Annotated in this window: 52 protein-coding genes and 2 pseudogenes (1 of these 54 only partly in view); 26 read left to right on the top strand and 28 right to left on the bottom strand. The window is 59.0% G+C overall.

Annotated features, from left to right (window positions below; translation table 11 throughout):
* Positions 1-22: the 3' end of a UDP-glucose 4-epimerase GalE gene (galE, locus tag JaAD80_RS00505; protein WP_102292419.1), read on the top strand. 998 nt of this gene lie to the left of the window's left edge; only the last 22 of its 1,020 coding nucleotides appear in the window; its start codon lies beyond the left edge, outside the window; the stop codon is at positions 20-22.
* A 177-nt stretch (positions 23-199) separates the two neighbouring features.
* Here galE and JaAD80_RS00500 read toward each other — a convergent pair whose 3' ends face one another.
* From JaAD80_RS00500 to JaAD80_RS00470, 7 genes are all read right to left on the bottom strand, one after another.
* On the bottom strand, positions 200-1,486 hold the full coding sequence (locus JaAD80_RS00500) for a Glu/Leu/Phe/Val dehydrogenase (RefSeq protein ID WP_034785857.1): 1,287 nt from the start codon (positions 1,484-1,486) through the stop codon (positions 200-202).
* Between the two features lie 289 nt (positions 1,487-1,775).
* Positions 1,776-2,753 (bottom strand): LysR family transcriptional regulator, encoded by a 978-nt coding sequence (locus tag JaAD80_RS00495; protein ID WP_102292418.1) that lies wholly within the window; start codon positions 2,751-2,753, stop codon positions 1,776-1,778.
* A gap of 44 nt (positions 2,754-2,797) precedes the next feature.
* Positions 2,798-3,283 carry a hypothetical protein gene (locus tag JaAD80_RS00490; protein ID WP_146012212.1) on the bottom strand — a complete coding sequence of 162 codons (486 nt, stop codon included), beginning with the start codon at positions 3,281-3,283 and terminating at the stop codon, positions 2,798-2,800.
* Positions 3,280-5,103 (bottom strand): DNA helicase RecQ, encoded by a 1,824-nt coding sequence (gene recQ, locus JaAD80_RS00485; protein ID WP_102292416.1) that lies wholly within the window; start codon positions 5,101-5,103, stop codon positions 3,280-3,282. Before recQ ends, JaAD80_RS00490 begins: the two co-directional genes overlap by 4 nt.
* Positions 5,104-5,109: 6 nt before the next feature.
* Entirely contained in the window at positions 5,110-5,955 is an 846-nt protein-coding gene (locus tag JaAD80_RS00480; protein ID WP_102292415.1) for an undecaprenyl-diphosphate phosphatase, read from the bottom strand.
* A gap of 155 nt (positions 5,956-6,110) precedes the next feature.
* Positions 6,111-7,259 carry an MFS transporter gene (locus tag JaAD80_RS00475; RefSeq protein ID WP_102292414.1) on the bottom strand — a complete coding sequence of 383 codons (1,149 nt, stop codon included), beginning with the start codon at positions 7,257-7,259 and terminating at the stop codon, positions 6,111-6,113.
* 34 nt (positions 7,260-7,293) lie between these two features.
* Complete coding sequence (locus JaAD80_RS00470) at positions 7,294-8,064, bottom strand: DeoR/GlpR family DNA-binding transcription regulator (protein WP_102292413.1); 771 nt, start codon at positions 8,062-8,064, stop codon at positions 7,294-7,296.
* 166 nt (positions 8,065-8,230) lie between these two features.
* Here JaAD80_RS00470 and JaAD80_RS00465 point away from each other — a divergent pair, with 166 nt between their 5' ends.
* Complete coding sequence (locus JaAD80_RS00465) at positions 8,231-8,719, top strand: demethoxyubiquinone hydroxylase family protein (protein ID WP_258002751.1); 489 nt, start codon at positions 8,231-8,233, stop codon at positions 8,717-8,719.
* A 31-nt stretch (positions 8,720-8,750) separates the two neighbouring features.
* Here the strand turns inward: JaAD80_RS00465 and JaAD80_RS00460 are convergent, their stop codons facing one another.
* Together JaAD80_RS00460 and JaAD80_RS00455 are read right to left on the bottom strand one after the other, a co-directional pair.
* Complete coding sequence (locus tag JaAD80_RS00460; protein ID WP_102292412.1) at positions 8,751-9,026, bottom strand: YkgJ family cysteine cluster protein; 276 nt, start codon at positions 9,024-9,026, stop codon at positions 8,751-8,753.
* 69 nt (positions 9,027-9,095) lie between these two features.
* On the bottom strand, positions 9,096-9,968 hold the full coding sequence (locus tag JaAD80_RS00455; protein WP_180979241.1) for a head GIN domain-containing protein: 873 nt from the start codon (positions 9,966-9,968) through the stop codon (positions 9,096-9,098).
* A 566-nt stretch (positions 9,969-10,534) separates the two neighbouring features.
* On the opposite strand from JaAD80_RS00455, the gene JaAD80_RS00450 reads away from it, so the two are divergent.
* Positions 10,535-10,840: a cyclic-phosphate processing receiver domain-containing protein gene (locus JaAD80_RS00450; protein WP_102292410.1), complete on the top strand. Its 306-nt coding sequence runs from the start codon at positions 10,535-10,537 to the stop codon at positions 10,838-10,840.
* A gap of 51 nt (positions 10,841-10,891) precedes the next feature.
* The gene (locus JaAD80_RS30030; protein ID WP_146012211.1) at positions 10,892-11,212 is read left to right on the top strand and encodes a hypothetical protein; all 321 of its coding nucleotides are present in this window, start codon (positions 10,892-10,894) and stop codon (positions 11,210-11,212) included.
* Positions 11,213-11,304: 92 nt separating this feature from the next.
* Here the strand turns inward: JaAD80_RS30030 and JaAD80_RS00445 are convergent, their stop codons facing one another.
* The 3 genes from JaAD80_RS00445 to JaAD80_RS00435 form a co-directional block, all read right to left on the bottom strand.
* On the bottom strand, positions 11,305-11,757 hold the full coding sequence (locus tag JaAD80_RS00445) for a hypothetical protein (RefSeq protein ID WP_180979240.1): 453 nt from the start codon (positions 11,755-11,757) through the stop codon (positions 11,305-11,307).
* 734 nt (positions 11,758-12,491) lie between these two features.
* Positions 12,492-12,944, bottom strand: a complete 453-nt coding sequence (locus JaAD80_RS00440; RefSeq protein WP_102292408.1) for a hypothetical protein — start codon at positions 12,942-12,944, stop codon at positions 12,492-12,494.
* Between the two features lie 249 nt (positions 12,945-13,193).
* Positions 13,194-14,123 (bottom strand): DUF4747 family protein, encoded by a 930-nt coding sequence (locus JaAD80_RS00435; RefSeq protein ID WP_102292407.1) that lies wholly within the window; start codon positions 14,121-14,123, stop codon positions 13,194-13,196.
* Between the two features lie 2,233 nt (positions 14,124-16,356).
* Between JaAD80_RS00435 and JaAD80_RS00420 the strand changes: the two genes are divergently transcribed.
* Complete coding sequence (locus JaAD80_RS00420; RefSeq protein WP_102292404.1) at positions 16,357-17,307, top strand: IS481 family transposase; 951 nt, start codon at positions 16,357-16,359, stop codon at positions 17,305-17,307.
* A 329-nt stretch (positions 17,308-17,636) separates the two neighbouring features.
* Here JaAD80_RS00420 and JaAD80_RS00415 read toward each other — a convergent pair whose 3' ends face one another.
* From JaAD80_RS00415 to JaAD80_RS30020, 9 genes and pseudogenes are all read right to left on the bottom strand, one after another.
* A complete protein-coding gene (locus JaAD80_RS00415) occupies positions 17,637-18,584 on the bottom strand; it encodes a TniB family NTP-binding protein (protein WP_102292403.1) in 948 nt (315 codons plus the stop codon).
* A gap of 2 nt (positions 18,585-18,586) precedes the next feature.
* A complete protein-coding gene (locus tag JaAD80_RS00410) occupies positions 18,587-20,503 on the bottom strand; it encodes a Mu transposase C-terminal domain-containing protein (RefSeq protein WP_102292402.1) in 1,917 nt (638 codons plus the stop codon).
* Positions 20,493-21,245, bottom strand: a complete 753-nt coding sequence (locus tag JaAD80_RS00405; RefSeq protein ID WP_146012210.1) for a TnsA endonuclease N-terminal domain-containing protein — start codon at positions 21,243-21,245, stop codon at positions 20,493-20,495. Before JaAD80_RS00405 ends, JaAD80_RS00410 begins: the two co-directional genes overlap by 11 nt.
* Positions 21,246-21,415: 170 nt before the next feature.
* The gene (locus JaAD80_RS31945; protein WP_102292462.1) at positions 21,416-21,661 is read right to left on the bottom strand and encodes a DNA-binding protein; all 246 of its coding nucleotides are present in this window, start codon (positions 21,659-21,661) and stop codon (positions 21,416-21,418) included.
* Positions 21,662-22,363: 702 nt separating this feature from the next.
* Positions 22,364-24,997, bottom strand: coding sequence for an AAA family ATPase (locus JaAD80_RS00395; protein WP_102292400.1), 2,634 nt, complete (start codon positions 24,995-24,997; stop codon positions 22,364-22,366).
* Positions 24,998-25,249: 252 nt separating this feature from the next.
* Positions 25,250-26,182 (bottom strand): annotated as a pseudogene (locus JaAD80_RS00390) (IS5 family transposase).
* A 98-nt stretch (positions 26,183-26,280) separates the two neighbouring features.
* Entirely contained in the window at positions 26,281-26,898 is a 618-nt protein-coding gene (locus JaAD80_RS00385; RefSeq protein WP_102292399.1) for a hypothetical protein, read from the bottom strand.
* 46 nt (positions 26,899-26,944) lie between these two features.
* Positions 26,945-27,244, bottom strand: coding sequence for a hypothetical protein (locus tag JaAD80_RS30025; protein ID WP_146012209.1), 300 nt, complete (start codon positions 27,242-27,244; stop codon positions 26,945-26,947).
* A 58-nt stretch (positions 27,245-27,302) separates the two neighbouring features.
* Positions 27,303-28,088, bottom strand: coding sequence for an HNH endonuclease signature motif containing protein (locus tag JaAD80_RS30020; RefSeq protein WP_146012208.1), 786 nt, complete (start codon positions 28,086-28,088; stop codon positions 27,303-27,305).
* Between the two features lie 605 nt (positions 28,089-28,693).
* Here JaAD80_RS30020 and JaAD80_RS00375 point away from each other — a divergent pair.
* The 4 genes from JaAD80_RS00375 to JaAD80_RS00360 all read left to right on the top strand — a co-directional run bounded on the left by JaAD80_RS00375 (position 28,694) and on the right by JaAD80_RS00360 (position 31,978).
* Positions 28,694-29,344 carry a TetR/AcrR family transcriptional regulator gene (locus JaAD80_RS00375; protein WP_102292397.1) on the top strand — a complete coding sequence of 217 codons (651 nt, stop codon included), beginning with the start codon at positions 28,694-28,696 and terminating at the stop codon, positions 29,342-29,344.
* Positions 29,345-29,513: 169 nt separating this feature from the next.
* Entirely contained in the window at positions 29,514-30,164 is a 651-nt protein-coding gene (locus JaAD80_RS00370) for a protein-L-isoaspartate O-methyltransferase (protein ID WP_076565841.1), read from the top strand.
* Positions 30,165-30,179: 15 nt separating this feature from the next.
* Entirely contained in the window at positions 30,180-30,503 is a 324-nt protein-coding gene (locus tag JaAD80_RS00365; protein ID WP_102292396.1) for a rhodanese-like domain-containing protein, read from the top strand.
* Between the two features lie 146 nt (positions 30,504-30,649).
* On the top strand, positions 30,650-31,978 hold the full coding sequence (locus JaAD80_RS00360) for a TolC family outer membrane protein (RefSeq protein WP_102292395.1): 1,329 nt from the start codon (positions 30,650-30,652) through the stop codon (positions 31,976-31,978).
* 208 nt (positions 31,979-32,186) lie between these two features.
* Here the strand turns inward: JaAD80_RS00360 and JaAD80_RS00355 are convergent, their stop codons facing one another.
* Positions 32,187-32,654 (bottom strand): DMT family transporter, encoded by a 468-nt coding sequence (locus JaAD80_RS00355; RefSeq protein ID WP_180979239.1) that lies wholly within the window; start codon positions 32,652-32,654, stop codon positions 32,187-32,189.
* Positions 32,655-32,747: 93 nt separating this feature from the next.
* Here JaAD80_RS00355 and JaAD80_RS00350 point away from each other — a divergent pair, with 93 nt between their 5' ends.
* Positions 32,748-33,653 (top strand): LysR substrate-binding domain-containing protein, encoded by a 906-nt coding sequence (locus tag JaAD80_RS00350; protein ID WP_102292461.1) that lies wholly within the window; start codon positions 32,748-32,750, stop codon positions 33,651-33,653.
* 4 nt (positions 33,654-33,657) lie between these two features.
* Here JaAD80_RS00350 and gloA read toward each other — a convergent pair whose 3' ends face one another.
* From gloA to JaAD80_RS00330, 4 genes are all read right to left on the bottom strand, one after another.
* Positions 33,658-34,065 carry a lactoylglutathione lyase gene (gene gloA, locus JaAD80_RS00345; protein WP_070311709.1) on the bottom strand — a complete coding sequence of 136 codons (408 nt, stop codon included), beginning with the start codon at positions 34,063-34,065 and terminating at the stop codon, positions 33,658-33,660.
* A 113-nt stretch (positions 34,066-34,178) separates the two neighbouring features.
* Entirely contained in the window at positions 34,179-34,601 is a 423-nt protein-coding gene (locus JaAD80_RS00340) for an OsmC family protein (RefSeq protein ID WP_102292393.1), read from the bottom strand.
* Positions 34,602-34,690: 89 nt separating this feature from the next.
* Positions 34,691-36,007 (bottom strand): sorbosone dehydrogenase family protein, encoded by a 1,317-nt coding sequence (locus tag JaAD80_RS00335; RefSeq protein ID WP_102292392.1) that lies wholly within the window; start codon positions 36,005-36,007, stop codon positions 34,691-34,693.
* Positions 36,008-36,046: 39 nt separating this feature from the next.
* Positions 36,047-36,313, bottom strand: a complete 267-nt coding sequence (locus tag JaAD80_RS00330; protein WP_102292391.1) for a hypothetical protein — start codon at positions 36,311-36,313, stop codon at positions 36,047-36,049.
* A 263-nt stretch (positions 36,314-36,576) separates the two neighbouring features.
* Between JaAD80_RS00330 and JaAD80_RS00325 the strand changes: the two genes are divergently transcribed.
* The 7 genes from JaAD80_RS00325 to can all read left to right on the top strand — a co-directional run bounded on the left by JaAD80_RS00325 (position 36,577) and on the right by can (position 45,528).
* A complete protein-coding gene (locus JaAD80_RS00325; RefSeq protein ID WP_258002750.1) occupies positions 36,577-37,530 on the top strand; it encodes an NAD kinase in 954 nt (317 codons plus the stop codon).
* A gap of 45 nt (positions 37,531-37,575) precedes the next feature.
* A complete protein-coding gene (gene recN, locus JaAD80_RS00320) occupies positions 37,576-39,243 on the top strand; it encodes a DNA repair protein RecN (RefSeq protein ID WP_102292390.1) in 1,668 nt (555 codons plus the stop codon).
* A 149-nt stretch (positions 39,244-39,392) separates the two neighbouring features.
* On the top strand, positions 39,393-40,502 hold the full coding sequence (gene hemH / locus JaAD80_RS00315) for a ferrochelatase (RefSeq protein ID WP_102292389.1): 1,110 nt from the start codon (positions 39,393-39,395) through the stop codon (positions 40,500-40,502).
* 355 nt (positions 40,503-40,857) lie between these two features.
* Positions 40,858-41,394 carry a nucleotide exchange factor GrpE gene (grpE, locus tag JaAD80_RS00310; RefSeq protein WP_102292388.1) on the top strand — a complete coding sequence of 179 codons (537 nt, stop codon included), beginning with the start codon at positions 40,858-40,860 and terminating at the stop codon, positions 41,392-41,394.
* 91 nt (positions 41,395-41,485) lie between these two features.
* Complete coding sequence (dnaK, locus tag JaAD80_RS00305; protein ID WP_102292387.1) at positions 41,486-43,429, top strand: molecular chaperone DnaK; 1,944 nt, start codon at positions 41,486-41,488, stop codon at positions 43,427-43,429.
* Between the two features lie 160 nt (positions 43,430-43,589).
* The gene (gene dnaJ, locus JaAD80_RS00300) at positions 43,590-44,723 is read left to right on the top strand and encodes a molecular chaperone DnaJ (protein ID WP_102292386.1); all 1,134 of its coding nucleotides are present in this window, start codon (positions 43,590-43,592) and stop codon (positions 44,721-44,723) included.
* Positions 44,724-44,856: 133 nt separating this feature from the next.
* The gene (can, locus tag JaAD80_RS00295) at positions 44,857-45,528 is read left to right on the top strand and encodes a carbonate dehydratase (protein WP_102292385.1); all 672 of its coding nucleotides are present in this window, start codon (positions 44,857-44,859) and stop codon (positions 45,526-45,528) included.
* Positions 45,529-45,546: 18 nt separating this feature from the next.
* On the opposite strand, the gene JaAD80_RS00290 is transcribed toward can, so the two are convergent.
* Entirely contained in the window at positions 45,547-46,032 is a 486-nt protein-coding gene (locus JaAD80_RS00290) for a tetratricopeptide repeat protein (protein ID WP_102292384.1), read from the bottom strand.
* A gap of 211 nt (positions 46,033-46,243) precedes the next feature.
* Between JaAD80_RS00290 and JaAD80_RS00285 the strand changes: the two genes are divergently transcribed.
* From JaAD80_RS00285 to JaAD80_RS00270, 4 genes are all read left to right on the top strand, one after another.
* Positions 46,244-47,128: a TauD/TfdA family dioxygenase gene (locus JaAD80_RS00285; protein ID WP_102292383.1), complete on the top strand. Its 885-nt coding sequence runs from the start codon at positions 46,244-46,246 to the stop codon at positions 47,126-47,128.
* Positions 47,129-47,215: 87 nt separating this feature from the next.
* A complete protein-coding gene (locus JaAD80_RS00280; protein ID WP_258002754.1) occupies positions 47,216-48,190 on the top strand; it encodes an ABC transporter substrate-binding protein in 975 nt (324 codons plus the stop codon).
* Position 48,191: 1 nt separating this feature from the next.
* Positions 48,192-49,037, top strand: a complete 846-nt coding sequence (locus JaAD80_RS00275; RefSeq protein WP_102292381.1) for an ABC transporter ATP-binding protein — start codon at positions 48,192-48,194, stop codon at positions 49,035-49,037.
* Complete coding sequence (locus JaAD80_RS00270) at positions 49,034-49,906, top strand: ABC transporter permease (RefSeq protein WP_102292380.1); 873 nt, start codon at positions 49,034-49,036, stop codon at positions 49,904-49,906. The genes JaAD80_RS00275 and JaAD80_RS00270 overlap by 4 nt, the downstream gene beginning before the upstream one ends.
* 12 nt (positions 49,907-49,918) lie before the next feature.
* Here JaAD80_RS00270 and JaAD80_RS00265 read toward each other — a convergent pair whose 3' ends face one another.
* Positions 49,919-50,806 carry an HTH-type transcriptional regulator ArgP gene (locus JaAD80_RS00265; RefSeq protein ID WP_102292379.1) on the bottom strand — a complete coding sequence of 296 codons (888 nt, stop codon included), beginning with the start codon at positions 50,804-50,806 and terminating at the stop codon, positions 49,919-49,921.
* A 144-nt stretch (positions 50,807-50,950) separates the two neighbouring features.
* Here JaAD80_RS00265 and JaAD80_RS00260 point away from each other — a divergent pair, with 144 nt between their 5' ends.
* From JaAD80_RS00260 to JaAD80_RS00240, 5 genes and pseudogenes are all read left to right on the top strand, one after another.
* Positions 50,951-53,404, top strand: a complete 2,454-nt coding sequence (locus tag JaAD80_RS00260) for a penicillin-binding protein 1A (RefSeq protein ID WP_102292378.1) — start codon at positions 50,951-50,953, stop codon at positions 53,402-53,404.
* 4 nt (positions 53,405-53,408) lie between these two features.
* Positions 53,409-54,032, top strand: a complete 624-nt coding sequence (locus tag JaAD80_RS00255) for a trimeric intracellular cation channel family protein (protein ID WP_099376350.1) — start codon at positions 53,409-53,411, stop codon at positions 54,030-54,032.
* 94 nt (positions 54,033-54,126) lie between these two features.
* Positions 54,127-56,040 (top strand): beta-propeller domain-containing protein, encoded by a 1,914-nt coding sequence (locus JaAD80_RS00250; protein WP_102292377.1) that lies wholly within the window; start codon positions 54,127-54,129, stop codon positions 56,038-56,040.
* Positions 56,041-56,101: 61 nt separating this feature from the next.
* Positions 56,102-56,668, top strand: coding sequence for a sigma-70 family RNA polymerase sigma factor (locus JaAD80_RS00245; RefSeq protein WP_258002749.1), 567 nt, complete (start codon positions 56,102-56,104; stop codon positions 56,666-56,668).
* Positions 56,665-57,114 (top strand): annotated as a pseudogene (locus JaAD80_RS00240) (hypothetical protein); the annotation flags it as partial. The gene JaAD80_RS00245 and the pseudogene JaAD80_RS00240, both read left to right, overlap by 4 nt.

Raw genomic sequence — 57,114 nt, 5'->3', positions numbered from 1 at the left:
CCCGCAAGGCTACGCTGCGTGACGCAAAGCGCGCACCCATAAAAAATCCCGCTCACACGTCAGTGTGGCGGGATTTTTTTAAAGCGCCGTCAAACCAATGGTGCCTGAAAAATGTCTGGGGCTAGGCGCAAAGCCGAAGACGGTACGCTAGTACGGCGAGGCGAAGCAACAACGCCCCAGGCATTTTCTCAGGCAGCCATTATGGATACAGACCGCGTACTTCGCGAGCTTGCAGCACGCGTGTGCATGCGAGGATGAAGGTGGCGGTACGCATCGACACTTTCTTTTCTTGCGACACTTGCCATACCGCGTCAAATGCTTCGCGCATGATGCGGGTCAGGCGGCTGTTGATTTCTTCTTCGGTCCAGAAGAAGCTCGAGAAGTTCTGTGCCCACTCGAAGTAGCTGACGGTCACGCCGCCGGCGTTGGCCAGCACGTCCGGCACGATCAAGACGCCACGGTCGGTCAGGATGTCGTCCGCCGCAGGCAGGGTCGGGCCGTTGGCGCCTTCCAGGATGATCTTGGCGCGGATGACTTGTGCGCGTTCCGCCGTGATTTGCTGCTCCAGCGCGGCCGGGATCAGGATGTCGCAATCGATGCCCCAGAAATCTTCGCGCGGCACGAATGCCTCGGCGCCCGGGAAGCCTTCGACGCTGCCTACTTCGGCCACGTGTGCCAGCAGTTGCGGGATGTTCAAGCCGCCGGCATGCACCACGGTGGTCTTGTGATCTTGTACCGCCACCACTTTCGAGCCGGCTTCAGCGAACATGCGTGCAGCGACGCCGCCCACGTTGCCGAAACCTTGCACGATGACTTTCGCGCCTTCGAGCGACATGCCGACCTTGGCGGCCGCATCGCAACCGACGACGAACACGCCGCGGCCCGTCGCATCGCGGCGCCCCAGGCTGCCGCCCAGCGAAATTGGCTTGCCCGTCACCACGCCGGTCGACATGTTGCCGCCGATCATGGCGTAGCTGTCCATCATCCACGCCATGACTTGCTCATTCGTGTTGACGTCCGGCGCCGGGATATCCTTGTTTGGTCCGATGATCATGCTGATCTCGCTCGTGTAGCGGCGGGTCAGGCGTTGCAGTTCATTGCGCGACAGGGTCTTCGGATCGACACGGATACCGCCCTTGGCGCCGCCGTATGGCACGTTGACCGCTGCATTCTTGACCGTCATCCAGGCCGACAGCGCCATCACTTCCGACAGGGTTACATCCTGGTGGAAGCGCACGCCGCCCTTGCCCGGACCGCGCGACAGGTTGTGCTGCACGCGGTAGCCTTCGTAGTGGGCAATGGTGCCGTCATCGCGCTCGATAGGCACGTCGACCGTCAGGATGCGCTTTGGACGCTTCAGCGTTTCCACCCAGCGCGACAGGTTGCCCAGGTACGGCGTAACGCGGTCGATCTGCTCGAGGTAGACGCCCCATGGGCCAAGGTCTTCAGGATTCAGGTAGGAAGGAAGTGCGTGCTTGCTGGTCATGCTTGATAAGCTCCTGGACAAAACGGTGGGGTAATGCCGAAAAATCTGCTGCGCGTCGTGCTTTGCGGCCGGCGATGCTTGCTGTACCTTCGTACAGCTGCGCTTCTCGGCCACAAATCACTGCCGCTCGCGACGATTTTTCCTGGCATTCAAAAATGCTGTGGTGGCGCAGTCAATTGCATTGCGCGCAGCGGAACCGCATCGTAGGCGATAGCCTTATGCCCCGGCCAATGCTTTGTGCGCATCCGGTTATGCATTTATTGCATAGTTGTGTTGCCAGGATTGCCAGTCAGGATGTCGCGGCCACGGCGGCGCGTTTGCGGCGCTTGCCGCTGCGCGCCTTGCCGTCCTGCGACTGCACCAGGTATTGCCACAGGCTTTCGACGATCTGCTTGCCAGGGCGCAGGCTCGATGGGCGTTCGCGGTACAGGCGGATTTCCAGTTCGATTTCCCAGCCTGGCGCGCCGCCGTCGGCACGCGCCAGGTGCTTGTACTTGACGTCGCGCATGACGGCCGATTCGGGCAGGAAGGCGATGCCGCGGCCTTCCAGCGCCATCATTTTCAAGCCTTCGGCCATGTCCGTTTCATAGCAGGTATCGAGGAAGAGGGGCACCTTGGCATCGGCCACCAGCAGTTCCACCATGCGTCCCAGGTAGGCATTGCTGGTGTAGGAAAGGAAGGGCAGCGGGTCCTTGGCGCTGCCCGGCAGGACAAAGTCCGGCACCTTGTCCTGGCCGCAGCGCGCATATGCGCGCAGGGTTTCGCGGCCCATCACCAGCATGTCGTAGCGGCCAGGGTCCAGCTGCACCGGCTGGCGCGGATGGTGGTAGCACAGCAGCAGATCGCAGCCGCCATCGACCAGCTGCAGCACGGCGTCGTGCACGTTCAGCGCCATCAAACGGCTGTTGATGGGCGCAAAACCTTCTTCCAGTGCCGTCAGCCATTTCGGCATGAAAGTCAGCGACAGGGTATGCGGCACGGCGAAATCGACGCTGGTTTGCGTGGCGGCCCGCTTGCCGCGCAACAGGGCGCGCACGCCGTTGATCTGTCCCAGCATTTCCAGCGCCTGCTCGTAGAACACGGCGCCGGCCGGCGTCAGTCGCGTGGGGTAGGAAGTGCGGTCGACCAGGTCGATGCCGAGCCAGTTTTCCAGCGACTGGATGCGCCGCGAGAAGGCTGGCTGGGTAACGTGGCGCAGGGCCGCGGAACGGCTGAAGTTATGCGTCTCAGCGAGTGAAATGAAGTCTTCCAGCCATTTGGTTTCCATCGCGGCAGCGTTCTCTTATCAAGGGCAAAGGCAAGGTGCAGTGCTCAGGGCGTATCGGCCGATGCCGCCGGCTGGTACAGGGCGGCGGGCAGGCCAAAGAAGGACGGCGGCCCCAGGGTCGTGCCATCGAGCGAGCCGCCCGCATTCAGGGCCTTGTTGATGGCCGCCAGCAGGGAGCTGCGGTCGGCCAGGTTTTGTATCAGCGCGCGCGGGCCGTTGTGGAAGGTGTGCTGGGCGATATCGGCGGCGACGACAAAGATCGGTTCGCGGCGCAGGGGGAACTCCACCCATTCGCCGTCCTCGTCCTGCGCGCAGAAAGTGTCGGGCAAGGTCATGGTTTCGGCGCCGGGAAGGTGCGACGCCAGCACCAGGCCGAAGGCTTCCGGCACCACGTCGGCCAGGCGGCGCACGGTGAGGTCGTCCTGCACCAGGGCACGTACTTGCGCTTCCACCGCGTCTTCGGCGTCGGGCTGGGCGCCGAGGATTTTCACGGCCTGGTAAATCAGGTCCGGCGAGAGTGCTTCCATCAAATCATCTCCAGAATCATGGCGACGATTTCGTCGCCGTACGAGGCCAGTTTTTTCTCGCCCACGCCGCTCACGCCGCGCATCTGCTCGAGCGACGTGGGCTTTGCCTTGGCGATTTCGCGCAGGGTGGCATCGACGAAAATCACGTAGGCGGGGACGTTGTGCGTGCGCGCCGTCTCCACGCGCCACCAGCGCAGCTTGTCGAAGATCGCCTGTTCGCTGGTGGACAGGTCCGTCTCGACATAACCCTTTGCCACGCTGGTGCTGCGTTTGCTGGTTTTCACCGGTTTCTGGTACTGGCGCAGCTGCACTTTCTGGCCGCCCTTGAGCACGGGGCGCGAGGCGTCCGTCAGTTTCAGCGAGCTGTATTGCTCATGGTCGACCGAGACGAGGCCCAGCGCGATGGCCTGGCGCAAAATCGATTTCCATTCCGCTTCGCCCAGATCCGAGCCGATGCCGAACACCGACAGGGAATCGTGGTGCCAGGTCTTGATGCGTTCCGATTCCACGCCGCGCAGCACGTCGATCACGTGGCCGCCGGCGAAGCGCTGGTCGACGCGGTAGATGGCCGACAGCAGCTTTTGCACGGGTACGGTGCCGTCGAAGGAGACGGGCGGCACTAAACACGTGTCGCAATTGCCGCATGGCGAAGCCGGTTCGCCGAAGTATTCGAGCAATCGCATGCGGCGGCAGCTGAGCGTTTCGCACAGGCCCAGCATGGCGTCGAGTTTGACGCCCAGCACGCGCTTGAAGGTGTCGTCCGCTTCCGATTCGTCGATCATGCGCCGCTGCAGCACCACGTCCTGCAAGCCGTACGCCATCCAGGCGTTGGCGGCCATGCCGTCGCGTCCCGCGCGCCCCGTTTCCTGGTAATAGCCCTCGATGCTTTTCGGCAGATCCAGGTGCGCCACGAAGCGCACGTCGGGCTTGTCGATGCCCATGCCGAAGGCGATGGTGGCAACCATGACGATGTTTTCTTCACGCAGGAAGCGCGCCTGGTTGGCGCTGCGCTTGGCGTACTCCATGCCGGCGTGATACGGCAGGGCGCGGATGCCGCTCTGGTTCAAAAATTCCGCCGTCTCTTCGACTTTCTTACGCGACAGGCAATACACGATGCCGCAGTCGCCCGCGTGTTCCGTGTTGATGAAGTCGAGCAGCTGCTTGCGGCCATTCGCCTTTTCCACGATCTGATAGCGGATGTTCGGGCGGTCGAAGGAAGAGACGAACTGGCGCGCATCATCGAGCTGCAAACGCAGGGCGATTTCGGCGCGCGTCTGCGGGTCGGCGGTGGCCGTCAGCGCGATGCGCGGCACGTCCGGGAACTGCTCGTGCAGCACCGACAGCTTGATGTATTCGGGACGGAAGTCGTGGCCCCACTGGGCCACGCAGTGCGCCTCGTCGATGGCGAACAGGGCGATCTTCGACGCCTGGAACAGGTCAAGGCAGCGCTGGGTCATCAGGCGCTCGGGCGCCACATAGACGACGTCGATCTCGCCCGTGCGCACCAGGCGCTCGATGCGGCTGGCTTCTTCGTAGGTCTGCGTGGAGTTCAGGAAGGCGGCGCGCACGCCGACTTCGGCCAGCGCATCCACCTGGTCCTGCATCAGGGCGATCAGCGGCGAGATGACGACGCCGACGCCGTCGCGCAGCAGGGCTGGAATCTGGTAGCACAGCGACTTGCCGCCGCCGGTGGGCATCAGCACCAGCGCGTCGCCGCCATGGCTGACGTGGTCGACGATGTCGGCTTGCTGGCCACGGAAGGCCGGGTAGCCGAAAACGGTTTGCAGCAGGTCGAGCGCGCGCTGGTTAAGATCTTGATTCATAGTGCCTTATTCTGCCCAAACAACCCAGCCGTAGTGGGCGCTGGCCAATACCAGCAAGCCAAACACAATGCGGTACCAGGCAAAAAACGTAAAGTCGTGCGTGCTGATATAGCGCAGCAGCCAGCGCACGCACAGGAAGGCGGAAATGAAGGCGGCCACGGTGCCCAGGCCGAACAGGGGCACGTCGGTGGCCGACAGGATGTCGCGCGCTTTGTACAGCGAATAGAAGGTGGCCGCCAGCAGGGTCGGGATGGCCAGGAAGAACGAGAATTCGGTGGCCGTCTTGCGCGACAAACCCAGCAGCATGCCGCCGATGATGGTCGAGCCGGAACGGCTGGTGCCGGGAATCAGCGCGAACGCCTGTGCGCAGCCCACCTTCAAGGCGTCGAACGGGGTCATGTCATCAACCGAGTTGACGCGCACGGTGACGGGATTGGTGCGCGCGCGGCGCTCCACCAGCAAGATCACTATGCCGCCGATGATGAAGGCCATGGCCACAGGCACGGGCTTGAATAGCGCATGCTTGATCATCTTGCCGATGGCCAGGCCGATCAGGGCCAGCGGCAGGAAAGCGATGGCGACATTGAGCACGAACTTGCGCGACTTCGCTTCGCTGCCGAAGGTGGTCAGCACGCTGCCGATGCGCTGGCGGTATTCCCAGCACACGGCCAGGATGGCGCCGGCCTGGATGGCGATCTCGAAGACATCCATGACTTCTTTCGAGACATCCTTGGTAAAGTCGAGCAGGCTGCCGGCCAGGATCAGGTGACCTGTGGATGAAATCGGCAAGAATTCGGTAAAACCTTCGACCAGCCCCATGATGATGGCTTTTAACGCAAGAATGAGATCCATAGATGTATAAATGGGTAATAGTGACAGGATGGGGGTGACCGCTGGCGCTCGCAATGCGCGCGGGGTCGAAGCTTACCACGAGAGCGGCTTGCGAATCGGATTTGGGCGCTGGCGGGCGGCGGTTTTTTGCCACCGTCCGCCAGGCAAGGGAAGGGTCAGGACGCCTGTTTTGCCGGCGCCGCCAGGCGTGCGCTGGCGGCCACCAGCAGCAGGGCGCAGCCCAGCATGGCGAAGGCGATGTTCAGGCTGGTGGCGTGGGCGACGAAGCCGATCACGGCAGGGCCGGCCAGGATGCCCGCGTAGCCGATGGTGGTGATGGCGGCCACGGCCAGGCTGGCCGGCATGGCGTTCTGGTTGCCCGCCGCCGTGAACAGGATGGGCACGATATTCGCCGCGCCCAGGCCGATCAGCACGAAACCCAGCATGGCCAGGCCCGCCTGCGGCGCCAGCACGGCCAGGAAGAAACCGCTGGCTGCGCACAGGCCGCCGAAAGTAAGCACCCGCTTGCCGCCAAAGCGGCTGACCACCTTGTCGCCCGTGAAGCGGCCCACCGTCATGGCGATGGCGAAGGCGGCGTAGCCGAGGCCGCCCTTGGTTTCGTCGAGGCCGCGCGTGGTGGTGAGGAACAGCGCGCTCCAGTCGAGGATGGCGCCTTCGGCCAGGAAGACGATAAAGCACAACAAGCCGATGAGGATCACGGCGCCGTGCGGCATGACGAACAGCGGGGTCTTTTCGCCCGATGCCGAGGCGGTCGGCAGCAGATGGCCTTGCGCCGCGCCCAGCACGCCGCACAGCAGCAGCATCACCACCACGCAGGACCAGGCGGGGGACAGACCCAGCCACAGCAGCAGGGCCATGCAGGCCGCGCCGGCGAAGCCGCCCACGCTGAACAGCGCATGGAAGCCCGACATCATGGCGCCGCCATTCGCCTTTTCAATGATCACGGCCTGGATATTGATGGCCACGTCAAACGTGCCCATGGCCGCGCCGAACACCAGCAGCACCAGTCCCAGCTGCAGCGGGGTGGCCGCCAGCGCCAGGCCGGGCAGGATGGCGGTCAAGAGCAGGCCGGCGCTGATGATGACCTTGCGGCAGCCGAAGCGGGCCGCGAGCATGCCCGTAAACGGCATGGCGCACAGCGAACCGGCGCCCAGGCACAGCAGTAAAATGCCCAGGGTGGCTTCATCGAGGCCCAGGCGCGACTTGGCGTAAGGAACGAGTGGCGCCCAGGCGGCCATGCCGAGGCCGGCGGCAAAGAAGACCAGGCGCGTGGCGCGTTGTTGCAAGGTGCCGGTGAGATGCATGGGGGAGCTTTTCAAAGAGTCGGGGTGGATAAAATCAGGCACGGGCGCGCAGCACCTGCACACCCAGCCGTTCAAAGGCGGCGGCGTGGACTGTATCGGCGTCCGCTTCCAGCACCAGGTGCTGCAGCAAGCCTGTGGCCAGCACGCCGAAGGGGGCGGCCGTGCCCAGCTTGTCGCTGGTAATGGCCACGACGACGGCCTTGCTGGCGCCGGCGATGCTGCGCTTGAACTCGGCCTCGTCGTAATTGAAGGCTGTCACGCCCGCGTCCGCATCGGCGCCGCAGGCGCCCAAGAAGCACAGGTCGGGATGCATGCGCTCGACCGTGCGCAGCGCCTGCGGCCCCAGGCTGGCGCCGGCACGCCGGTCGACCCTGCCGCCAGCCATGATCAGCTCGATTTCCGGGCGTTCCATCAAGGCCATGGCGATCGATGGCGCGTTGGTGATGACAGTGAGCGCCAACTCTGGCAAGGCGCTGGCGATAGCCAGGTTGGTCGAACCGGCGTCGAGGAACAGCACCTGCCCGGCGCGCACGAGGGAGACGGCGGCCTGCGCCAGGCGGGCCTTGCGTTCGGGCGCTTCCTGCTTGCGCTGCGCCAGGGTGCCGCCGTCGGGCGCCAGCGGCAGGGCGCCGCCATACACGCGCTGGCACAGGCCGGCCGCGGCCATTTCGCGCAGGTCGCGGCGTATCGTATCTTCAGAGACATCGAGCTGGCGCGCCAGGTTCAGGGCCAGGACCCTGCCGTCGGCATGCAGTTGTTGCTGGATCAGGGCCTGGCGTTGTTTGAGGAGCAGGGTTGCGGACATGTTGAACTTATAAACGTGCAGGAATGTGCATGAATATACGCAAACGTGCAGAGGCGGTCAATGCTTTTCGTCGGCATGCGTACAGCGTCTTGTGCAACACCGAGAAAGTTCTTAAAAGTAATCGTTATCAGTACACTAGGCTGCTTATACGCAGCGGAGTGGGGCGATGAAGGGAGCGAAGACGCTGGGTGGCCGGATCCTGAAAGTCAATCATGCAGGTGAACATGGCGCCATCAGTATTTATGCTGGGCAAATCATCGCCGCCCGTTGGCTGCACCGGGCGCTGCTGCCGGAATTGATCGTATTCAAGGGACATGAAGAGCGCCACCGGGACATTTTTCGCGCTGAGCTGAAGTGGCGCGGCTTGCCCCGCTGCCGCAGCTACTGGCTGTGCGTCGGCGGCGGCATGGCGCTGGGGCTGGTAACGGGAATACTGGGACGCCATGCGATCGCCATCACCACGGCAGCGGTCGAGCGCGTCGTACTGCGGCATTTGCAGGAACAGCTGCGTGTGCTTGCCGGCAGCGACCCGGAAGCCACCGCCGCCATCCGCAGCGTCATTGATGATGAGCAGCACCACCATGACCAGGCGACCGCGCAGGTGGACGAGACTTCGCTGCTGGCGCGCTGGTGGCGGCATCGACCGAGTCCGTGATCTGGCTCGGCATGCGGGCCTGAGCCTGCGGTCAGCCGGGCGCCGTAGCCCGTTCCAGTTCGGCCAGCCAGTGCAGCGCATGTTCGCGGCTGGCGCCGCACATGTCCGCCGACGGCTGCAAGCCGCCGCAAAAGGCGGGGCGCTGCGGCTGGCCAAAGATCAGGCAGCGGTTGTCGTCGGCCAGCTGGATGCAGCGCACGCCTGCAGGTTTTCCATCAGGCATGCCGGGAATCGGGCTGGTGATGGAAGGCGCGGTGCAGCAGGCGCCACAGGACGGACGGCATGCCAGGGTGGCGGATGGGGACATGGAAATCAGATAAGCGGGTGAGGAGCCGACAGTATAGCAAGCCGGCTCCCATGCGTCGCCAGGACGCGCTTAGCGCACCACGCTGACGCGCGAACCCGACAGGGTGCGGCGGGCGGGGTCGCCATGCACGGTGATGCGGCCCGAACCGCTGGAGCGGGCGTTGACTTCGTTCTGCACGGTCACGTCGATGTCGCCGGAACCGTTGCTCGACAGATAGGCGACCGCGCTGTTCAGGGCCGCCAGGTTGATGTCGCCCGAGCCATTCACGTTGGCGTCCAGGCGTTGCACCTTGCCGCTGGCGCTGATGTTGCCGGAACCGTTGATGGCCACGTTGACGCGTTCGCCGCCCACATTGCCCAGTTGCACGCGGCCCGAGCCGTTTTGCACGGCGTCCGTATTGCCGCTGGCGAGGGCCGCCGCGTTGATGCTGCCCGAACCATGGTTGGCCACGTCGAAGCGCGCCACCTTGCCGGACAGTTCGCTCTTCATCGAACCGCGCTGCACCAGGCTGAAGTCGCCGCCATCGAGGCCGCTGACCACCAGGCGGCCGGCGCCGGAGACGGTGATCTTGTTTAGTTGCGGCGTCGTATAAATAATGTGGATGCCATTGCTGCTGCGAATGCTCGTATCGCTCCACAGGCGCAAAGTATTGCCGTTGACTTCGCTATGGATCAGCGGCTGCAGATTGCTGTCCGCTTCGACCACCAGCGATGGCGCGGGACCGACGCGCACGTCGATCTTGATATCGAGGCGTTTCATGTTGTCGATGTCGAGCGCGCTCAGGCTGCCGACTTGGCGCACGTCGCGGCTCACCTGCTGGTTGCCCTGCACGACATTGCTGCCCGACTCACCGGAGTAGCGCACCTCGCCATCGTTGGGGTTGATGACGATGGCGCAGCCGCCAAGGGCAACGGCACAGCACAGGGCCAGCAAGGTACGCATGGTGTTTCCTTTAAGATGGTTTGAACAGGGAAAGAAAAAGCCGGCTGCCGCGTCGCGGCTGCCGTGCTGTCGATAGCAAGATAGCAAAACGCATGGCTTTGCTGGTTGGAAATGCGACGAACTGCGCAAAAGAGGGAATGAACTGCGCCCATGGCTGCCTGTCCCATGCGGCCGGGCGTGCCGGCCTTGCAGGCAGAAGCACTTGTTGCCCCGGCGCCGCGCTACAATGGCGCTGTGGCGGCGGCCAGTCGTTGGACGACACATCCCTTTGCACCAGCGAATCATGCAAATCAACTACTTAGAACTCTAAACGACACATCGCTTTGCACGGGACGACACAACAGCTTGCACTATGCACGGCAAGCGACATATCCCCTTGCACTGACGTAATCTGGGGCCTGATTGGCCTGCATCCGACGCGATCTCGAGCCGAGCCGCACCGGTGACTGGCGCATCGATTTCTGGCGCAAATGGTGGCGACAGTTCGCCGCTTCGGCGCCAACAAATGGGGCTCATCAGGTATCATCACCACGGGCGCGCGTGCCACTATCTCCGGAGTATAAGAAATGAGGGTCTACCTCGACGATGAGCGAAATACGCCTGAAGGGTGGACGCGAGTGTACTGGCCTGATGAGGCAGTATCACTATTGACCTCCGGTGCGGTTGTCGAGATCAGCCTCGACCATGATCTTGGTGATGACGAACGAGGCACCGGGTATGACGTTATCTTGTGGATTGAGGAAGCGGTCGCGTTGCGCGGCTTTAATCCTCCAATTATCTTCGTTCATTCGGCCAACAGCTCAGCACGTCAGAAGATGGAAGCTGGAATCGCTGCGATCCAGCGGATAGTTACAGAGCGAAAAGTCAGTTGACGGTCAGAAACCGTCCTTAAAGTGGTCGCAGTAGGACGAAAGGAAGCGAGGATGGCAAGCGATCAAAAGATACGTTCACTGTTTTGCGGCATACCCGCTGGCATACAGTTTCAAGAGGTTGGCGAAATGACTGTGCTACCGCTTTCTGCTGTTCCCTACGAGTTTGAGCGCACTATCGAAAATTGGATACTTGCCTTGCCTGCGGAGTTGCACGCCGATGCGCTTTATGTCGTGGATGGCGTGCCAGAGGCGCTAACACATGCTGGCTGGTGCGCTTTCGTATCATGGATGTTGCAAAGTCTCGATGAGGCGCAATCCGCAAGGAACTTCAGACATACAGTAACTGAATGTAGTCTCAAATCGTTCCGTTAAGTTTTTATGACGGAGTCTTTAGGGCTTCATTAAAGATAAGTCGCGCTCAGCCTTACTCTACACATTGAAGATGAAGCTGCGCTCCTCAGACATTAGGCGTACTGACTTTTTCTGCCGTCTTGCCAAGCAAGCCACCCATGCCGGTGCGCACGCGCATCGTGTAAAGCATGGTGCCATGGCCCGTAGCGTTCATGATATCGGATTACGGCATGATGAAATTCAGATGAGTCGATATGCCCACGTAAATCGTAACGGCCGGTCAGATTCGACGGATATATTCCATCCATCGCGGCAACGAGTAGCTTCCAGTCCGTGATGCTGTCGCACGCGATAGTAACGCTACGAGGCAGCGTTAAAAACCATGATGCCACCTGTGTGCTTAGCTGGGACCGGTCCATAGCCTGGCCCGTCTTGCCAAGCAAAGGCAGCACGGTGGAGTGGACAAACGGATTACACCATTCCACCCGAAAATCTGAGCGTTCCAGATACAACTCATTTTGGCCGTCCTCACCCACCATGCCAATGCTGATGAGGTCACAGTTCACTGGATCTGTGTATTCAGTGTCAAGAAAAATTAGCATTCAGGCCCCTCATTCAACGTACAGAGTACCGCACTTTTCGTTGCTGACCTTCATCATAGTGCAGTATTCGTCTCAATCCAGGCAGGCTAGCAATGTTTTGCAAAGTTAACAGCGAGTCGATCCTTATTTTAGAGGTGATTATCGTTGGCTTTCGGGAAGTTTCGATAATGTTCGTTTGTTGGCTGTATTGCCGCTCTCAGTTTGACCCTCCCGCCACACCTTCGCGAACGTCGCGATCCTGTTGTAAGACCCTTTGAGCCCCAACCCTTGTAGATCCTCGTGGATATCTTTCAGTGTGCGCCGCTGCTTGCGCGATCGCGCAGATTCGGTCTTGGGCATCGCCGAAAGTTGGAAAGCGTATTAGGCGATGGCGCGGTTGGAGCGCAGTTCGGTGTAGGCCGGCTCTATGGTTTTCGAGTGCAGGTAGTGCCGGACGTTGTTTCGTGAGATACCTAAACGTCTGGCGATCTCTCTCAATAGGACCTGGTCTCGAATGTACCAGCGTCGAATAGTGCCTAGTAATGTCACGTCGATCACTTCAATTCTCGGCTCAATGTCGTGAGCAGGATTGTGTCTGAAACGTAGGTCAGTTCCGCTTGCAAATTATTGGATGAAGTGGGTCAGATTCTGCTGCAAATTAACAAGATATGGTTTTCGGTTTACGAAATTACGCCTACAAATCTTATTTTTACCGATGACTACGCCTCGGGAGGGGAGGTCCCCTGTGATGAATGCTCCTCAATATTTTTCGATGCAGTGTCGTCTGCCTTCTCGAGGATACTGTTGTCGATTAAGGAGAATAACAGTGCAATAATTTCGAGAACTAAGACGAGCGCATACCAGAAGCCTAGCCAAGAAACAACTTGCATCCAGAGGGTATTTGGATATGCTTGAGAAAGTACGCCAACTGCAAGGACTACAACCAAGACAGAAAGCGGAAAAGCAATGTCGGAATTAAGAATGAGTACTGACCCATGCTTCCTTTTTCCATCTTTCCTTGCTTGTTCCAGTTTGCGATGCATTTGCCTAATAAAAGAGGTGTCGAGTGCAAAAAGTAGCGCGTAAATCCCGATACCTAGCCCGAGTGTACTTGGAAAGATGCTGATGACCGTGGTGCCAGGAGATGCTCCACCCCCCGTCAGTTTTTGCATAATCGGTGCGCCTGTTAGAAAATGCTGCCATAGGGACATCGACAAGTCTGGGAGTGTGAGTATTACAAGAAATACGGAAGCGACAAGATTCCAAAAAAAGGCCTTGAACCAGAGTCTGATAGGTGCCAGCTCAGTCGCAGCTCTGGGATCACCCCCGTACACGTAACAGTTGGCAAGCCATACCAAAGTTCCCAATACTGGAACCCGCCTCAGCCATATCAGTGGTCTCATCGTAATCCTGTCTTCTAATTATTTAGCGCTGTCAGGGTCTGCATCGTCTTCCTCGGCTATCTCATCGATCGAGATATCGATGTCTTCAAGGCGGCGCGCGACGCGCGCAAAAAAATCCGTTTCCGCAAAGTCTTTACCGCTGTGGTGAACTATGAATGTCTGCGGCTGTTCGCGGGAATCATAGATCTGCTGACGTTCGCGCCGCTCACCTGGTTCGCCATCCTGCACGAAATAGGACACGGTCGACCAACCGTGTCCAGGTACCGACCGAAGTATGCGCTTTACAAACTCAGGGAGGCGCAGCATTCTTCCGCTCCCAGCCGACACATCCAGTGCCAGCTTCTGCATTTTTGTTTCCCTCATTTCACCTAAAATATCGAGCGCATCGTCGCCGTTCGGTCCGTTTAGATGTATCGCTACAGTCTTGTATGAAACAGCAGTTCGGAAAACATTTTCCAGACCATTAGGTTTCGATATTAAATTTACTGTTAGGTCGTGCTTTGGAAAGTGCACGCTGGCGATAGGAGAAAGTAACTGGAGCAATGCAGAAATGAAATTCTCGGAACGAATTTCTAACGCGCTATCGATAGCAAGAAAATGACGCTTCGCATCAAATACGAAAGGAACATCTCTTCTTGTTACGACACCGCCTTTACCACGCTTAGCGGTGAAGAGCGATTTACCCGTCGCTAGATCGGTGACATTTTCTGTGTTGCGGTATCGGACGAAATGGCCGGTAACATATCCTGCCGGGAAATTGAAATCGAACGGGCCTATATAGATGTTGCTACTAATCTGATAGTGGAAGTCGAGATGTGTTTTCGAGGTAAGATGTTTTTTATTTAGATCTCTGAGTTCTGCGAATAGCTTCTTGTATCCCGCCACACCGACTTCCTTTGCGTCATCCGTTGGCAGAAGTTGGATATTGTATATTTTGAATTTTGCCATGGATCGGAAGAGCCTAAAAAATATTCATCGGAGTGTCTCTGCATGGAGCATACAGTAGAGTTACCTTTCTGGAAACTAATACGCCGTGATTTCGAATTTATTGGTAAACGCAGTAAACTTTCCATGTCGGAATTCAGTAGCGTAGGGCGTATCGAGCAGTCGACAGACAGACATGTTGTGTTGCACATGCTCGCATGTGTTAGCAAGTAACCGTAAATCAGTTCGGGATTTATGATACTCAGCGAGGGATATGATGAGCAGCGCATTCAGAAATGCCGAAGCGCGTTACTTACGGAGCCTTGAGCCCTGTAGACTTGCGTCTCGTGCGGAAGAGTTCCCGAATGTCATCTCTCACACCGGAATCATGTTCGCAGGCATATTTTTCTGCGCGTGCTAGGTCACCGTTCATTCTATTGTTGGGTAAGGGGGAGGGCTCCACCATGGTATCCGAGCCATGAACTCTGCCGGTGCAATCCCCAGCGCTATCAGCCAATCCCTTGTCTCGACAACATCGACCCTACGGTCCAGATTTTCTACCTTTGCGACATACGATTGCGGTCTTCCAAGAGATGAGGAAAGTTTCTGCTGGGTAATTTTTCGTGTCGATCGCTCTAAGATGAGTTGTTCAATGAATTCGATGTAGCGTGGGTCGTGGATGGATTTCATTCTTCCATCTGACCACCTCTACGAAATTATCCCAAAATAGGATATTATGGATTTCAGGCGCGGAGATTGTGGAGGTAGACGTGGCTTTCCATCGCATTGGGAATTCAATTAATCGGACGACGAGCTGTGTGCGAAGAACGACGAGCTCGTCTTTGTACCCTTACCAATCGCAGTGACGACGTTCACAATTTACTACTTGCACAGCGCACTAACCGTCCTTCTGTTCTTTGGTGTACACACGACGACAGTGAAGCTCATCTACGTCTTCAGGGGACAACGGTTTTCTGCATCAGTTATGCATTACGAAAATTAATTGTTAACTTAGTCGTGCTGGTGGACGCCAGAACGATTTCACTTTGTGCGGAATAGGGGGAGGCAATGGCTGATGAATTAGTCGGGCAATACAACAAAATGAGTGAGGCGCCTATCCCCAAAGACTGGAACTTGCGATTGGCACGTGCCGAACAGCTCCGATCAGATGGGCGCGAATGCGCAGTTTGTGGCGGTACTGGAGGCTGGCCAGGGCTCCATCAATTTGTGCTATGTCGGCCTTGTCGAGGAAGTGGAGTTGCGATATGAGAGTAAGCGTCAAACGAGTGTGGTATTGAGTCTGGCATCGAATTGCTGGATGATAACGTCACACCGCAGGATGGACTATGCAAGCTCGTTTTCGCTCAGTTCGCGCCAGGTTCATGTTCCTTCTTGCGGTGTGGAGTGAGTTGATCAGGACCAAATCCTAGCTGTCAAATCTGCCCCATGAGAAATACGATTGTGAGATTTTTAGCGAACTCTCGCGAAGCGCGACCTCTATTCTTTCAACGGGAATTGGTTGAGCTCGGCCACCGTCCGTAGGCCAGTTGAGGAACTTTCCTTCAATTGCTTGAGATAACTGAAATGCTGATAGTTGAAGTACTAGTTGAGCATCCTTCTTGCTCAAAGATCTGAACTGCGGATGGCCTGTCCCTGGACTTTCGTCTGCTGTAGCCTTGGCAAGTACACGTTCGGCAAAATTTGCTAGCGTCTTGCCACCTCGAAGAAACGGAAGCATTTGTATTCGGGGATGGACTCGATCCTTTCTTGCCCATATTGCTCGAACCATGGCTATCACAGCGGTCTCTTCGCACTCGCGAAAGGTCATTGCGAGATTGAATCGGGCATGGTCCTCACTGGGCTCGTTGCGACTTTTGTCGAATAATGTAAGGGCCGTCCAAAAGCTCCAAATGTCAGTTAATTGACGCCGTTCCCCGAGGTTAATTAAGCCTTCAACGATTTTTTGAGAATTAGTGTCGACCAGTGTCGCAGTGAGCGTCGAAAGTTTGGTTTGGCATCCATCGCAGCGATTCATATGCGGTCGGCCCAGTCTCAACCTTCTGCCGCATTTGGTGCAATTTGTTAGCAGCAGACACCCGTGATGTGTGCACGCCGAAAGGGGGCGTAGTTGCCACTGTTGACGCCAGTGTTCTGATTCATCTAGGTGTGATGTTTCAATAGGTTGTTGTGGTTCATTCGGATTGGATTTGAGACACTGGAAATCGCCAAACCCCCAGTTCTCAAGGAAACCAACCGAATGAACATCCATAAGAATGCCCGATTAACGCTGATTCGTCGAGTCGAGATGGTCGAAGACGTCCTGCTTAACCGCCTGCCGAGCTGCCAGGCCGCTACCCGCTACGCCGTGAGCGAAGCAACTGTGCGCAAATGGCTGGGGCGCTTCCTTGCCGAGGGGCGAGAGGGCTTGATGGATCGATCGTCGCGTCCGCTGCATAGTCCCTTGGCACTCGACGCGGGCAAGGCACTGACGGTTGTCGAGCTACGCAAGAAGCGCATGACACAGGCAAGGATTGCCCAGTACCTGCAGATATCGAAGGCCACGGTAAGCCGTGTGCTGGCGCGTGCCGGCTTGTCCAAACTGAGCGATCTCGATCCCGTCGAGCCGGTGCAGCGCTACGAGCATGCAGAACCAGGTGACCTGATTCATATCGATACCAAGAAGCTCGGGCGCATTGAAACCACCGGTCATCGTGCGACGGGAAACCGGCGAGACCGTACGCGCGGCGCCGGCTGGGAAGTCTTGTTTATCGCCATTGACGACCATGCCCGCATCGCCTTCACGGAGCTCTATCCTGACGAAACCCAGGAGAATGCCAACCGATTCCTCGCCAATACCCATGCCTATTTCTGCTCACTCGGGGTGCGCCCCAAAGCGTTGTTGACCGATAACGGCTCAGCCTTTCGCTCCAAGTCATTCAAGGCCACTTGTAGCCAGATAGCATTGAAGCACCGCTTTACACGGCCCTATCGACCACAGACCAATGGCAAGGCCGAACGCTTCATCCAGTCAGCCTTGCGCGAATGGGCTTACGGCTTTGTTTATAACAACTCACTGGAGCGGGCCAACATGCTCAAAGAATGGAACCATCACTACAACTGGCACCGGCCGCATCAGGGCATTGCTGGCAAGGCCCCAATGTCACGGCTCAGATCCGGCCAGAATAACCTCTTGCAACTTCACATCTAGGCACGCGGGACAAAAAGTATTTAGCAGTTCGCGGCGGAAACATAAGTCTGGGAGGCTGACTCGATGGTAATAGCGTCCCTCACGACGCGATGGCCCTGCTCGTAACGGTACCAAGTCGGCACAGCTATCGCCTAGTCCGAGGTGCGAAACTATGTGATGAAACCTTCTTCGGTCGAGCACGCATGCTTTCAATGTATGTTCGTTCAGTGCAACTCCCGAACCTTTTAGAAGATGGAAGACGGTAGCGCAAGCGTTCAATTCTGACGCGCGATGAAGAAAACCGGCTGCGCTTTCGCCTTCAATCGGAATAGGGCGCATGAGCAAGGACATTATTGGGCCCTCCGTAGTACCGCCGCTAACGCGCCCTGCGACATCCTAAAAGGATTCTCCTTCACCAACGACGCCCCAGCAATCAAACCACGTTCCCATGCAACTGCAAAATCGTCGACATCAATACTTTCATTGCCGCTGCTAAGTGCGTTCAGTGCTGCCTCTTTGACGAGCGAAATTATGAATGCGGGGTTACCCCCAGTAGCTGCGTATACCTGCGTACACGAAAAAAGATCGCTCATATGTGGAACGGCAGTTAGGCGGAGACGAGATGCTGCCTCGCGCATGAATTCGGTCAAAAAAGGTACAAGGCTACCTGGTTGTGATTGGTCCCCTGGAAGTAGTGGATTCAGGTGGAGGTGCAAGGGAAAGCGGCGTGTTAGCTGACTGTCCGCAGACAAATGAGGCGCAAATTCAGGAAGACCCACTAAGCAAAGCGAAATCCTCGTCTGATTGACCAATCCAATGATCCACGCGCAAACCTCAGAATTGACCTTAGACCTTCCGCCTTGCTTAAAAAGGTTGTGCGTTTCGTCAAGAAAAACCAGCTTTGTTTCGGCGGTTGTCAGCAACGTACACAGCCTGGTTTTCATCTGGATATTGGTCCCGGAAAATGGGGAGGGCGCCCCAAGATCCTTCAGCATACTCGCGGCCACGCCTTTGACTGTCGCGGGGGACGGAATCTCGGAGTAGAACGCCGGGACAATGGTTCTCTCGACTGCACCGGTCTGCTTCTTTGATACTTTCATCTGAGATAGGACTGCACGGCAGACGGTTGACTTCCCCATTCCACCTTGAGCAAGCAAGAGGCATCCTACCGGCTCGCGGTAAACCTCGGATTTCATAACGCAGTCATTGATGCTGTCGATCGCATTGTTGAAAGCTAGATGAGCTACAACGACCTTATCGAGTTCGGCGACACGTTGAAGTAGTTGTGTGCGGTCCATGGTCACTCCAGCTCAATTGTCTGGATTTTCATGGGTTTATCCCATGTCCCATTGTTGAGCGGAGTTCCACGAGGGCCGCTTGACGACGACGGAGGAAGGGAATCTTGAGTGCGCCAGTTGGTCTCGGTGACGGGCGGGTTCTTGCATTGATCGTCGACGTTTTTTTTTCGACCTAGCCCAGCAGTGAGCGCGCGGATTTTTTTTCTTGCTACCTGGCTGTCATTCTGGACGAGTCGTACCAGCTGCCAGCGGGCTAGAAGATTCGCGTTAAGGCCGAGTTCCCGTTGGTCTGCCGCCGACATCGCCTTCTTAATCTTAATGCTTTCGGCGTGCGCATAGAGGGTTAGGCCTGTCGTGTAGTCAGGTTCAGTGGACTCGGCAAGGATGAGTGAGCCGCGTTCGGTGGGATGTTCTACAAACACCGTCTGCATATCTAGTTCATCCACGAGTATCTTCACTTTTTTAATCCCTTGCGCTCGCATGGTGGCTAGGGCGTGCGAAAAGTATGTCAGCCCCTCAAACTGCACGCGGCCATTCTGTATGGTCCTGTGATATGGGCGTCGAGCAATGGCGTTCGCTTCAGTCGTTGTGAGTGTCGCCGGTGCCGAAACCTTGGCCTGCTCATTCCAGGCAACGAGTGGTGCGCGGCCTGTGCGCGAATGTATGGTCTTGTGATAAACCGAGTTGATCCATTGATCAATGTAGGTCTTAATATTCTCCAGCGTAAAGCACGCGCGTTTGTTTGAGTCATAGTCACCTCTGGCATTTGGATGTGAGAAAGTGGTGCCAGGGAGTAGCTGGACTATTCCAAACGTCAGCGTCCGGAAAAACGATTCGATGTGAGCCTTCCCATTCGGATCGCGCTTTTGGGCCGGAGAAATGGTGATCGCTAGGGTCTCGCAAAGCAAAATAAAAGCTGAGTTAGCAAACTCCACCCCGTTATCCGGTATTACCATTACGCAGATGCCGCCGGGCAGACCGCGCTCCGATCTTGTAAGCATGTCTTTCAAGCCGCCCAATGCCGTCGTTGCACTCGGGGGTAGAAGACTAATGTAAGTACCGACGATTGCCCGGGAATTTACATCCAATATGCATGTAAGGTACGGGCGTCCGAGTACCTCACCGGTATCAGGATCGACAACAATCACATCGAGCATATGGGTGTCCATCTGGACGATTTGCAAGATTTTCGCCACTACGAGGGACCGCCCTGCTGCCCGCGCAACCTTGCCGGCCGCCAGTTGGCCTTGCTGAGCTTTTTCGACAACGTAAGGGTCCAGCTTCTTCAGGCGACGCTGGATTGTCCGTTGCGTTGGAATCCTCATGCTTCCAGTGGGGCCAATAATGCCCAAGTCCGTTCCGCGTCCAACGATGCGGCAAAAAACGATATCGGCTCGTCTCCCCTCTCGCTGCAAGTACTGGTGCTGTATTGCCTCGTAGATCAGTTGCTCAACTTCCACGCCAAATCGCAGAGTCGAGTTACCTTGCCCTTTTCGGGGAATTAATCCGCTAAACCCGGCTGTTCTGAATGCGCGTATCCAGTACGCGACTGTCCTGGTTGACGGGGGACTCGGGTCAACAATCTCCATTGATACATCGTTGATGACTTCCGCTAAAGGCCCCCGTGCGGTAGGTCGAGACAACGTGCGCAACGCCGCTTGTACATATCGGTGACGGCGCATGACCGCAGGGCCATCATGCGAAGTTAGTCCCGGTAAAGTGGTATCGGAAATGATGATCGTTCCCGAAATTTGAAGCTCCATAAAACGATCGAAGTTGATTTGATGGGATTGGCCACCGATGCCGGAATACCGAACGCTACCGTTGGCGACGAACGAAATTTCAAATTTGGCGCCGTGCATCTCAAAACGCAAACCCGGCATAGGGTGAATGACTCCTTTAGATTGATTATTTTTCATGGTGGCCTCCGGGTTTAGTAGTTACGTCCGAAATTAATCGCCCATGAAATTGCAAGTAGTTCGCGAGATCTGGCGGCAAAGCGTTGGCAATCAGTACAGCACGTAGCTTGCTGAGATCGGTAGTTTCTTGATGCTTTAACAGGGAGTACGCTAGATCGATCTGGCCTGGCGTGTAGTGACGACGGTGGCCTTGCGCGTACAAAGCAAGCAGTTCTTGTACCTCACCCACGCTCGGTAATTCTGTGGCGTCAATGACCGAAAACCCAATTTCCATTTCTGTCAGGTATGCTTTAATGCGCGTAAATCGAGCTAAGTCCTCCGGTTTGAGGTGATGCTTAGAAGGCTTCACCTCATGGACTAAATACTTGCCGTGCACAGTTTTAATCAAGAAGTCGGGAACGGCAAACTCGTCGCTGCCTAAGGTAATTTGAACGGCTTGCGTCCTGTACTGAACAACGGTTGAACTAGCTTCTAGAACTAGTGCATAAGCGAGCTCGAGCCTGCTCTCCATCGGCATGGAGCCGCCATTTTTCCGACTTGGTAAAAGAGATGTTCGGCGCCCGCGCCCACCTTGAAGTATTTGGCGCTGGCCATGGCGAACGTTGGCGACGTCCGGCGGTTTTGAAAAAGCAGCTTCGATCTGATTAAAAAGTTGATTGGAATCGAACGGCGTGTGTCCATCTGACAACAACTGATTTTTTTTGATAGTAATTCTCCCGAGCGCATAGTTCGTCTGGTGCACGCCAGTTGGCTTTTTTGGATAGGCACAACATTTCGTAGGCGCGACTTGACTCCTGGCTGCATTCGGAAGACACTAGAGGTGCTAACCCGTTGAAGTGTCTTCTGATGCTGCAACCGCTGACGCTCCCGCGAGGGAGCCGTTTGTGTTTCAGATGTATAGTTTTATGTTGCTTAGTGATTAGGCTCCTCTGTTGTTGGCTTTGCTCTGTTCATTAAGGCTAAGTTTTGCTCCATGAACCCCTCCTTCAGACCCAAAGCAACCGCTATCCTGTGGCTTTGGCCCCGGTTTGGCGATCCTTTTGCACGCAGTACCCGATACACTAACGTTGGATTAAAGCCATTGTGACGTGACCAAGCTGCGACAGAAATTCCGCGTTCGTGGAACTCTTTTAACACTTCAGCTGGAGTGCGGATCATTGAGCACGACCTTCTACATATGTAACCAAAGCTGACCATACCTGAACCATTTGCGCCACGCAAGTACTTGATTTTGTTAAATATTTGACGTCGAAAATTCTCACGGTTTTGTTAGAAAATTGATTTTCATGATCTCGAAATATTTTATTTTTGCAACTAAAAATATCTCCTTGGAAATATTTTGGCAACCCTAGCGGACATTCAGGATGCTAACGTTGCATAGCAATGATGGGCTTGATTGCATGGCTGTAGGGGGGCAATGCCAAGTTGTTCGATGCGCTTGTTGGCATAGTTGCCCCTTCCTTGTCAGTGGCAAAGGTATCGAGCAAATGCTCCTCCGAACCTGCCCTTGAGGTATGTCACCGCTTGCATTGCCGATACAATAAGATCGCGCGTCGGTTCGCAAAGCGATTTCTTAACACAATCAAAAATGCCCATGTTTAAGGTTTAAGACGAGCGTTGAGCGACGGTCCCCGATCCCGCCATGCCGCTCACCAAAAACTCGTCGAATGCGCCATTCGTATGCTCAAGGTCAAACAAAAAGTCTCCAACTCGTTCCGCACCTTGTTGGGCACGCAAAAACTTCTACGTTATTCGCCTATGCCTCGATAAGCTGCGCAAGCAGGGCCATGCATGCTCACCGTGCTGCACCACGCCATTGGTGGAAACCTGGTTTAGCCAGCCTAGAGCTGGACACTCACTTTATTGTTTTGGAGCAGCGGCGGTTACTGGTGGCTTTTTGTTTTGTCGGTTCCTAATCGCCTCTCCTAGTGCGGCCAACTCGGCAATTAATTTTCCGAGATCGGCAGCAGACGGAACCGGAGCATTTTTTCCCGAAGAGGAATCATGCCCATCGATGACATCGCAACATATCTTGTGAAGGCGCTCTATTTCTGAGCACTCTTTCGCATCAAATCCCACTACCTTGTGCAAATCGCCGACCTTAATCCAGTCTCGGTATCGAACCACAACGCCATTGAATACGATATCCTGTATCGAGCGCTCGATAGTCGCCCGAGCTTTGCTGTATTGAGTTCGCATCGCTGCTGACTGTTCGTCGTTAGGATATTGTGGCCAGGACTTTGCAAGTTTCGATTGCGCCTGTTCCAGTTCATCTATTCTTCCTTTGAAGGTTTGATGAAGCCACGGTAATCCCGTAGAAATCTTTCCGGAAAATTCCCCCTCCCATTCGAGGTGGTGAATAATGTGGTCGATATTTGTTTTCTGGATGAGATCTTGAAGATCGCCAAGGAACGAAGTGTCGTGCGTGAATATGATGACTTGACGCGCCTTTGCCTCGAGAACAAGGCGCTGTGCTACGTTCTGCCGACGGAAATGGTCGAGCGAGGAGACCGGATCATCAAATACGATTCCACCGCCATGTCCCCCAGTTCGAAGTTCGGCTAAGAAAGATCCGAGGGCAATGGATCGCTGTTCGCCCTCGCTGAGAATTTCCCTGATTTGTGCCTGAATTTCCAGATCCAATTCGAGTTTGTGTTTCATTTTCCCACGCTCGACGCTCTCGCTGAGTTTGGGCATTAATGCTGATACGCCGAGTGCCTCGAATTCTTCTTTCAACGCGGCCCGCAAGGGGGCAGTTACAGCATTACTCGCAAATTCTTTTGCCTTGTCTGAAATCGGTTTTGTTTTGAGATCGTTTTTGCATTTGTTCAAGAGCGACTTGATCCTCATTCTTTCAATGAGGTCAATAATTGCTTGTCTATGCGGCGTGAGTGCAGCCCGTGCCTTCAATTCCTCAAGTTCAGCTTTCAGCACCAGTTTTTGCTTGTCGTCCGTTGCCTGCTCATAAATTTTTTCTTGAGCTGTAAGGCTTTCTGCTAGGGTCTTCAGACGAATGCAAGGATCGACAGGGAATGCTGGCGGATTATCCCAAGAATGTTTTTCTTGCGCCGCCAGTAGCCAAGTTCTCCGCGACTGTACCAGCGCATCGAAGGCATTGATTTCGGCCACGACCGCTATGTCCAACTGATTGAGCTCCTCAATAAGCGCGTCATCAAGATCTAGGGCCAAAACGACGCTTCGTATCTTAGTAAGGGCCGCTGCACAGGCACTACGCTTGTCATTTGCCACTTTTGCTACGTTTTCTTGCACGTACGCTTCAAACCGCTGCATACGAGCTGCTGCATCAGGTTCAATTTTCTGTTGGCACAACACGCATTGGCTGTCGTCATGAATATGCGGGAAGTCTTTTCCAGGGTAAGCAGCGTCTATTGAAAATTCTTTGGCAGCCTGGAATAAGGTTTTCCATATGATATCCCCAGTGCCTGGCAATAAAGCCTCGCCTGATCGCAGTGCAGTTGCGGCGGCAATTTCGGCTGCAAGTGCTGTCTGGGTTTCCATATCCATCGTACGCAGTTTTTGGATCGATTCGTCCTTGACCCAAGCTGTCGCCGATTCGATTTTCGTTTTGAGTCCTGTCATGCGGGCAGCCGCCAGTTTTAATTCCTTCGCCTTCGCGTTCGGATCGCTCTCATTCAGTGTTTTTTCGAGATCCACCATTTTTCTCGTATCGTCGGCGTTCATCTGCGCCAGCGCATCGACGTCGGAAACTGTTGTTTTTTCGCTGAGAGCGGAAAGGAGTGCTCCAACCTTAGTAGTGCCAACAAGGTGGTTAAATGACTCTTTCGTTGTCACGGTAGCCAAGATTTCCGCGTTGAGTTTTTCAAGGATTTTCGGAAGAACGATTTGGGCCAAGTTCTCCACTACGTCGAGGCCAAACGGCAGATAGGCGATTTCTTGCTGCTGATCAAGATACGCACGTGCGCAATGGGTATCGAAAACGGCGACCGTAGCAAGCTCAGCAGGAGAAGCTTTCCCCTTTTGCCAGATTACCGTAGACGATTTCCCCCCAAGCTGGATTTCGAAGGACGCCTGCGGTATCAAGGCAGCCGATGCCTTGCTCATCGCATTAGGACGCACGTCTTCGCTGGAGTCTCGGCTGCGGCAAGCACGCTTTAGGACGCGCGCATAACCTGACTTACCAGAACCGTTACCCCCATAGATTACGGTCAGTCCCTTTGGTGCGAATGAAAGAATTTGGCTTGCTGCCAGGCGATTGACGTTCTTTACATCTCGAAGCGCCGTTAGAACCACCGCATCATCTTTGGTCGCTGTCACTGGAAGGTGTTGTTGATCCAACGGCTCCGGCTTCCGGTTGTTCGGATCTGGAAGCCCGACGCTCTCCTTCATCATCGCGTAGAGATCATCTAGGGCTGTAGTTGTTAGCGTCTGCTGGAATAGTCGTCTGGCAGCATCCTGTTGCCAAGGTTTGAGGTCAGCTTTTGACCAAGTCAGAATTTCGTCCAGTAGCGCCATGGCTTTCTTTCTTATAGGATATTTTAATATTGCATTAAATATACCTTATCCCAGCGGTAACCTCTCTATTTCGTTATCTCCTTATCCCTACCAAACTCTTTTGCTCCGGCACCTCGTGTTTTTTCGGCGCTATTTCGATATGCGCCAGCAGTTCGCGGAAGTCGATCCTGCGCTTTGCGATTTCGCTTGCCCTCTGAGGGGCTTTGTTGCACAAATAAACTGAGAGCGTAATTCCCCTTACCCCAGACGGATTTAGGCCATAGCCACCGTCGTCGGCGTGCCGAGCTGGGTAAAGCGATTCAGGATGGAGGCGCGCACCTGGAGATCTGCGACCTGTCGGTCGAAGTCACGGGCCATCACTCGCTCACCGAGCAACTTAAAGCATCGCATTTTGGTTTCCACCAGACTGCGTCTATGGTATCCGGTCCACTTCTTCCATATCCGACGACCAAGGCGCCGCATCGCCTGCAGTATGGCGTTGCGCTCCTCAGAATCCGGTCGACGGTCTTTCCAGGGCTTGCCGTTTTTGCGTGTTGGAATGATGGCCTGTGCACCACGTAGAGCAATGGCCTCATGGCAAGCCTTGGTGTCGTAAGCGCCATCGCCACTGACGCTCTCGATGGCTTCGTCGGCGCCAATCTGGTCGAGAAGACATGGCAGCATCGGCGCATCGCCGGTGGCGTTGTCCGTGACCTCAATGGCCCGGATTTCCAAGGTCGTAGCATCAATTCCAAGGTGCACCTTGCGTCACTGGCGGCGGTAGTCGGCACCATGCTTCTTCGTTTTCCACTCACCCTCGCCCAACATCTTGATGCCGGTACTATCGACTAGCAAATGCAATCCGGACGTCGTCGTGTTCGCTGTAATCATCACGGCGAGATGCTTTTGTCGGCGGCTCACGGTGCTGAAATCGGGAACCTCCCAATCCAAACCCGCTAACTTAAGTAAGCTTTGCGCCAGGCCTATTGCCTGCCGCAGCGCCAGATTGAACATACCCATGACGGTCAGGCAGAATTGAATCGCCGCTTCGCTGTACTTCCGGCTGCGCCCACGCTTACTACTAGCACTACCGTGCCAGCACATGTCCTAGTCCAGCCAGATGAGCAGCGACCCACGCGCTTTCAGCGCCGCGTTGTACTCCTTCCAATTGGTCGTTCGATACTTCGGTTTGGCCGGTGCGTTCATCCGGTCAGTTTACCCGAGAGTCGACTCAGCTCACCCTGACAGGGATTTGTGCAACAAAGCCGAATTGAGGACCAAGAGCATCTTTGGCTTTCTTCCTATTACCCTAATGTACCTGTTATTGATAGCCCATGTGGTATCTTCAGATCGTCAAACCTGGCCGAATTGATATTGCGATCTCCGATTGTGCATCGAAATAGCTCCAAGAAAAACCTGTAAGAAGTCAGGTTGCATGAGTCGTTTAAGATGCGGTTACTTGCACCAGCGATCTTCGTCGCAGAAGCACAGCGCATTTCTGACTTCATATAGTTGAAGACAAACGCAGCTGACGTAATGTTCAGCATCTTGTCGCACTGACCAACAAGTTCTTTGTGTCCAGCCACCGTCATTGATACGCCGTCATCAATCCTTTTTGATTGGATTAGTACGCCTTTAGAGTAAGTAAGCTGCGGGGTTTTAATTGACACGTGGAACAACATGTCTGCACCTGCCTTCTTCTCCTGCGCAGCAACTCCTTTACGGTGTCTGAGAATAGACGAAGACCAATTGATGTCTCCTATTTTTTCGTCAAATGCTGAGTCCAGCCGACCGATCAGCGCCCCAGTTATATCATCTTCATCTATCACGAGGCCATCCGCATACTTCTGCATTGCTGCGCCGACAGCACGATCAGCGGCGTGTGCCGCTGCACGAAACGCTTCTTCAAGATCACTTGGCATCTAGGCTCCAAACCGAAAGTTTTCAAAACATCTCAACGCCGCAGGCTTATACCTTGGGGCGATTTAACAAGTCTTGCTTTAAAGCAGCTGCATACTTCAGGTTTATCTCTAGTGCAGGCAACTCTTCTACAGCGCCGTTGGGGAAAATGATATGAACAATTTCTTCATAGCCTGTTGGGCGACCTACATCGTCAAAACCTTTGGCTCGGAATGTTCCAGTTATGACAGTTGTTATATCACTGGCGGAAATCGGGCCAAGATTTGTTTCTTCAAATTGATAATCTTTAGGCATAACTTTCCAAGAAAAATATTTAATTTTAAATAATATTATCTTCAACCATTTCATATGCTAATCTCCTTTTGGTCAGCATATGAAACTCTTGGCTGAAGTCAACGAGCTACTTTTACCAGCCAACAAATGATACCAAATTGACTTCAGGATACGTAGATCTTAGATAGCTCAGTAAAGGATAGTATGAATCCGCTAGTTCCTGCATAAGTTGATGAACTTGATGATGTGCAGTGCGGCGCTCATCTTGGTTAAGCTCACGATTGAGATAGCTAACGTTAGGATCAGCATTAATCAAAGTGCCTGGCATGTAGACATTCTTGTTGTTTATCAACGCATGCTGCTCGTAGTCCACAAGATAATTAATGGCATGCAAGAAAGCGAGATAATATCGCTCTAAGCTTTGATCGCTAAAGGGTCGGCATTGAACATTGTCTTTGGCGAAATTTGTAAACGTTTCAGTCAAATAAAGTAAACGATGATCGAACCTCTCTGGCAAACCATCAGTAAGAACAACCACTTGGGTAAATGGGAAGTAATGCATAAAAGATCGCAGTCCTCCCACGTCCATAACCCGCCCTTGGCTTTGATGATCAAACACACGGCGAACGTAAGCTTCATGCTCGTCTTTTATCTTATGCAATAGCCGCGCAGGAAAGGCACCTTCGTTGTCGTCAACCTCGGTATGGTGATTTGGGCAGAGCAGGATCAAGTTCTCGTAGCCGTTGACATCGCCGTCTACCTGTAAGCCACCTCTTGCACCACCCTTGTTTTTTGCAATGATATGCGCCATTTCTCCAATCTTTACCTCTCGCTGAACTATCTCTATCTTGCACATGCTGCATCGGCCAGCCGCCATGCCAAAGAGCTTGGATATTGTCTTGTCTGATATGCCTGCCATGTCGCTCCAATGCTTAAAGGGTTTTGTTACATACTAGCACCAAATGATATTTTCTCCGACTCTAAGAATCTAGAATTTAAACTGATAAACGCGCTATCTAGACGAGTCTTTATAGATCGAATCGGGGAGGGGGATGTAACTTTAGTATTTCTCGCTGCATTAGCACAGCGACCGCTGAAACCGAGATCGAGTTACGGTCAGTTAATGCTGAATTAGTGATGCTGGACAAATGTCTGAAGTCACAAAGGGAGAACACAATGCGTTCCTTGCAGAATTGAGGTTGCTTGGGGGGCCCTGAAGATTTAGCTGCTTTGATCAGAACCACGCTTTTAAATTTGGCGCCATCTGGAGACCTCTCAATCGCTACGTGCTTCGATGTCGTGGTGTCAGTTGCGCTATGATCTATCTTTTCGTGACTTAAACCGTTGCCTCTCTGCCTCTTAGAACAGTTTAACTCGCCGTGCAATAGGTTGTGTCGTTGCGTGCAAGAGGATATGTCGCTAGTGCAATCGGATGTGTCGTCCAACGCCAGTGGCCAGCGCTTGACCTGGCCTGTAGACAAGTCTACTATTAATGACTCAAAAGTAAGTTACCTGGATTGACACATGCAAGCCCCGATTGACACCAAGCCCCGCTGGGAGCGGCGCAAGGATGCCCGCCCACAGGAATTGCTCGCCGCCGCCCTCGATCTGTTCGTCGAACGTGGCTTTGCGTCGACGCGCCTGGAAGATGTGGCCAAGCGGGCCGGCGTGTCGAAGGGAACCTTGTACCTGTACTTTGAGAATAAACAGGAGCTGTTCAAGGCCGTGGTGCGCGACAATATCGTGCATTCCATTGGCGAGGCGGAAGACAGCATGGCCGCCTCGGACAGCAGCAGCGCCGAATTGTTGCGCAGCATGATGATGCAATGGTGGGAAGAGTTTGGCGCCACCAAGCTGGCCGGCTTGACCAAGCTGATGCTGGCTGAAGCGAACAATTTCCCTGAATTGGCGCAGTTTTACAACGAAGAGGTGGTCGCGCGCGGCAATGCGCTGATCACCACCTTGCTGGAACGGGGCATGCGCCGCGGCGAGTTCCGCCAGGTCGACCCCGTGCTGGTCAGCACCATCCTGAGCGCGCCCGTCACCATGCTCATGATGTGGACCCATTCCTTCCTGCCCTGCGAGGTCAAGAACATCGATCCCGCCGCCTACATGGATGCTTTTATCGACATGAGCTTGCGCAGCCTGCAGGCGGAGGCGCCCGGGAAAAGCTGACATACGGAGCCTGTCTCTACCGTTCAGTTGCCCCTTTTCCAAGGTTCGCCCCCTCAAATCTGCAGATCGTCGCAAATTTCCTCCATTCCCCGCCTTTATGGTTAACATGTGCTTTCAGCCAGTTCAACGATAAAATGGCGGATTATTACTTCACTTACCGAGTCCAAAGATGAATATCGAACAAGCCCGCTTCAATATGATCGAACAGCAAATCCGTCCATGGGACGTACTGGATCTCGACGTGCTGGAGCTGTTGAACGTGGTCAAGCGTGAAGATTTCGTGCCTGCCGCCTATAAAAACCTGGCCTTCGTCGATACCGAAATTCCACTGGGCGGCGGCGAATGCATGTTCACGCCGAAGCTGGAAGCGCGTATTTTGCAAGATGTTGCCGTCAAAAAGCATGAGAATGTGCTGGAGATCGGCACCGGCAGCGGCTACATGGCAGCCTTGCTGGCGCACAAGGCGCGCCACGTGACGAGCGTGGAAATCGTGCCGCAACTGAAAACCCTGGCTGAGCAGAACCTGGCCGCCAACGGCGTGACGAATGTCACCGTGGAACTGGGCGACGGCGCCCAAGGCTGGAGCAAGGGCGCGCCCTACGACGTGATCGTCGTGTCCGGCGCGCTGTCGGTCCTGCCGGAAGCCCTGTTGCAGCAAGTCAAAGTGGGCGGCCGCATCCTGGCCATCATCGGCGAAGCACCGATCATGTCGGCACACCTGATCACGCGCAGCTCGGACAAGGCCTACGACACGCGCAAGCTGTTTGAAACCAATGTCACGCCGCTGCAAGCCGTGGCACCGTCGCACTTCCAGTTCTGAGGCGGCGGAGATTCGATGGAGCATTTGAGCGCACCGCAACTGGCCGCCTGGCTGGCTGACACCTCCCGCCCGCGTCCGTTCCTGCTGGACGTGCGCGAGCAGTGGGAGTTTGAGCTGTGCCATCTCGATGGCGCCACCCTGATGCAGATGAATTCGATTCCTGCGCGCATCGATGACCTCGATGAAGACGCCGAGATCGTCTGCATCTGCCATCACGGCGCCCGCAGCATGCAAGTGGCCGCCTTCCTGGAACGCAACGGTTTTGGCAAGATCAGTAATTTGACGGGCGGCGTTCACGCCTGGGCGCTGCAAGTCGACAACGCCATGCCTAAATACTAAGTTATTTTGCAGTAGATGCACTCCCAGGCATGCCATCCGGCATGCCTGCGGAGGCCTGTACCCCGCTCTTGCCGGAGTGGCCGCCAGGCAGGCTGTAACCGATTTTTGATTCCATCAACTTTTGACGACTCCAACGGAGAAATGCAATGCGGAAACCCCTTATCGCCGTGCTGATGACCAGCGCTTTTTTCTCGCTTAACACGCAGGCGGCCGATCTCATCCAGGTGTACCAGCAGGCGCTGGCCAATGACGCGCAGTACGCCAGCGCGCGCGCGGCCCTGTCGGCCGGGATGGAGCGGGTTCCGCAAGGGCTGGCAGGCTTGCTGCCACAAATCTCCGCATCGGGCAGCAATACGCGTGGCAATCAGGAACAGATTGCCCAGAACAATGGCGGCAACAAGATCACCTCGCCATCCGTCAATGTGCGCACGAACAGCTACAACCTGACCCTGGCGCAGCCTTTGTTCCGCTGGGACCGCTGGGAAACCTATCAGCAAAGCAAGCTGGCGCAAGCGATTGCTGAAGCCCAATTTGCGCAAGTCCAGCAAGACCTGATCACGCGCGTGGCGCAGGCGTATTTTGACGTGCTGAGCGCGCAGGATAATCTCGGCGCGACGCAGGCGCAAAAGGTCGCCACGACGGAGCAGCTGGCATCGGCCAAGCGCAATTTTGAAGTCGGCACGCAGACCATTACCGATACGCATGAAGCGCAGGCGGCCTACGATCTGGTGGTGGCGCAGGAGTTTGCCGCCATCAATGACCTGGCCAACAAACGCAGCGCGCTGCAAACCATCATCGGCGAAGCGCCGGCCTCGCTGGCGCCGATGCGCACGGGCGTGGTCATCAGCGCGCCGGAACCGGCAGTTGTCGAGCCTTGGGTGTCCTCGGCGGAAGAGCAGAACTACGGCGTCGTCACGGCCCAGTTCAACGTGGAATCGGCCAAGCGCGACATCGGCCGCAACCGTGCCGGCCACTATCCGACCCTGGACCTGATCGCCAACACCGGCCACACCTACACGTCCGGCGGCGGCAATGGCGCCGGCAATAACAACAACGCCATCGGCGTGCAGTGGAGCATCCCGATCTTCAGCGGTTTCGCCGTCACCAGCAAGGTGCGCGAATCGATCGCGCTGGAAAACAAGGCCCGCAACGACCTGGAAACGGCGCGCCGCACGGCATCGCAAGGCGCGCGCCAGGCCTTCCTGGGCGTCAACAGCGGCCTGGCGCAAGTGAAGGCGCTGGAAGCGGCGGAAGTGTCGAGCAAGTCGGCGCTGGAATCGAACCAGCTCGGCTATCAAGTGGGCGTGCGTATCAACATCGACGTCTTGAATGCGCAGAAACAATTGTTTACTACGCAAAAAGATCTGTCGAAAGCCCGCTACGACACCATCATGAACGGCCTGCGCCTGAAGGCGGCGGCCGGTACTCTGAAGGAAACGGACCTGGTACCCGTCAACGCCTTGCTGGACAAGTAATCTTTTTGACGCCACAGCAGAACAAAACCAGCCCCGGCAACGGCGCTGGTTTTTTTTGTGAATCAGGACTCGCCAACGCCTGACAAAACCGCAGCGAGCGCAAGGAAGGCTCGGTGCCCCCGTAGGCTCGAGAAGCGCGGCCGTGCGCAGGCACAGTGAGCATCGCCGGCCGCAAATGCCGACGCGCCGCAGGTTTTGACAGGCGTACTCAAACGGCGCGGCTGTTGGCTACTTGCGTCACGATCACGCCGGCCACCACCAGGCCCGCGCCCGCCCAATGCAGCGGGCTGATGTGCTTGACGGCAAAGCCCAGCAAGCCAAATCGGTCGATGGCCAGCGCGGCCAGCATTTGCCCGCCGATGACGGCCGCCATGAAGGGGCCTGAACCCATGCGCGGCGCCAGCATCAGGGCGGCCGTAATATAAAACACGCCGGCCGCGCCACCCAGCCACGACCAGCCTGCTCCACGCATGGCAAGATTGATATCGGGCGCCGGCACGCGCCACACCAGCATCAGCAGCGCAGCGAGCACGGCGCTGACGGCCAGCGAAGCGAGGGTGGCCCATAACGGGTGGCCCAGGTTACGGCCCAGCGCGGCATTCGCGCCTGCCTGGAAGGGCACGACGGCGCCGGCCAGCATGGCCAGCGGGGCAAACAGGGTAATTGATCCATGCATGCTTGACTCCATGATTGTTGAGTTGATGGCGTCATCGTATTATGCTGTGATGATTAAATCCAATTCGTAATTTGTCATCTGACTATGCATGAAATGAATAATCTGCGGGCCGTCGACCTGAACCTGCTGGTGATCCTGGAGGCCTTGCTGAGCGAACGCCACCTGTCGCGCGCGGCCGAACGCCTGCACATGAGCCAGCCTGCCGTCAGCCATGCGCTGGCGCGCCTGCGCCATTTGCTCGGCGACCCACTGCTGCTGCGCGGCAAGGGCGGTTTCCAGCCGACGGCACGCGCCTTGGCGCTGGCGCGGCCCTTGGCCGAAGCCTTGCAAAGCGTGCGTTGCGTGCTCGGCGGTGCTGTGTTTGAAGCGGCCACGGCGCAGCGCGTGTTTCGCCTGGCGATGTCCGACTATGGCGCGGCGCTGGTGCTGCCCGCCTTGCTGCGCCGTTTGCGCGTGGAAGCGCCCGGCATCGACCTGGCGATCAGCTATGCCAGCCGCCCGGCCGTGATGGCTGGCGTGCAGGATGGCGAACTCGACTTGGCGCTGGGGGTGTTCCCGCAACTGCCCGAGCAGCTGCATCGGGAAACCCTGTTTGAGGAAACGTTCGTCTGCGCGCTGGATCCGGCCAGCCTGGCGCCCCGTGCATCCTTGCGTCTCGACACTTATCTGGCGCGCCCGCACGTGCTGGTGGCCTCGAATGAGGCCGGCATGGCGGCGGAAGTCGATGCGGCCCTGGCGCAGCTGGGCCAGGCGCGCCGCATCGCCGTGCGCTTGCCGCACTGGACGGTGGCATCGGAAATTTTGATGGGAACGGATTTGATCTTGACGGTGGCGCGCCGCGCCGTGCAGGGGAATCTGGCGCAAGGGCTGGCGCTATATTCTCCACCGTTTGCCATCGCGCCGTTCCGTTTTGAAACGATACGCCACCGCCGCACGGACGGTGACGCAGGCATCGCCTGGCTGCGCGCGGCCATTGCAAAGACCGTCGAGCCAGGCTGAGGAATTACAGGCCGCCGCCCTGGCCGTCGAACTTGCGCTCGATCAATTCGATCTTGTAGCCGTCCGGATCGGTGATGAAGGCGATGACCGTGTTGCCGCCTTTGACGGGACCCGGTTCGCGCGTCACGTTGCCGCCATTGGCCCGTGCCGCATCGCAAGCGGCGACGATATCATCGGCCGAGATGGCGATGTGGCCATATGCCGTGCCCAGCTCGTAGCTGGTGGTGCCATAGTTATACGTCAGTTCCAGTTCCGCATGGTCGGGATTCGAGCCATAGCCAACGAAGGCCAGGGTGTACTGGTATTCCGGGTTGTCGCTGGTGCGCAGCAGCTTCATGCCCAGGACATTCGTGTAAAAATCGATGGAGCGCTGCAGGTCGCCGACCCGTAACATGGTGTGCAAAATACGCATCGTAAATCCTTGATGGTGATAGGGGAATGGCAGGATTTTATGCGTTTTACGGCTTTCTTGCCGAGACCGCCCCGCCACCCCGCATGCAGGCAGCTGCGGACGGACTTGCGGCTTTATTCCAGGTGGGCGTCCAGGGTGATTTCCGTGGCCAGCAATTTGGACACGGGGCAACCGAGCTTGGCGCGCAGCGCCGCATCCTGGAATGCCTGGTCGGTGGCGCCGGGAATGGTCGCCACCAGCGTCAGGTGCACGGCCGTGATGGCGTAGCTGTCATCGATTTTTTCCAGGGTGACATCGGCCGTGGTTTTCAGGGCCGTGGCGCGCATGCCGGCCTCGCCCAGCTGGCCGGACAGGGCCATGGTAAAGCAGGCCGCGTGGGCCGCGCCGATCAGTTCTTCCGGATTGCTGCCGGGACCGTCTTCGAAGCGCGTGTTGAAGCCATAGGCCACGTTATCGAGCGCGCCGCTTTGGGTCGAAATGAAACCTTTGCCGTCTTTCAGGCCGCCACTCCAGACGGCCGATGCTGTTTTTTTCATGATGTACTCCTTGCGTGGTTCGAGCGTTCATCATGCACGTCCCACCTTCGCGCTTCCGTTCGTTGCGTCACACTGTGAGGGATGGGTGTTCAGCGGGCCGGCGCCACGCGCCAGACGACATTGCCCACATCGTCGGCCACCAGCAGCGCGCCCGCCTTGTCGATGGCCACGCCGACGGGGCGCCCTTGCGCCTTGCCATTTTTATCCAGGAAGCCATTGACCACATCCAGCGGCGGACCGCTCGGCTTGCCATTGGTGAATGGTACGAAGATGACTTGATAGCCGCTGAAAGGCTGGCGGTTCCAGGAACCATGCTGGCCGATGAAGACGCCGTCCCGATAACGTTCCGGCAGCAGTGTGCCGGTATTGAATGCCAGGCCCAGCGATGCCGTGTGGGCGCCCAGCGCATAGTCGGGAGCGATGGCGGTCGCAACCAGTTCCGGACGGGGCGGTTTGACGCGCGCATCGACGTGCTGGCCAAAATAACTGTAGGGCCAGCCATAGAAAGCCCCATCCTTGACCGAGGTCATGTAGTCCGGCACGAGGTCGTTGCCAAGTTCGTCGCGTTCATTGACGGCCGTCCACAGCGTGTTGCTTGTGGGCTCCCAGCCCATGCCGTTCGGATTGCGCAGCCCCGTCGCGTACACGCGCGCCTTGCCGGTCGCGCGTTCGTAGCGCCAGATGGCGGCGCGGCCATCTTCGGCCGACATGCCGTTCTCGCCCACGTTGCTGTTGGAACCGACGGAGACATACAAAAACTTGCCGTCCGGGCTGGCGATGACGTTCTTGGTCCAGTGGTGGTTGATGGGGCCGCCCGGCAAGTCCATCACCTTGGTGCCCTGGGCCGTGATCGATGTCTGTCCTGTTGCGTAGGGGAAGCGCAGCAGCGCATCGGCATTGGCGACGTACAGATCGTTGCCGACGAGGGCCATGCCGAACGGCGAATGCAAGCCTTGCAGGAAGACGCTGCGTGTCTGCGCCACGCCGTTGCCATCGATGCCGCGCAGCAGGGTGATGCGGTTGGCACTGGGCGTGACGGCGCCGGCCTTTTTCATCTGCATCTGCATGATGGCACCCTTGATACCCTTGCTGTCTTCCGGTTTCGGCGGGGCGTTGGTTTCCGCCACCAGCACGTCGCCATTCGGCAAGACATACAGCCAGCGTGGATGGTCGAGGTCGCGCGCATACGCGTGGATGGCCAGGCCGGCAGCGACGGCTGGACGCTGCGCCGCCGTCCAGCGCTGCACGGGGGCGACGTTGACAGTGGGCAGGAGTTGCTTTTCCGGCGCGGGCAGCCCGGGCTGCGGGCCGTAGCCGGCGGGCATGGCCGGCGCCTGGGGCTGAGCTTGGGCGATGGGTGCGCCGCAGACAGCGGCCAGCAGGAACGAACAGACGTAACGATGCATGGCGTACTCCTGAAAAGCAGCGGTGCGTGTCAGTTGGACTCAGCGCGCCTTCTTTGGTTCCAGATGGGCGTCGGGACGGGCCTGTTGCGGGGCGGCCGGCTTGACCTTTTCCACGCCGGGCTGGGCGCGCCTGTCCGTATCCACCAAGCCTTGCTCCAGGTCGCTTGCGGCCTGCTGCATGACCTTGCGCGGACGCACGTTTTGCGCATCGGGCGACTCGTCGCGCTCGTGCGGCAGGCGGTCCACGCCGTCATTGCTGACCTTTGCATCGGTATTGATCTTGCGTTCGCTGTGCTGGGTAACCATATGGCCTCCTGACGGAAAAAAATCACGTGCCGCCAGTCTCCTGCCGTCCGCGCACGCATGCAAGGGGATTTGATGGCGCACGGAGCGCTGGCGCACGCATGGACGATTCTTTTTCTGCGCTACACTGCGGCAACACTGATAAACGCCCCTTGCGGGCACACGGCAGCCGCACTATACTGTGCATATATACAGTATCATGCGATGCCGGCGTGCGATGTGACAGCCTGGGGCGACTTGCCACCGAATTCACTACCGAGATTCTTATGTCCGCCGAAAAACACGCCGCAGTGCCGGCAGCCACCTTGCCAGCCCCGGGACAACCGTTCAACCTGGGCGCCAAGACCATCGCCCTGGTCGTGCGCCAGAATACGGACGGCATTGCCGAACCCGTCAAAAGCATTGTGGATTTCCTGCAGGTGCTGGGCCATACCGTCGTGTTCGAGGCGGAGACGGCCGCGCATCTGGACTTTCCCGGCGTGCAAGCCATGTCGCCCGCCGAGATCGGCGCCGCGGCCGATTGCGCCATCGTCATGGGCGGCGACGGCACCATGCTGGGCATTGCCCGCCAGCTGGCGCCATTCGACGTGCCTTTGATCGGCATCAATCAAGGCCGCTTGGGCTTCATGACGGACATTCCGCTGGAGCGTATGCTGCCCGTGCTGGCGCAAATTCTCGGCGGCCGCTTCAAGGCCGAGCGCCGTACCTTGCTCGAAGGCAGCGTGCTGCGCGACGGCAAGTCGATCCACGTGGGCATGGCCGTCAACGACGTCGTCGTCTCGCGCGGCGGCGGCGCCGGCATGGCGGAACTGCGCGTCGAGGTCGACGGGCACTTCATGTACAACCAGCGTTCGGATGGCCTGATCATTTCCACGCCCACCGGCTCGACCGCCTACTCGCTGTCGGCTGGCGGCCCGCTGCTGCATCCGACCCTGGGCGGCATCGTGCTCGTGCCGATCGCCCCGCACGCACTGTCGAACCGGCCCATCGTCCTGCCCGACTCCAGCCAGATCGTGGTGGAAATCGTGCGCGGACGCGATATCAGCGTCAATTTCGACATGCAGACGTTTGCCAGCCTGATCCAGCAAGACCGCATCCTGATTCGCCGTTCGCCGCACACGATTACCTTCCTGCATCCGGAAGGGTGGAGCTACTACAACACCCTGCGTGAAAAACTGCACTGGAACGAGTACCCGTCGGGCGAGGGCAAGCTCAGCTAACTTTTTTCACCTTAACCCGCGGCGCGCCGCCTAACCACAGAAGCCATGCTCCATACACTGTCCATCCGCGATTTTGTCATTGTCGATACCATTGAACTGGAATTTTCCGCTGGCTTCAGCGTGCTGACGGGCGAGACGGGCGCCGGCAAGTCCATCCTCATCGATGCGCTGACCCTGGCCCTGGGCGGGCGCGGCGACGCCAGCGTGGTGCGCGAAGGCGCGGCCAAGGCCGACATCACGGCCGATTTTTCCGTCAGCGAAGTGGCGCAGGCCTGGCTGGTGGCCCATGAATTCGCCAATGACGATGGCGGCGCCCTGCTGCGCCGCGTGATCGACAATGCGGGCCGCTCGAAAGCATATATCAACGGCATTCCCGCCACGGCCGCGCAGCTGCGTGAACTGGGCGACATGCTGGTCGATATCCACGGCCAGCACGCGCACCAGTCCTTGCTGAAAAGCGAGGCGCAGCGCGCCTTGCTCGATGGCCAGGCTACGGCGCGCGAAGCGGGCGCCGAGCAGGATGCGCGGCAGGTGGCGGCGCTGCACAAGCGCTGGCGCGCCCTCGTGCGCCAGCGCGAGGAATTCGAGACGAATGCCGCCAACGTGCTGTACGAGCGCGAGCGCCTGGAATGGCAGGTGGGCGAGCTGGAAAAGCTGGCCGCCAAGCCCGGTGAATGGACGGAGATCACGAACGAGCACAGCCGCCTTTCGCACGCGGCCAGCCTGCTGGAAGGGGCGCAGGAAGCCCTGTCGCTCATTTCCGAATCGGAAGACCACCCCATCGTTTCTCAGCTGTCGGGCCTGAACCAGAAGCTGGGCAAGCTGGTCTCCGTCGATGCGGAATTGCAGCCGATTGTCGACCTGATCGAATCGTCGCGCATCCAGCTGCAGGAATCCGTGTATGCGCTGAATAATTACCTGGATCGCGTCGAGCTGGACCCGGAGCGTTTGCACCAGCTCGATGCGCGCATGGAAGCCATGCACAGCACGGCCCGCAAATTCCGCGTCACGCCGGAAGAGCTCCCTGAAGAACACGCCAGGCTGTCGGAAAAACTGCAGCACCTGGCCGACGCTTCCGACATCGAAGGCTTGCTGCGCCAGGAAGCGAAGGTCGAGGCGGAGTACCGCGCCGTGGCTGAACGGCTGTCGGCAACGCGGCGTGCCGCCGCGCTGGAACTGGGCCACGCCGTCACGCGCGCCATGCAGGAGCTGAGCATGACGGGCGGCAGTTTTGAAATCGCCCTCAATCCCTGCGAACCGGCCGCGCACGGCCTCGAGCAAGTCGAGTTTCTCGTCGCCGGCCACGCGGGCACGGCGCCCCGTTCGCTGGCGAAAGTCGCCTCCGGCGGCGAACTGGCGCGCATCGCGCTGGCCATTTCCGTCATCACCTCGCACGCCACCACCACGCCGACCCTGATCTTCGACGAGGTCGACAGCGGCATCGGCGGTGCCGTGGCCGAAGTGGTGGGGCGGCTGCTCAAGCGCCTGGGGCAGGGACGCCAGGTGCTGTGCGTGACCCACTTGCCGCAAGTGGCCAGCCAGGCCAATCAGCATTTCCAGGTGGCAAAAAGCACCTTGGACAACGGCAAGACGGCCTCGCGCATCGACATGCTCGACGCCAAGGCCCGCGTGGAAGAAGTGGCGCGCATGCTGGGCGGCCTGGAAATCACGGCCACCACGCGCAAGCATGCGCGCGAATTGCTGGCGATTTGAACGCGGCTTAAATCCGGGGTCAGACCCCCGGATGCGTTAGCGCTGAGCTTGACGTTAGCGGCATTGAGGGTCTGACCCCAGCACTTCGCTATTAACTCAATGCAACTATAATAACTGCCTGATCCATCCAACGCCTTCAAAGAGCCTTCATGCCATTTCAAACAGAACCTCCGTACACGCATGGCCGCATCGACCGCAGCGCCGTGGTGCTGGTCAACCTGGGCACGCCCGATGCGCCGACCTCGTCGGCCGTGCGGCGCTACCTGAAACAGTTTTTGTCCGATCCGCGCGTGGTGGAAATTCCCCGCCTAGTCTGGTGGTTTATTTTGAACCTGATCATCCTGCCATTCAGGTCGGGGCAGTCGGCCAAGAAATACGCGTCCATCTGGACGCGCGAGGGCTCGCCCCTGAAGGTGCACACGCAAAAGCAGGCCAAATTGCTGGCCGGCGCGCTGGCCGAACGGGGCCATGATGGCGTGACGGTGGCCATGGCCATGCGCTACGGTTCGCCGTCGCTGCCCGAGGTGCTGGCGCAATTGAAAAGCGAAGGCTGCGAGCGCATCGCCATCCTGCCGGCCTATCCGCAATATTCCGGCACGACGACGGGCTCCATCTACGACGCCGTATTTGCCCATTACGCCACGGTGCGCAATGTGCCGGAACTGCGTTTCATCAAGCAATACCACGAGCACGACACATATATCGATGCCCTGCGCGACTCCGTGCTGAACCATTGGGATGCGCATGGCCGGCCGGACAAGCTGGTGATGAGTTTTCATGGCGTGCCCAAGCGCACCTTGCTGCTGGGCGACCCGTATCACTGCCAGTGCCTGAAAACGGCGCGCCTGCTGGCAGAAAAATTAAAACTGTCCAAAGATCAATATGTGGTGACCTTCCAGTCGCGCTTTGGCAAGGCCGAGTGGCTGCAGCCATACACGGCGCCTACTTTGGTGGCGCTGGCACAGCAGGGCGTCAAGCGGGTCGACCTGCTTTGCCCTGGCTTTACCAGCGATTGCCTGGAAACCCTGGAAGAGATCGCCATGGAAGCCAAGCATGATTTCGAAACGGCCGGTGGCCAGCATTTCCATTACATCGCTTGCCTGAATGAAACACCAAAGTGGATCGCGGGCCTGGCGGAAATTGCCGAACAGCATATGATCGGCTGGCCAACAATGAAGACGGCGGCGCAGCGCGAGGCGGACAAGCAGGCGGGCGAGCAAGCCCGAACAGCTGCCCTGGCCTTGGGCGCGGCGAATTAGACGCTGTTCTTTTTGCCATGGAAAGCCGCGCTTGCGCGGCTTTGTCATTTCTGGCGCTGCCACGTGGTTTTCCAAATAGCAACACCATCAGTGGCAATGGCGTCTGCGGGGCTGTTAGAATGCCGGCTTCGCTGGGGATGCCGGCTGTATCAGTAAGTCATCGGTCATAGGAAGCGCACGGCACGCTGCCCGAAATGGGAAGTGATTTGTAATAAGCTGTAACATTGGCTGACGTAAACCTTGGCACGCGCACCGATACCCCTTGAAACAGTAGGATATAGCCCCATCTGCCGGTTAGTGTTGTAAAGATGTATAGACTAACTTATTTAAGCCATTGATTGTAGGAGCTTTCTAGATGCAAGATCAGGAAAATCAAGCTGTACCTAATCCGCAAGCGGACGCCGCGGCGGCTGCTCCATCGACTCCCGCAGAGCCTACTTTGGAAGAACAGTTGGCGAGTACCGAAGCGCGCCTGGCAGAAATGCACGATGCCTTCATGCGCGCCAAGGCCGATGGAGAAAATATCCGCCGCCGTGCGCAGGAAGATGTAGCTAAAGCGCATAAATTCGCAGTGGAAAGCTTTGCCGAAGCCATGGTGCCGGTCAAAGACAGCCTGGAAACGGCGTTGACGGTGGAAGCACCGACCATCGAGTCGCTGAAAGAAGGCGTCGAGATGACTCTGAAGCAGCTGAACGCCGCGTTCGAGCGCAACCGCCTGGTGGAAGTGCTGCCAGTGCAGGGCGAAAAACTCGATCCGATGAAACACCAGGCCGTCGCCGTGGTGCCAGCGGAGCAGGAAGCCAACACCATCGTATCAGTCTTGCAAAAGGGCTATATGATTGCGGACCGCCTGTTGCGTCCAGCCATTGTGACTACCGCGCAAGCAAAATAATCAGAGGGCGGCATCAAGCAAGCCTTGAAACCATGCCGCTTTGCCACATATAAGAACCATCTGAAATCTAGCAAATAAAAGGAAAAAAATCATGGGTAGAATTATCGGTATCGATCTGGGAACCACGAATTCCTGCGTTTCCATCATGGAAAACGGTCAACCAAAGGTAATCGAAAACGCTGAAGGCGCACGCACGACGCCATCGATTATTGCTTATCAAGAAGATGGCGAAATTCTCGTCGGCGCACCGGCGAAACGCCAGGCAGTGACCAATCCGAAAAACACGCTGTACGCAGTGAAGCGTTTGATCGGTCGCAAGTTCGACGAAAAAGAAGTACAAAAAGACATCGCGCTGATGCCGTATCAAATCATGAAAGCCGACAACGGCGATGCATGGATCGGCGTACGCGACAAAAAACTGGCGCCGCCACAAATTTCGGCTGAAGTGCTGCGCAAGATGAAGAAAACGGCAGAAGACTACCTCGGTGAAGAAGTCACCGAAGCCGTCATCACCGTGCCTGCGTACTTCAACGACTCGCAGCGTCAAGCGACCAAGGATGCCGGCCGTATCGCTGGCCTGGACGTCAAGCGCATCATCAACGAGCCAACCGCGGCAGCGCTGGCGTTCGGCCTGGACAAGGCTGAAAAAGGCGACCGTAAAATCGCCGTGTATGACTTGGGTGGCGGTACGTTCGACGTGTCGATCATCGAAATCGCCGATGTGGATGGCGAAAAACAATTTGAAGTGCTGTCGACCAACGGCGACACCTTCCTGGGCGGCGAAGACTTCGACCAGCGCGTCATCGATTACATCATCGACGAGTTCAAGAAGATCAACGGCATCGATCTGAAAAAAGATCCGATCGCTCTGCAGCGCATCAAGGCTTCGGCCGAGCGCGCGAAGATCGAGCTGTCGTCGTCGCAACAGACAGAGATCAACGAGCCGTACATCGCCATGGCCAATGGCGCACCGGTCCACTTGAACCTGAAGATGACCCGCGCCAAGCTGGAATCGCTGGTGGAAGAGCTGATCACGGCAACGATGGAACCATGCCGCACCGCTATCAAGGATGCTGGCGTGAAAGTGTCGGACATCGATGACATCATCCTGGTCGGCGGTATGACGCGTATGCCGAAGGTGCAGGAAAAAGTGAAGGAATTCTTCGGCAAGGATCCACGCAAAGACGTGAATCCGGACGAAGCCGTCGCCGTGGGCGCAGCAATTCAAGGTTCGGTCCTGTCGGGCGAACGCAAGGACTTGCTGTTGCTGGACGTCACCCCTCTGTCCCTGGGTATTGAAACCCTGGGCGGCGTGATGACGAAGATGATTCACAAAAATACGACGATTCCGACCAAGTTCAGCCAGGTGTTCTCGACGGCCGACGACAATCAGCCTGCGGTGACCATCAAGGTCTTCCAGGGTGAGCGCGAAATCGCCGCCGGCAACAAGGGTCTGGGCGAATTCAATCTGGAAGGCATCCCGCCAGCAGCACGCGGTACGCCACAGATCGAAGTGACCTTCGACATCGACGCCAACGGCATCTTGCATGTCGGCGCGAAAGACAAGGCCACCGGCAAGGAAAACAAGATCACGATCAAGGCCAATTCCGGCTTGACCGAGGCTGAAATCCAGAAGATGGTCAAGGATGCTGAGCTGAACGCGGAAGAAGACAAAAAGGTCAAAGAATTGGCCGAGTCGCGCAACCAGGCCGATGCTCTGGTACACTCGACCCGGAAATCCTTGACCGAATACGGCGACAAGCTGGAAGCGGGCGAGAAAGAGAAGATCGAAGCGGCAATCACCGACCTGGAAGCAAGCATCAAGGCCGGCGACAAGGCTGAGATCGACGCCAAGGTGGAAGCACTGTCGACCGCATCGCAGAAACTGGGCGAAAAAATGTACGCCGACATGCAAGCGCAGCAAGCTGCCGGCGGCGCGGAAGGTGCACAGCAAGCTGCTGGCGCATCGGACGCAGGCGCCAAGCAAGACGACGTTGTCGACGCTGACTTCAAAGAAGTCAAAGACAGCAAGTAATTGTCTTGCGCTCCCGTCACTGGGGGCAGCCGGGCTGAACGCTACATCGCGGAATTAGCCGCGAAGACCGGCCGAGCCGAGTCGTTGCCCAGTGCAGCACTCGACTCGGCTTTTTCGTGTAATTTTTACATCAGTAGATAGACTGCAAGGTGCCGACAACATGGCAAAGCGTGATTTTTACGAGACACTCGGTGTCGCAAAAAATGCTTCGGAAGAAGAGATTAAAAAGTCTTACCGTAAACTGGCGATGAAATACCATCCGGACCGCAATCCGGATAGCAAGGAATCGGAAGAAAAGTTTAAGGAAGTCAAGGAAGCCTACGAGATGCTGACCAATCCGGAAAAGCGCGAAGCGTATGACCGTTATGGTCACGCCGGCGTGGACCCGAACATGGGCGGCGGTGGCGGCTTCGGCGGCGGTGCTGGCGGCTTTGCCGACAGCTTCGGCGATATCTTCGGCGACATCTTTGGCGGTGGCGGTGGACGTAGCCGCAATGCCGGTCCACAGGTGTACCGTGGCGCCGACTTGCGCTACAACCTGGAAATTACACTGGAGCAAGCTGCGCACGGCTTCGACACGACCATCCGCGTGCCGAGCTGGGACAAGTGCGATACCTGCCACGGCAGCGGCGCCAAGCCAGGCACGTCGCCAACCACCTGCGGTACGTGCGGTGGCCACGGCCAGGTGCGCATGCAGCAAGGTTTCTTCAGCATCCAGCAAACCTGCCCGAAATGCCATGGCAGCGGCAAGGTCATCACCGACCCGTGCACGCCATGCGGCGGTGCGGGCCGTATCAAGCGCAACAAGACGCTGGAAGTCAAGATTCCAGTCGGCATCGACAACGGCATGCGTATCCGTTCGTCCGGCAACGGCGAACCGGGTACGAATGGCGGTCCGTCGGGCGACCTGTATGTGGAAATCCACATCAAGCCGCACGCCGTGTTCCAGCGCGAAGGCGACGACCTGCATTGCGAAATGCCGATCTCGTTCACCAAGGCGGCATTGGGCGGCGAAATCGAAGTGCCGACCCTGAACGGCAAAGTGTCGTTCACGATCCCGGAAGGCACCCAGTCGGGTAAAACCTTCCGCCTGAAAGGCAAGGGCATCAAGGGCGTGCGCTCCGGTTACGCAGGCGACCTGTTCTGCCACGTGGCGATCGAAACACCGGTCAAGCTGACGGAGAAGCAGAAAGACCTGCTGCGCGAGTTCGAGAAATCGACGACCGAAGGCGGTGCCAAGCACAGCCCGCAAAGCAAGACCTGGAAAGACAAGGTCAAGGACTTCTTTGAGTAAGCACACGTAACACCAGCGCCGGGATGCTCACACATCCCGGCGTTTTTTTCACCACGACTGAGCAATGTGCGCGTATCGCCGGCCTATGGCCGCGATCTGCCGCCTTCAGTCGTATGCACACAATGGGAGCGATATGACCGAACAGAAAAATGGCCTGGCCCTGGCGGAACTGCTGCAGCGTAACCGCCGCTGGGCCGACTCGATGGTGGCGAAGGACCCGAACTTCTTCAAGAACCTGGAAGCACAAACGTCGCCCGAATACCTGTGGATCGGCTGTTCCGACAGCCGCGTGCCAGCGAACGAACTGCTGGGCATGGCGCCTGGCGACGTGTTTGTGCACCGTAATATTGCCAATGTGGTCGTGCATTCCGACCTCAATTGCCTGTCCGTCCTGCAATTTGCCGTGGACGTGCTGAAAGTCAAACATGTCATCATCGTCGGCCATTACGGCTGCAAGGGCGTGCATGCTGCCATGACGGGCACGCGCATCGGCCTGGTCGACAACTGGCTGCGCCACGTCCAGGACGTGGGCCAGAAGCATGAGCGCTACCTGGGCGACGTGCTGACCAGCCGCCAGCGCGGCGACCGCCTGTGCGAACTGAACGTAGTGGAACAAGTGTTGAACGTCTGCCAGACCACCATCGTGCAAGATGCGTGGGAACGGGGCCAGGAACTCAGCGTCCATGGCTGGGTCTACGGCCTGAAGGATGGCTTGCTGAATGACCTGGAAGTGACCGTCACGGCCGGCCACGAGCTGGCGCCGCGCATGGCGACCCGCCTGGCCCGCTACGAAGCCATCGCGTAAGCAACGCTGGCGCCGCGCCTATGGCGTGGCGCTTTCCAGGCGGCCCAGGTAATCGGCGGCCTCCCGCACGCCCTCCTGCGCCGCCTGGCGCAACCAGGTTTTTGCCTGCGGGATATCCCGTGGCGTGCCCCGGCCTTCGGCCAGCGCCACGCCATAGTGGTAGCGTGCCAGCCGCGCATACGCGGCATCATCATGCGCATGTGCGCCGCGCCGCATCAGCGCCGTCGCCTGCGCCTCATCCTTTGGCACGCCGATGCCCGTTTCATACAGCTGGGCCAGCCAAATCATCGAATACACATCGTTCCAGCGCCGGATGCAATCTTCAAAGATGGCAACCGCTGCCGCATGGTCGCCCGTCTTGTCGGCCGCATAGCCGTACAAACATTTGATGCGCTTGTCGCTGTGCACATAGGCTTTGTAGCTGAGATCGCTTTCGCCCTGGCTATCCTGGGCCTGGACGGAGGCGGTTAACAGCAAGGCGAGCAGCAGGGCGTAGCGGGGCATGGCTATCCTGAGGAAAGAGTGAGATTAGTAGATAAGCAAGTTGCGTGCTAGCTCTTTTCCCGGGCAAAGCCGGTGCCGCTGTGCCGTTGCGTGACAGCCGCTGTTGCAGCACGGCGCAACGCGCCGCGCATATCCATATAGTAAATGCTTCGTTTGCAAGGCCGACAAGCGGGCATACAGTGGACTTCCCTCATTCACTGATGAAGCCACCATGTCGGCCGTCCTGAAACCCCAGCTTTCCACCAGTCCGTTCCAGATCGAAACCTTTGATGCGCCGCTGGGCGCGCAGGTGCTGGGGCTGGACCTGGCGCAGCCGCTGTCGCCCGGCGATTTCCAGCGCCTGCACCATGCCCACCTCGACCATCACGTGCTGGTGTTCCGCGACCAGCGCATCACGCCGCGGCAGCAGGTCGATTTCAGCCGCCGCTTCGGCCCCCTGCAAATCCACGTGCTGCGCCAGTTCCAGCTGCCCACGCAGCCGGAAGTGCTGGTCATCTCGAACATCGTCGAGGATGGCCAGCCCATCGGCCTCGGCGATGCCGGCCATTTCTGGCATTCGGATCTGTCGTACAAGGAAGTGCCCAGCCTCGGCTCCATGCTGCATGCGCAAGAGTTGCCGGACGAGGGTGGCGACACCGTGTTTGCGAACATGCACCTGGCGTGGGAAAGCCTGCCTGCCGCGCTGCGCCATGCCGTGCGGGGCGCGCGTGCCGAACACAGCTACCTGAGCCAGTACGAGGAATTGCGCCGCCGCAACCCGTGGCGGCCCGCCCTGACGCAGGCGCAGATCGATGAAGTCACACCCGTCACCCACCCGGTGGTGCGCGTGCATCCGGAAACGGGGCGCCGCGCCCTGTTCGTCAGCGAACATTTTACGACGCGCATCGTCGGCCTGCCCGACGATGAAAGCCGCGCCCTGCTCGACGAACTGTTTGCCCATAGCGTGCGCCCGGAGCACCTGTATGTGCACCGCTGGCAGCCGCACGACCTGGTGTTCTGGGACAACCGTTCCCTGATGCATCTGGCGACGGGGTGCCCGCCCGAGCAGCGCCGCAAACTCTACCGCACCACCATCGAAGGCGATGCGCCGTACTGATTTTTGACCGTAAGTCCTACCCAAGGAGTATCCATGTTGCCGATCCTGTCGCTTGCCCGCCCGCGCCGTTTTCTTTCCGCCATCGCCATGCTGTGTGCCGCAGGCATGGTGCCAGGGATGGCCCAGGCCGAAGGACAGATCCGCATCGCGGGCCAGCATGGCATCACTTTTCTGTTGCTCAATATTGCGCAGGAACAGAAGCTGATCGAGAAGCATGGCAAGCAGCAGGGCGTGGACGTGAAGGTCGAGTGGATCACCCTGTCCGGCGGGCCCGCCATCAACGATGCGCTGCTGTCGGGCAATATCGACATCGCCGGCGCAGGCCTGGGGCCGCTGCTGACCATCTGGGACCGCACGAAAGGCCGGCAGAACGTGCGCGGCGTGGCGTCGCTGGGCAACTTTCCCTACTATTTGATCAGCAACAATCCCAAGGTGAAAACCCTGGCGGACTTCACGGACAAGGACCGCATCGCCTTGCCGGCCGTTTCCGTTTCCGTCCAGGCGCGGATATTGCAAATGGCCGTGGCGAAACAGTGGGGCGACAAGGAATACGCGCGCCTGGATAAGATCACGCAGACCTTGCCGCACCCGGATGCGGCGGCCGCCATCATCGCCGGCGGCACGGAGCTCAGCGGCCACTTCGGCAACTCGCCATTCCAGGAACAGGAACTGGCGCAAAACCCGAACGCGCACATCGTGCTCGATTCCTACACGGTGCAGGGCGGCCCCAGCTCGTCGACCCTGCTGTATGCGACGGAAAAATACCGCAAGGATAATCCGAAAACCTACCGCGCCTTCATCGCCGCGCTGGCGGAAGCGGCGCAATATGCAAGCGGCAATCCGCAGGGTGCGGCCGACATTTATATCAAGGTCAACAAGAGCAAGGTGGATCGCAATCTGCTGCTGAAAATTTTTGCCAACCCGCAAGTGCAATTCAAGATCGCGCCGCAAAACACCTATGGCTTGGCGCAATTCCTGCACCGCGTGAGCGCCATCCGCAACCTGCCGGACAGCTGGCGCGACTATTTCTTTGACGACCCTGTCATCACGCAAGGAGGCTGACATGAACGCACCTGCTTTTCACCTGGTACGTCCTGCCGTTGCGCTACAGCCACTGCTCAGCGTCAAGCATGTCAGCCTGGAATACCGCACCGAGCAGCGCACCGTGCGCGCCACGCATGACGTCAGCTTCGACGTGTTCCGCGGCGACCGCTTCGTGCTGCTGGGGCCGTCCGGCTGCGGCAAGTCCTCACTGTTGAAAGCCGTGGCCGGCTTCATCGCGCCGCGCGCGGGCAGCATTGCCATGCAGGGTGTCCCCATTAGCAAGCCAGGGCCTGACAGGGTCGTCGTCTTCCAGGAATTCGACCAGTTGCCGCCGTGGAAAACCGTGCTGGAAAACGTCATGTTTCCCTTGCTGGCCAGCAAGCGGCTGGACAAGCCGGCGGCCCGCGAGCGCGCGCAGCACTGGATCGCCAAGGTGGGCCTGGCCGGCTTCGAGGATGCCCATCCGCATACCTTGTCGGGCGGCATGAAGCAGAGAGTCGCCATCGCCCGCGCCCTGGCCATGCAGCCGGAAGTGCTGCTGATGGACGAGCCGTTCGCCGCCCTCGATGCGCTGACGCGGCGCAAGATGCAGGAAGAGCTGAGCCGCCTGTGGGACGAGCTGCGTTTTACCTTGGTGTTCGTCACCCATTCGATCGAGGAAGCCCTGGTGGTGGGCAACCGCATCCTGCTGCTGTCGCCCCATCCGGGCCGGGTGCGCGCCGAACTGAACAGCCATCAATTCGGCTTGCACAGCGCTGGCAGCGCGGAATTCCAGGCCGCCAGCAGCCGCATCCATGGCCTGCTGTTCGACGAGGAAACCGTTGGCGCCACGCAAGCGGACACGCCGCAGCGGGAGGCCGTATGAGCGTGCTGCTGGAACCGCCGATCCGCCAGGAATTCGTCTACGCGGCGCCGCCGCCGGCCGGCGTTGCCGTCGAGCGGCCATTGTCGCGCTGGCAGCGTGTAAGCCAGCATGCGCTGTGGCGCAAGGTGGTGATTTTGCTTGGCCTGGCCCTGCTGTGGGAAGCTGCGGCGCGCTGGACGCACAACGATCTGTTGCTGCCCGGCTTTCTGCAGACGGCGCAGGCGTTTATCGAGGGCATCGCCAGCGGTGAGTTGCTCACGCGCACGGCGGCATCCCTGGTGGTGTTGCTGCAGGGCTATGCGGTGGGCGTGCTGGCCGCCTTCGTGCTGACCTTGCTGGCCGTCTCCAGCCGGCTCGGGCGCGACTTGCTGGAAACCCTGACGGCCATGTTGAACCCCTTGCCGGCCATCGCCCTGTTGCCGCTGGCCTTGCTGTGGTTTGGCCTGGGACGCGCCAGCCTGATCTTCGTCATCGTGCATTCCGTGATGTGGCCGCTGGCCCTGAACACCTACGCGGGCTTCCAGGGCGTGCCGGAAACCCTGCGCATGGCGGGCCGCAATTACGGGCTGAACGGTTTGCGCCTGGTGCTGCATATTCTGGTGCCCGGTGCCTTGCCTTCCATCGTCTCGGGCTTGAAGATCGGCTGGGCGTTTGCCTGGCGCACCCTGATCGCCGCCGAGCTGGTGTTCGGTACCACTTCGGGCCAGGGCGGCCTGGGCTGGTACATCTTCCAGAACCGCAACGAGCTGTACACGGACAAGGTCTTCGCGGGCCTGGCTGCCGTTATCGTGATTGGTCTGCTGGTGGAAAACATCGGCTTTCGCAGCCTGGAGCGGGTAACGCTCAAGCGCTGGGGCATGCAGCGCTAGTTCTCGCGATAACTATTTCAGCATGCTGCGCGCCGCCGCGATGATTTGCCGCGACAGCTGCTCCAGGCGCGGCGACTGCACCTTCCACGTGTGCCAGTACAGGGCCACGTCGGCCGGCGTCTTGGGCGTGAGCATTTCCACCAGCTCGCCATCCGTGTTCGCTTTCAATAACAGTTCGGGCACCATGCCGTAGCCGAGGCCATAGCGGATGGCGTTGAAGTGCGAAGTGGCGCCCGGCACGTAATGGCAGGGGTAGGCGCCTTCGGGCAAGCCCAGCGCCTCTTGCAGGAACGATGACTGCAAGGTGTCCTTGCGCGTGTAGGCGACGACGGGCGCCGTGCGCGCCGCCTTGCGCGTTAGGCCGTGCGCGAACCATTGCTGGCGAAAAGCGGGCGTGGCCACCAGCCAGTAGCGCATCACGCCCAGCGGCTCGGCCGTGCAGCCGCGCATGGGTTTTGGCTCGGTGCTGATGCAGCCGATCGCCATGCCCGTTTCCAGCAAGGTATACGTGTGGTCCTGGTCTTCCACGGTCAGGTCCAGCAGCACGCGCTCGCGTATCAGCACTTCCGACAGGGCAGGGAAGAACCAGGTGCCCATCGAATCGGCGTTCAGCGCCAGCACCAGGGTCAGCGGGGCATCCTGCTGCACCGCCAGTTCCGCCTCCAGGTCCGCTTCCAGCAGCTTGGCCCGCTTCAAGTACTGCATCAGGCGCTGGCCCATGCGCGTGGCGCGCGCGGGGCGGCTGCGCACGATCAGTGCGTTGCCCAGCTGGCTTTCCAGCGCCCGCACGCGCTGGGAAATGGCGGGCGAGGTCAGGTGCAGCTGCAGCGCCGCCTGCTCGAAGCTGCCCGTTTCGACGACGGCGCGGAAGGCTTCCGTGTGCTTGGGATTCAGGTTCATGGTGCGCGCCTAACATAAGAAAAATTTATCAATACTAAATAATACTTACTTTTCATAAGGATAGGTGTGTTGCAGTGCACAATGCCTCTTTGATGGAGTGCCGCGCGCCCGCGCGCCGCCTCCTGGCAGCAAAGGAATGACCATATGGAAACGCAAGATACGGCGCAAGACAGCAGCACTACCACCACGCGCAAGCCCCAATCCAGGCTGGCGCGCAATCTGAAATTCGGCCTGGGACTGACCCTGGGCCTGGGCCTGGCCGGCGCCATGGCGGGCGGCTACTGGCTGCGCCAGGCGTGGCAGGACTTGCCGGCTGTCGAGCACCTGGCGCAGTACAAGCCCGCGCTGCCGCTGCGCATTCTCTCCAGCGAAGGCGAGCTGCTGGCCGAATACGGCGAAGAGCGCCGCGAATTCCTGCCCCTGAAAGACATCCCGCTGCGCATGCGCCAGGCCTTGCTGGCCATCGAGGATGCGCGCTTCTACGAACACGGCGCCGTGGATTTCTATGGCTTGACGCGGGCCACTTTGGCCAATATCGTCACGGGCCACCATGCGCAGGGCGCCAGCACCATCACCATGCAGGTGGCGCGCGACTTCTTCCTGTCGCGCGACAAGACCGTGCAGCGCAAGCTGACGGAGATGCTGCTGGCCTACAAGCTGGAACAGCACTACGGCAAGGACAAGCTGCTGGAGCTGTACATGAACCAGATTTACCTGGGCGAGCGCTCCTATGGTTTTTCCGCCGCCTCGAACATTTATTTTGACAAGCCGCTGGCGGAAGTGAGCATCGCCGAAGCGGCCATGCTGGCCGGCTTGCCGAAAGCGCCGTCGGCCTACAACCCCGTCGCCAATCCGCAGCGCGCCGCCGTGCGCCAGCACTACATCCTGCAGCGCATGCGCGAACTGGGCTACATCACGCCGGCCGAATACACGGCCGCCGTGGCGGAAAAGCTGGCCCTGAACAAGGACCGCAACAGCTCCGTGCACGCGGCCGCCTATGCGGTCGAGGAAGCGCGCCAGCTGATCCTGCAAAGCTATCCTGAAGGCGCCTACAGCATGGGCCTGGACGTGACGACCACCATCCGCATGGCGCCGCAGCGCGCGGCCGACAAGTCGCTGCGCGACGGACTCTTGAATGCGCAGGCGCGGCGTGGCTACCGGGGGCCGGAAGCGCGCCTGGCCGCTTCCGAAGACAGCGTCAGGCGCCAGCTGGCCGCCTACCCGGACAGCGGCGAACTGCGTGCCGCGCTGGTGCGCAAGGTCGACACTGCCGGCAAGCGCCAGGTGACGGCGCAGCTGCGCAACGGCGACGAGATCGTGCTGACGGCCTCGGAAGCGCGCCTGGGCGGCAAGCTGGCGTGGGATGGCAAGCGCGCCATCGTGGAGGGCAGCGTGATCCGCGTGGTGCATGACGCGGCCAAGAAGCGCTGGCTGGTGAGCCAGCTGCCCGAGATGGAAGGCGCGCTGATTTCCGTCGATGCGCATAGCGGCGAAATTGTCGCCATGGCGGGCGGCTTCGATTTTTACCGCAACCACTACAACCACGCCATGCAGGCCTACCGCCAGCCCGGTTCCAGCTTCAAGCCTTTCGTGTATTCGGCGGCGCTGGAAAAAGGCTACTTCCCCGGCACGGCCGTGGACGATACGCAGCGCTTGCTGCTGCCGCAGGAAACGGGCGCGCGGTCCTGGCGTCCGCGCAATTACGGCAACAACTACGAAGGCTTCATCAGCGTGCGGCGCGGCCTGGTGCGCTCGAAAAACCTGGTGGCCGTCAGCCTGATGCAGGCGGCCGGCCCTGGCTATGTGCAGCACCACGCCACGCGCTTCGGCTTCGAGAGCGCGCGCAATCCCGTATCCCTGCCGCTGGCCTTGGGCGCGGGTGCCGTCACGCCGCTGCAGCTTGCGCAATCGTATTCCGTGTTCGCCAACGGCGGCATGCAGATGCCGCCCAAGCTGATCAAGGAAGTGCGCAACCGCAGCGGAGAAGTGCTGTTCAGCGATGCGGCGCCACGCGCCAAGGGCGCGCCGGCACAGGGCACGCAGGTGATCTCCGCGCGCAACGCCTATGTCATGGACAGCATGCTGCGCGACGTCGTCAAGAGCGGCACGGGACGCGGCGCGCTGGCGCTGGGACGGGGCGATGCGGCCGGCAAGACGGGCACTTCGAACAACGCGTATGACGCCTGGTTCGCCGGCTATTCCTCTGGCCTGGTATCCGTCGTCTGGCTTGGCTACGACCAGCCGAAAAGCCTGGGCAACGCCACCGGGGGAACGTTGGCGCTGCCCGTCTGGCGCGACTACATGCAGGTGGCCGTGCAGGGCCGCCGCGAACAGGTGCTGGCCGAGCCGCAAGGCCTGGCCCTGCTCGACGGCGACTATGTGTATGCCGAATACCTGTCCGGCGACTGCCTGCAGGACAGCCATGCCTTCATCCACAGCAGCGTCAGCTGCGGTAGTGGCGGCCCTGGCAGCCTGGGCGCCGACACGCGCCTGGCCAACGGCGAAGAACGCGGCAGCAGCGGCGCAGGCCACGAGGCGCGGGCACTGAGCGAAGCGCGCGAACGCGAACAAATTCTCAAATCATTTTCGGAAGAGTAAGACCATGCTGTTATATACGATTTACCTGGTGGCGATCGTCGCCGAAGCGATGTCCGGCGCCATCATGGGCATGCGGCGCGGCATGGACTTATTTGGCATCTGCATGATCGGCACCGTTACCGCCCTCGGTGGCGGCACCGTGCGCGACGTGCTGCTGGGGCACTATCCGCTGGGCTGGATCGCGCATCCGGAATACCTGCTGTTTACCATCGGCGCGGCCGTCGTCACGGCCTTTGTCGCGCGCTATCTGCACCATCTGCGCGCCGTCTTCCTGCTGGTCGATGGACTGGGGCTGGTGGCGTTCTGCGTGATCGGCTGCGACATCGCCATGTCGGCCAAGATGCATCCGGCCATCGTTGTGCTGGCGGGGATGATCACGGGCGTTTTCGGCGGCCTGCTGCGCGATATCCTGTGCAACCAGATTCCGCTGGTCCTGCAGCGCGAAGTGTATGCCACCGTGGCGCTGTTTACGGGCAGCCTGTACGTGGGCCTGCTGTACTTCAAGGTCGACAGCTCGGTGGCGCAGCTGGCGTCGATCGGCGCCGGCTTCCTGTTCCGTTTCCTGGCTTTGCACTTCGAGTGGCGCCTGCCGAATTTCAATGGCGACCGCATACGCGGCTTTGAGTAAGCTGAACGCCGCGTAAATTTTTTTGCGCGTTTAACCCCTTCTTCTGCGCTGCCGCGTTTCATGGTTGACACCCCAGCCAACCGGAGAAGAAGCGATGTCCAGCGCCCGCAAGATCACCTTGATACTGTCCCTGCTGCTGTCGGCAGGCTGCCACGCCGCCGGGACGGCGCCAGGGAAAACCCTGACAGCCTTCGCCAGCGAGCAAGCCTTGAGCAGCTACCTGCAGCAGATGCAGGCGCGCCAGGCGGCCCTGCTCAGGGAGCAGCAGAAACTGCAGCGCGCCACCTCGCAGTATGCGGCGCAGTACGCGGCGACGGCGCCCATATCGCCATCCGCTCCGCCGGCTCCACCTCCCGCGCCGATGGCGGCCAAGGCCGCGCCGGCGCCATCGGCAGAAGCTGCGGAATCCGTCACCAATGTGCAGACGGCAGGCGTGGACGAAGGCGGCATCGTCAAGCTGCATGGCAAGCACCTGGTGATGCTGCGGCGCGGCAAGCTGTTCACCGTGCAGGTGGGCGGCAATGCCCTGCAGCCGGTGTCCTCGCTCGATGCGTACGCGCCGGGCAGCGACCCGTCCGGCAGCTGGTATGACGAAATGCTGGTCGATGGCGACACCTTGGTGGTGATCGGCTACAGCTACAGCCGCGGCGGCACGGAAATCGGCCTGTTCGACATCAGCGCGGACGGCAAGCTGGCCTACCGTGCCACCTACCATTTGCGCTCGAACGATTACTACTCCTCGCGCAATTACGCCAGCCGCCTGATCGGCAGCAAGCTGGTGTTCTATTCGCCCCTGTCGCTGGACTTGCGCAGCAAGGACCCGTTCGGCGGCTTTCCCGCCCTGCGCCGCTGGCGCCCTGACGCCGTGCCGTCCGACTTCAAGCGCATCGCCCCGGCCACGCGCATCTACCGCACCGATGAAGAAGCCGAAGCCGGCGCCGGCCTGACCCTGCACACGGTCACGGTGTGCGACCTGGCGCAGCGCGACATGCGCTGTGAAGCGACGGCCGTGATGGGACCGCGTGGGCGCGTCTTCCATGTATCGGGCCAGTCCGTCTACGTGTGGACCACGCGCCGGGGCAGCGACTCGGGCGTGTTCCGCATCCCGCTCGATGGCAGTGCGCCCAGCGCCCTGAAAGTGGCGGGCGCGCCCGTCGACCAGTTCTCGTTCCTGGAAAGCAGCGACGGCCACCTGAACGTCCTGCTGCGCGCCGAAGGCCAGGGCGACGCCATGTGGGATGGCGCGCGGGGACGCGGCGACATGGCACTGCTGCGCGTGCCGCTGGCATCGTTCTCCGATGGCGGCGACAGCGCGCCTGCCAGCAGCTACCGGGCACTGCCCGGTGGTGGCGGCTACGGCCTGCAGAACCGGTTCGTGGGAGCGTATCTGTTGTACGGGAACTCTGGCCATGCCGGACGCCGCAAGGCCGACCAGGCCTGGCCGCGCCAGCCGCTGTATGCCGTGCGCTGGGCAGATGCGGACAGCGTGCAGTCCCTGGCCCTGCCGCATGGCGTGGAACGCATCGAGGCACTGGGCAATGACGCCGTGGTGATCGGCACGCAGGGCAAGGACCTGCATTTCAGCAGCATCCGCCTGGGGGCGCAGGCGGCGATCGCCACGCGCTACATCCGCGCCGACGCGGCGCAGGGCGAGTCGCGCAGCCACGGTTTCTTCTACAAGCCGCAAACGGCCAGCGAGGGCATGATCGGCCTGCCCATCCTGGGCGCGGACGAGCGTCCCGGCTTGAGCCGGCCGGCCGCCTCCGTCCTGTATCTGCGCAACAGCGGCTTGACCTTGACGGAGCTGGGCGCGCTGGCCGCGCGGCCCGGGCCGGCGCCGGACGATGGCTGCCGCGCTTCCTGCGTGGACTGGTACGGCAATGCGCGCCCGCTGTTCCTGCAGGGCCGGGTCTTCGCCTTGCTCGGCTATGAAGTGGTGGAAGGGGCGCTGAAGGATGGGCAGATCCGCGAAGTGCGCCGCATCAGCTATGCGCCCACTGCACGCTGACGGCGTGATCCGCGCTACGCGGCATTTGTCGCTGCCGCGTAGTTCGGCTACACTGGATCGCATGCCCGACACTTTACTCACCGCGACGGATGAAGACCTGATGCTGCGCTACAGCGCCGGCGACCTGCCGTCGTTTCGCGAATTGTACCGGCGCCACAGCCAGGGCCTGTATCGCTTCGTGGCCTGGCGCGCACCGCGCCGCGCCTGGGTGGACGAGATCGTGCAGGATGCGTGGGCCAGCCTGCATGCGGCGCGCGCCGGCTACCAGCCGCAAGCGGCGTTTCGCACCTATCTGTACCAGATCGCGCGCAATCGCCTGATCGACCTGCTGCGCCAGCGGGAAGGGCAGGAGCACGCGGCAGAAGATGAACTGGCGGACGACGGCGCCTCGCCGCAGGAGTCGCTGGAACAGAAACAGCAGCACGCGCGGCTGCATGCGGCCATCGCCGCGCTGCCGGTGGAGCAAAAGGAAGCGCTGGTGCTGCAGCAGTTCAGCGGCATGAGCCTCCACGACATTGCCGTAGTGACGGGGGCGGAAGCGGAAACCGTCAAGAGCCGGCTGCGCTACGCCATGCAGAAATTGCGCGCCCAGCTCGATGGCGCGGCCGGCGCGGGAGGACAGGCATGAACACGCACGATCAAGATAACGATGAACCGATTGACGAGGAATTGACCGCGCTGCTGGCCAGCCTGCCGCAGCCCGCGCCGTCCAGCGCGCTCGATGTGGCCATCCTGGCCGGCGCGGAAAAAGCCTTGCGGCCGCCGGCAGCGGCCAACGACAGCGCCGATGGCGTGCTGCGCACGCTGTCCGCGAAAAAGTCGCCCGACTACCTGCAGCGCTGGCGCGTTCCGCTCGGGCTGGCCGCCGCCGTGCTGCTGACGGTGAACCTGATCGGCGTGGACTGGTTCGGCTCGAAGCCGGCGCAGTTTCCCGTGATCGGGGAACCGGCCACGCCGGAGGTGATGCCTGCGCCTGCTGCTTCTGCCCGTAGCTCTGTGCCGCCGCAGGTCGCTGAGGCGGTGCCGCAGCCCGCGCCTTTGCCGTCGGCACCGCCACCGCGCGCGCTGGCCAAG

The sequence above is a fragment of the Janthinobacterium sp. AD80 genome, from assembly GCF_002878455.1.
Lineage (GTDB): Bacteria > Pseudomonadota > Gammaproteobacteria > Burkholderiales > Burkholderiaceae_D > Janthinobacterium.
This window is presented reverse-complemented; position numbering and strand designations above follow the sequence as displayed.

Bases quoted from the DNA above. Each gene is read 5' to 3' on its own strand.
- JaAD80_RS00500 (WP_034785857.1), bottom strand. From the start codon at position 1,486: ATGACCAGCAAGCACGCACTTCCTTCCTACCTGAATCCTGAAGACCTT.
- JaAD80_RS00495 (WP_102292418.1), bottom strand. From the start codon at position 2,753: ATGGAAACCAAATGGCTGGAAGACTTCATTTCACTCGCTGAGACGCAT.
- recQ (WP_102292416.1), bottom strand. From the start codon at position 5,103: ATGAATCAAGATCTTAACCAGCGCGCGCTCGACCTGCTGCAAACCGTT.
- JaAD80_RS00480 (WP_102292415.1), bottom strand. From the start codon at position 5,955: ATGGATCTCATTCTTGCGTTAAAAGCCATCATCATGGGGCTGGTCGAA.
- JaAD80_RS00475 (WP_102292414.1), bottom strand. From the start codon at position 7,259: ATGCATCTCACCGGCACCTTGCAACAACGCGCCACGCGCCTGGTCTTC.
- JaAD80_RS00470 (WP_102292413.1), bottom strand. From the start codon at position 8,064: ATGTCCGCAACCCTGCTCCTCAAACAACGCCAGGCCCTGATCCAGCAA.
- JaAD80_RS00465 (WP_258002751.1), top strand. From the start codon at position 8,231: ATGAAGGGAGCGAAGACGCTGGGTGGCCGGATCCTGAAAGTCAATCAT.
- JaAD80_RS00460 (WP_102292412.1), bottom strand. From the start codon at position 9,026: ATGTCCCCATCCGCCACCCTGGCATGCCGTCCGTCCTGTGGCGCCTGC.
- JaAD80_RS00455 (WP_180979241.1), bottom strand. From the start codon at position 9,968: ATGCGTACCTTGCTGGCCCTGTGCTGTGCCGTTGCCCTTGGCGGCTGC.
- JaAD80_RS00450 (WP_102292410.1), top strand. From the start codon at position 10,535: ATGAGGGTCTACCTCGACGATGAGCGAAATACGCCTGAAGGGTGGACG.
- JaAD80_RS30030 (WP_146012211.1), top strand. From the start codon at position 10,892: ATGGCAAGCGATCAAAAGATACGTTCACTGTTTTGCGGCATACCCGCT.
- JaAD80_RS00440 (WP_102292408.1), bottom strand. From the start codon at position 12,944: ATGCAAAAACTGACGGGGGGTGGAGCATCTCCTGGCACCACGGTCATC.
- JaAD80_RS00435 (WP_102292407.1), bottom strand. From the start codon at position 14,123: ATGGCAAAATTCAAAATATACAATATCCAACTTCTGCCAACGGATGAC.
- JaAD80_RS00420 (WP_102292404.1), top strand. From the start codon at position 16,357: ATGAACATCCATAAGAATGCCCGATTAACGCTGATTCGTCGAGTCGAG.
- JaAD80_RS00415 (WP_102292403.1), bottom strand. From the start codon at position 18,584: ATGGACCGCACACAACTACTTCAACGTGTCGCCGAACTCGATAAGGTC.
- JaAD80_RS00410 (WP_102292402.1), bottom strand. From the start codon at position 20,503: ATGAAAAATAATCAATCTAAAGGAGTCATTCACCCTATGCCGGGTTTG.
- JaAD80_RS31945 (WP_102292462.1), bottom strand. From the start codon at position 21,661: ATGATCCGCACTCCAGCTGAAGTGTTAAAAGAGTTCCACGAACGCGGA.
- JaAD80_RS00395 (WP_102292400.1), bottom strand. From the start codon at position 24,997: ATGGCGCTACTGGACGAAATTCTGACTTGGTCAAAAGCTGACCTCAAA.
- JaAD80_RS00385 (WP_102292399.1), bottom strand. From the start codon at position 26,898: ATGCCAAGTGATCTTGAAGAAGCGTTTCGTGCAGCGGCACACGCCGCT.
- JaAD80_RS30025 (WP_146012209.1), bottom strand. From the start codon at position 27,244: ATGAAATGGTTGAAGATAATATTATTTAAAATTAAATATTTTTCTTGG.
- JaAD80_RS30020 (WP_146012208.1), bottom strand. From the start codon at position 28,088: ATGGCAGGCATATCAGACAAGACAATATCCAAGCTCTTTGGCATGGCG.
- JaAD80_RS00375 (WP_102292397.1), top strand. From the start codon at position 28,694: ATGCAAGCCCCGATTGACACCAAGCCCCGCTGGGAGCGGCGCAAGGAT.
- JaAD80_RS00370 (WP_076565841.1), top strand. From the start codon at position 29,514: ATGAATATCGAACAAGCCCGCTTCAATATGATCGAACAGCAAATCCGT.
- JaAD80_RS00365 (WP_102292396.1), top strand. From the start codon at position 30,180: ATGGAGCATTTGAGCGCACCGCAACTGGCCGCCTGGCTGGCTGACACC.
- JaAD80_RS00360 (WP_102292395.1), top strand. From the start codon at position 30,650: ATGCGGAAACCCCTTATCGCCGTGCTGATGACCAGCGCTTTTTTCTCG.
- JaAD80_RS00355 (WP_180979239.1), bottom strand. From the start codon at position 32,654: ATGCATGGATCAATTACCCTGTTTGCCCCGCTGGCCATGCTGGCCGGC.
- JaAD80_RS00350 (WP_102292461.1), top strand. From the start codon at position 32,748: ATGAATAATCTGCGGGCCGTCGACCTGAACCTGCTGGTGATCCTGGAG.
- gloA (WP_070311709.1), bottom strand. From the start codon at position 34,065: ATGCGTATTTTGCACACCATGTTACGGGTCGGCGACCTGCAGCGCTCC.
- JaAD80_RS00340 (WP_102292393.1), bottom strand. From the start codon at position 34,601: ATGAAAAAAACAGCATCGGCCGTCTGGAGTGGCGGCCTGAAAGACGGC.
- JaAD80_RS00335 (WP_102292392.1), bottom strand. From the start codon at position 36,007: ATGCATCGTTACGTCTGTTCGTTCCTGCTGGCCGCTGTCTGCGGCGCA.
- JaAD80_RS00330 (WP_102292391.1), bottom strand. From the start codon at position 36,313: ATGGTTACCCAGCACAGCGAACGCAAGATCAATACCGATGCAAAGGTC.
- JaAD80_RS00325 (WP_258002750.1), top strand. From the start codon at position 36,577: ATGTCCGCCGAAAAACACGCCGCAGTGCCGGCAGCCACCTTGCCAGCC.
- recN (WP_102292390.1), top strand. From the start codon at position 37,576: ATGCTCCATACACTGTCCATCCGCGATTTTGTCATTGTCGATACCATT.
- hemH (WP_102292389.1), top strand. From the start codon at position 39,393: ATGCCATTTCAAACAGAACCTCCGTACACGCATGGCCGCATCGACCGC.
- grpE (WP_102292388.1), top strand. From the start codon at position 40,858: ATGCAAGATCAGGAAAATCAAGCTGTACCTAATCCGCAAGCGGACGCC.
- dnaK (WP_102292387.1), top strand. From the start codon at position 41,486: ATGGGTAGAATTATCGGTATCGATCTGGGAACCACGAATTCCTGCGTT.
- dnaJ (WP_102292386.1), top strand. From the start codon at position 43,590: ATGGCAAAGCGTGATTTTTACGAGACACTCGGTGTCGCAAAAAATGCT.
- can (WP_102292385.1), top strand. From the start codon at position 44,857: ATGACCGAACAGAAAAATGGCCTGGCCCTGGCGGAACTGCTGCAGCGT.
- JaAD80_RS00290 (WP_102292384.1), bottom strand. From the start codon at position 46,032: ATGCCCCGCTACGCCCTGCTGCTCGCCTTGCTGTTAACCGCCTCCGTC.
- JaAD80_RS00285 (WP_102292383.1), top strand. From the start codon at position 46,244: ATGTCGGCCGTCCTGAAACCCCAGCTTTCCACCAGTCCGTTCCAGATC.
- JaAD80_RS00280 (WP_258002754.1), top strand. From the start codon at position 47,216: ATGCTGTGTGCCGCAGGCATGGTGCCAGGGATGGCCCAGGCCGAAGGA.
- JaAD80_RS00275 (WP_102292381.1), top strand. From the start codon at position 48,192: ATGAACGCACCTGCTTTTCACCTGGTACGTCCTGCCGTTGCGCTACAG.
- JaAD80_RS00270 (WP_102292380.1), top strand. From the start codon at position 49,034: ATGAGCGTGCTGCTGGAACCGCCGATCCGCCAGGAATTCGTCTACGCG.
- JaAD80_RS00265 (WP_102292379.1), bottom strand. From the start codon at position 50,806: ATGAACCTGAATCCCAAGCACACGGAAGCCTTCCGCGCCGTCGTCGAA.
- JaAD80_RS00260 (WP_102292378.1), top strand. From the start codon at position 50,951: ATGGAAACGCAAGATACGGCGCAAGACAGCAGCACTACCACCACGCGC.
- JaAD80_RS00255 (WP_099376350.1), top strand. From the start codon at position 53,409: ATGCTGTTATATACGATTTACCTGGTGGCGATCGTCGCCGAAGCGATG.
- JaAD80_RS00250 (WP_102292377.1), top strand. From the start codon at position 54,127: ATGTCCAGCGCCCGCAAGATCACCTTGATACTGTCCCTGCTGCTGTCG.
- JaAD80_RS00245 (WP_258002749.1), top strand. From the start codon at position 56,102: ATGCCCGACACTTTACTCACCGCGACGGATGAAGACCTGATGCTGCGC.